Annotated in this window: 49 protein-coding genes and 1 tRNA gene (1 of these 50 only partly in view); 25 read left to right on the forward strand and 25 right to left on the reverse strand. The window is 62.2% G+C overall.

What is annotated here, in order from left to right; translation table 11 throughout:
• Positions 1–1094: the 5' portion of a fatty-acid--CoA ligase gene (locus AC0L2L_RS12525; protein ID WP_473578717.1), read on the reverse strand. Its footprint begins 532 nt before the window's first position; 1094 of the gene's 1626 nt are visible here — the first part of the coding sequence; it begins with the start codon at positions 1092–1094; its stop codon lies beyond the left edge, outside the window.
• Between the two features lie 191 nt (positions 1095–1285).
• Between AC0L2L_RS12525 and AC0L2L_RS12530 the strand changes: the two genes are divergently transcribed.
• Together AC0L2L_RS12530 and AC0L2L_RS12535 are read left to right on the forward strand one after the other, a co-directional pair.
• Positions 1286–1642 carry a hypothetical protein gene (locus AC0L2L_RS12530; RefSeq protein ID WP_473578719.1) on the forward strand — a complete coding sequence of 119 codons (357 nt, stop codon included), beginning with the start codon at positions 1286–1288 and terminating at the stop codon, positions 1640–1642.
• 334 nt (positions 1643–1976) lie between these two features.
• Entirely contained in the window at positions 1977–2366 is a 390-nt protein-coding gene (locus tag AC0L2L_RS12535; RefSeq protein ID WP_473578721.1) for a DUF427 domain-containing protein, read from the forward strand.
• Between the two features lie 176 nt (positions 2367–2542).
• On the opposite strand, the gene AC0L2L_RS12540 is transcribed toward AC0L2L_RS12535, so the two are convergent.
• The 4 genes from AC0L2L_RS12540 to ppdK all read right to left on the reverse strand — a co-directional run bounded on the left by AC0L2L_RS12540 (position 2543) and on the right by ppdK (position 8682).
• Positions 2543–3286 carry a polysaccharide deacetylase family protein gene (locus AC0L2L_RS12540; protein ID WP_473578723.1) on the reverse strand — a complete coding sequence of 248 codons (744 nt, stop codon included), beginning with the start codon at positions 3284–3286 and terminating at the stop codon, positions 2543–2545.
• A gap of 126 nt (positions 3287–3412) precedes the next feature.
• Entirely contained in the window at positions 3413–4516 is a 1104-nt protein-coding gene (locus tag AC0L2L_RS12545; protein ID WP_473578725.1) for a glycosyltransferase family 9 protein, read from the reverse strand.
• 242 nt (positions 4517–4758) lie between these two features.
• Positions 4759–5862, reverse strand: coding sequence for a glycosyltransferase family 9 protein (locus AC0L2L_RS12550; RefSeq protein ID WP_473578727.1), 1104 nt, complete (start codon positions 5860–5862; stop codon positions 4759–4761).
• Between the two features lie 135 nt (positions 5863–5997).
• Positions 5998–8682: a pyruvate, phosphate dikinase gene (gene ppdK / locus AC0L2L_RS12555; protein ID WP_473578729.1), complete on the reverse strand. Its 2685-nt coding sequence runs from the start codon at positions 8680–8682 to the stop codon at positions 5998–6000.
• A 216-nt stretch (positions 8683–8898) separates the two neighbouring features.
• Between ppdK and AC0L2L_RS12560 the strand changes: the two genes are divergently transcribed.
• From AC0L2L_RS12560 to AC0L2L_RS12585, 6 genes are all read left to right on the forward strand, one after another.
• A complete protein-coding gene (locus AC0L2L_RS12560; protein ID WP_473578731.1) occupies positions 8899–9243 on the forward strand; it encodes a VOC family protein in 345 nt (114 codons plus the stop codon).
• Between the two features lie 91 nt (positions 9244–9334).
• Entirely contained in the window at positions 9335–10756 is a 1422-nt protein-coding gene (locus AC0L2L_RS12565; protein ID WP_473578733.1) for a phosphomannomutase, read from the forward strand.
• A complete protein-coding gene (locus AC0L2L_RS12570; protein ID WP_473578735.1) occupies positions 10753–12165 on the forward strand; it encodes a mannose-1-phosphate guanylyltransferase/mannose-6-phosphate isomerase in 1413 nt (470 codons plus the stop codon). The genes AC0L2L_RS12565 and AC0L2L_RS12570 overlap by 4 nt, the downstream gene beginning before the upstream one ends.
• A gap of 85 nt (positions 12166–12250) precedes the next feature.
• Positions 12251–13234: a GDP-mannose 4,6-dehydratase gene (gmd, locus tag AC0L2L_RS12575; RefSeq protein ID WP_473578737.1), complete on the forward strand. Its 984-nt coding sequence runs from the start codon at positions 12251–12253 to the stop codon at positions 13232–13234.
• A 96-nt stretch (positions 13235–13330) separates the two neighbouring features.
• Entirely contained in the window at positions 13331–14287 is a 957-nt protein-coding gene (locus AC0L2L_RS12580) for a GDP-mannose 4,6-dehydratase (protein WP_473578739.1), read from the forward strand.
• A gap of 80 nt (positions 14288–14367) precedes the next feature.
• Complete coding sequence (locus AC0L2L_RS12585) at positions 14368–15612, forward strand: class I SAM-dependent methyltransferase (protein WP_473578741.1); 1245 nt, start codon at positions 14368–14370, stop codon at positions 15610–15612.
• A 28-nt stretch (positions 15613–15640) separates the two neighbouring features.
• Here AC0L2L_RS12585 and AC0L2L_RS12590 read toward each other — a convergent pair whose 3' ends face one another.
• Positions 15641–16432 (reverse strand): hypothetical protein, encoded by a 792-nt coding sequence (locus AC0L2L_RS12590; protein WP_473578742.1) that lies wholly within the window; start codon positions 16430–16432, stop codon positions 15641–15643.
• Positions 16433–16681: 249 nt separating this feature from the next.
• On the opposite strand from AC0L2L_RS12590, the gene AC0L2L_RS12595 reads away from it, so the two are divergent.
• From AC0L2L_RS12595 to AC0L2L_RS12620, 6 genes are all read left to right on the forward strand, one after another.
• Entirely contained in the window at positions 16682–17491 is an 810-nt protein-coding gene (locus AC0L2L_RS12595) for an ABC transporter permease (RefSeq protein ID WP_473578744.1), read from the forward strand.
• Between the two features lie 2 nt (positions 17492–17493).
• On the forward strand, positions 17494–18234 hold the full coding sequence (locus tag AC0L2L_RS12600; RefSeq protein WP_473578745.1) for an ABC transporter ATP-binding protein: 741 nt from the start codon (positions 17494–17496) through the stop codon (positions 18232–18234).
• A gap of 36 nt (positions 18235–18270) precedes the next feature.
• Positions 18271–22947: an FkbM family methyltransferase gene (locus tag AC0L2L_RS12605; protein WP_473578747.1), complete on the forward strand. Its 4677-nt coding sequence runs from the start codon at positions 18271–18273 to the stop codon at positions 22945–22947.
• Between the two features lie 123 nt (positions 22948–23070).
• Positions 23071–24195 carry a glycosyltransferase family 4 protein gene (locus AC0L2L_RS12610; RefSeq protein WP_473578749.1) on the forward strand — a complete coding sequence of 375 codons (1125 nt, stop codon included), beginning with the start codon at positions 23071–23073 and terminating at the stop codon, positions 24193–24195.
• Entirely contained in the window at positions 24192–25310 is a 1119-nt protein-coding gene (locus AC0L2L_RS12615) for a glycosyltransferase family 4 protein (protein WP_473578751.1), read from the forward strand. Before AC0L2L_RS12610 ends, AC0L2L_RS12615 begins: the two co-directional genes overlap by 4 nt.
• 96 nt (positions 25311–25406) lie before the next feature.
• Positions 25407–25481 (forward strand) — tRNA-Gln (locus AC0L2L_RS12620).
• 80 nt (positions 25482–25561) lie between these two features.
• Here AC0L2L_RS12620 and AC0L2L_RS12625 read toward each other — a convergent pair.
• Positions 25562–26068, reverse strand: a complete 507-nt coding sequence (locus AC0L2L_RS12625) for an anthrone oxygenase family protein (RefSeq protein ID WP_473578752.1) — start codon at positions 26066–26068, stop codon at positions 25562–25564.
• A 253-nt stretch (positions 26069–26321) separates the two neighbouring features.
• Here AC0L2L_RS12625 and AC0L2L_RS12630 point away from each other — a divergent pair, with 253 nt between their 5' ends.
• Entirely contained in the window at positions 26322–28034 is a 1713-nt protein-coding gene (locus tag AC0L2L_RS12630; protein ID WP_473578753.1) for an HAD family hydrolase, read from the forward strand.
• A gap of 117 nt (positions 28035–28151) precedes the next feature.
• Here the strand turns inward: AC0L2L_RS12630 and smc are convergent, their stop codons facing one another.
• The 3 genes from smc to AC0L2L_RS12645 all read right to left on the reverse strand — a co-directional run bounded on the left by smc (position 28152) and on the right by AC0L2L_RS12645 (position 33071).
• A complete protein-coding gene (smc, locus tag AC0L2L_RS12635; protein ID WP_473578755.1) occupies positions 28152–31610 on the reverse strand; it encodes a chromosome segregation protein SMC in 3459 nt (1152 codons plus the stop codon).
• Positions 31611–31673: 63 nt separating this feature from the next.
• Positions 31674–32408 (reverse strand): DsbA family protein, encoded by a 735-nt coding sequence (locus tag AC0L2L_RS12640; protein WP_473578757.1) that lies wholly within the window; start codon positions 32406–32408, stop codon positions 31674–31676.
• A 153-nt stretch (positions 32409–32561) separates the two neighbouring features.
• Complete coding sequence (locus AC0L2L_RS12645; protein WP_473578758.1) at positions 32562–33071, reverse strand: DUF721 domain-containing protein; 510 nt, start codon at positions 33069–33071, stop codon at positions 32562–32564.
• A gap of 33 nt (positions 33072–33104) precedes the next feature.
• On the opposite strand from AC0L2L_RS12645, the gene mutY reads away from it, so the two are divergent.
• Positions 33105–34226, forward strand: coding sequence for an A/G-specific adenine glycosylase (mutY, locus tag AC0L2L_RS12650; protein WP_473578759.1), 1122 nt, complete (start codon positions 33105–33107; stop codon positions 34224–34226).
• Between the two features lie 10 nt (positions 34227–34236).
• Complete coding sequence (locus AC0L2L_RS12655; RefSeq protein ID WP_473578761.1) at positions 34237–34848, forward strand: HAD family hydrolase; 612 nt, start codon at positions 34237–34239, stop codon at positions 34846–34848.
• 44 nt (positions 34849–34892) lie between these two features.
• Here the strand turns inward: AC0L2L_RS12655 and AC0L2L_RS12660 are convergent, their stop codons facing one another.
• Positions 34893–36026 (reverse strand): DNA methyltransferase, encoded by a 1134-nt coding sequence (locus AC0L2L_RS12660; RefSeq protein ID WP_473578762.1) that lies wholly within the window; start codon positions 36024–36026, stop codon positions 34893–34895.
• 172 nt (positions 36027–36198) lie between these two features.
• Between AC0L2L_RS12660 and AC0L2L_RS12665 the strand changes: the two genes are divergently transcribed.
• Positions 36199–36888: an HAD family hydrolase gene (locus AC0L2L_RS12665; RefSeq protein ID WP_473578763.1), complete on the forward strand. Its 690-nt coding sequence runs from the start codon at positions 36199–36201 to the stop codon at positions 36886–36888.
• A 51-nt stretch (positions 36889–36939) separates the two neighbouring features.
• On the opposite strand, the gene AC0L2L_RS12670 is transcribed toward AC0L2L_RS12665, so the two are convergent.
• Entirely contained in the window at positions 36940–37683 is a 744-nt protein-coding gene (locus tag AC0L2L_RS12670) for a hypothetical protein (protein WP_473578765.1), read from the reverse strand.
• Between the two features lie 128 nt (positions 37684–37811).
• Between AC0L2L_RS12670 and thrC the strand changes: the two genes are divergently transcribed.
• The 4 genes from thrC (at position 37812) to AC0L2L_RS12690 (ending at position 44121) form a co-directional block, all read left to right on the forward strand.
• Entirely contained in the window at positions 37812–39209 is a 1398-nt protein-coding gene (thrC, locus tag AC0L2L_RS12675) for a threonine synthase (RefSeq protein ID WP_473578767.1), read from the forward strand.
• 14 nt (positions 39210–39223) lie between these two features.
• Positions 39224–40516 (forward strand): M16 family metallopeptidase, encoded by a 1293-nt coding sequence (locus AC0L2L_RS12680; protein ID WP_473578769.1) that lies wholly within the window; start codon positions 39224–39226, stop codon positions 40514–40516.
• 117 nt (positions 40517–40633) lie between these two features.
• Positions 40634–41230 (forward strand): GNAT family N-acetyltransferase, encoded by a 597-nt coding sequence (locus AC0L2L_RS12685; RefSeq protein ID WP_027164674.1) that lies wholly within the window; start codon positions 40634–40636, stop codon positions 41228–41230.
• Between the two features lie 74 nt (positions 41231–41304).
• Positions 41305–44121, forward strand: a complete 2817-nt coding sequence (locus tag AC0L2L_RS12690) for an EAL domain-containing protein (protein ID WP_473578885.1) — start codon at positions 41305–41307, stop codon at positions 44119–44121.
• 157 nt (positions 44122–44278) lie between these two features.
• Here the strand turns inward: AC0L2L_RS12690 and AC0L2L_RS12695 are convergent, their stop codons facing one another.
• Positions 44279–44884 (reverse strand): YqgE/AlgH family protein, encoded by a 606-nt coding sequence (locus tag AC0L2L_RS12695; RefSeq protein WP_027164672.1) that lies wholly within the window; start codon positions 44882–44884, stop codon positions 44279–44281.
• A gap of 126 nt (positions 44885–45010) precedes the next feature.
• On the opposite strand from AC0L2L_RS12695, the gene AC0L2L_RS12700 reads away from it, so the two are divergent.
• The 3 genes from AC0L2L_RS12700 to AC0L2L_RS12710 all read left to right on the forward strand — a co-directional run bounded on the left by AC0L2L_RS12700 (position 45011) and on the right by AC0L2L_RS12710 (position 47115).
• Complete coding sequence (locus tag AC0L2L_RS12700; RefSeq protein ID WP_473578771.1) at positions 45011–45817, forward strand: protein-disulfide reductase DsbD domain-containing protein; 807 nt, start codon at positions 45011–45013, stop codon at positions 45815–45817.
• Positions 45818–45954: 137 nt separating this feature from the next.
• Entirely contained in the window at positions 45955–46437 is a 483-nt protein-coding gene (locus AC0L2L_RS12705) for a peroxiredoxin (RefSeq protein ID WP_027164670.1), read from the forward strand.
• A 201-nt stretch (positions 46438–46638) separates the two neighbouring features.
• Positions 46639–47115 (forward strand): DUF2938 domain-containing protein, encoded by a 477-nt coding sequence (locus AC0L2L_RS12710; RefSeq protein WP_473578773.1) that lies wholly within the window; start codon positions 46639–46641, stop codon positions 47113–47115.
• Between the two features lie 3 nt (positions 47116–47118).
• Here AC0L2L_RS12710 and AC0L2L_RS12715 read toward each other — a convergent pair whose 3' ends face one another.
• The 12 genes from AC0L2L_RS12715 to coxB form a co-directional block, all read right to left on the reverse strand.
• Positions 47119–47712 carry a histidine phosphatase family protein gene (locus AC0L2L_RS12715; protein WP_473578775.1) on the reverse strand — a complete coding sequence of 198 codons (594 nt, stop codon included), beginning with the start codon at positions 47710–47712 and terminating at the stop codon, positions 47119–47121.
• A 41-nt stretch (positions 47713–47753) separates the two neighbouring features.
• Positions 47754–48299: a ribonuclease HI gene (rnhA, locus tag AC0L2L_RS12720; RefSeq protein WP_473578777.1), complete on the reverse strand. Its 546-nt coding sequence runs from the start codon at positions 48297–48299 to the stop codon at positions 47754–47756.
• Positions 48296–49258: a homoserine kinase gene (locus AC0L2L_RS12725; RefSeq protein WP_473578779.1), complete on the reverse strand. Its 963-nt coding sequence runs from the start codon at positions 49256–49258 to the stop codon at positions 48296–48298. The genes rnhA and AC0L2L_RS12725 overlap by 4 nt, the downstream gene beginning before the upstream one ends.
• A 6-nt stretch (positions 49259–49264) precedes the next feature.
• Entirely contained in the window at positions 49265–50269 is a 1005-nt protein-coding gene (ispH, locus tag AC0L2L_RS12730; protein ID WP_473578781.1) for a 4-hydroxy-3-methylbut-2-enyl diphosphate reductase, read from the reverse strand.
• A gap of 160 nt (positions 50270–50429) precedes the next feature.
• Positions 50430–51185, reverse strand: coding sequence for an SURF1 family protein (locus AC0L2L_RS12735; RefSeq protein WP_473578783.1), 756 nt, complete (start codon positions 51183–51185; stop codon positions 50430–50432).
• Positions 51182–51568: a DUF983 domain-containing protein gene (locus tag AC0L2L_RS12740; protein WP_473578785.1), complete on the reverse strand. Its 387-nt coding sequence runs from the start codon at positions 51566–51568 to the stop codon at positions 51182–51184. The genes AC0L2L_RS12735 and AC0L2L_RS12740 overlap by 4 nt, the downstream gene beginning before the upstream one ends.
• Before the next feature lie 86 nt (positions 51569–51654).
• Entirely contained in the window at positions 51655–52536 is an 882-nt protein-coding gene (locus AC0L2L_RS12745; RefSeq protein ID WP_473578787.1) for a cytochrome c oxidase subunit 3, read from the reverse strand.
• Position 52537: 1 nt separating this feature from the next.
• Complete coding sequence (locus AC0L2L_RS12750; protein WP_473578789.1) at positions 52538–53167, reverse strand: cytochrome c oxidase assembly protein; 630 nt, start codon at positions 53165–53167, stop codon at positions 52538–52540.
• Complete coding sequence (locus AC0L2L_RS12755; protein ID WP_473578790.1) at positions 53167–53358, reverse strand: hypothetical protein; 192 nt, start codon at positions 53356–53358, stop codon at positions 53167–53169. Before AC0L2L_RS12755 ends, AC0L2L_RS12750 begins: the two co-directional genes overlap by 1 nt.
• A complete protein-coding gene (locus tag AC0L2L_RS12760) occupies positions 53355–54299 on the reverse strand; it encodes a heme o synthase (RefSeq protein ID WP_473578792.1) in 945 nt (314 codons plus the stop codon). The genes AC0L2L_RS12755 and AC0L2L_RS12760 overlap by 4 nt, the downstream gene beginning before the upstream one ends.
• 75 nt (positions 54300–54374) lie before the next feature.
• Complete coding sequence (ctaD, locus tag AC0L2L_RS12765; protein WP_473578794.1) at positions 54375–56027, reverse strand: cytochrome c oxidase subunit I; 1653 nt, start codon at positions 56025–56027, stop codon at positions 54375–54377.
• Between the two features lie 38 nt (positions 56028–56065).
• Positions 56066–56950, reverse strand: coding sequence for a cytochrome c oxidase subunit II (gene coxB, locus AC0L2L_RS12770; RefSeq protein ID WP_027164657.1), 885 nt, complete (start codon positions 56948–56950; stop codon positions 56066–56068).
• Positions 56951–57198: the final 248 nt, after the last annotated feature.

Raw genomic sequence — 57198 nt, forward strand, 5'->3', positions numbered from 1 at the left:
CCGAAGGGCGGAAAGCCCTGCTTGCCCTGGACATCCAGCCGCGCCTCGCCGGTCAGCGTCTCATATTGCGGCTTCAGCGTGCAGAGCGTGCCGAGCGGCGACATCTCGGTCATGCCCCAGGCATGCACCACCTGCACGTCGTAATTGTCCTGGAACTTGGCGGTGATGGCGCGCGGACAGGACGCCCCGCCGATGACGACCTTCTTCAGATGGGGCAGCTTCTTGCCGGTCTCCTCCAGATATTGCAGCAGCATCATCCAGACGGTCGGCACCGCTGCGCTGAACGTCACCTTTTCAGTGTCGAGCAGTTCGTAGATCGAAGCGCCGTCCATCTTGCAGCCAGGCATCACCAGCTTGGCGCCGATCATCGGCCCGCTCTGGCCGAGACCCCAGGCATTGGCGTGGAACATCGGCACGACAGGCAGGATCACATCCCGGGTCGATATGCCCATGGCATCGGGCATGGCGGCCATCATGGCATGAAGAACATTGGAACGGTGGCTGTAAAGCACGCCCTTCGGGTCGCCTGTCGTGCCCGAGGTGTAGCACATGCCGGCGGCGGTGTTCTCATCGAACGTCTTCCAGGTGAAGGCGCCATCGGCCTCGGCCAGCCATTCCTCGTAAGCGACGGCATTGGGCAGCGACGTTTGCGGCATATTTGCCCGGTCGGTGAGAACAATCACCAGCTTCAGCGATCGGACCGCGCCGGCGATCTTTTCCAAGAGCGGCACGAATGTCAGGTCGACGAAGATCGCCTTGTCCTGCGCATTGTTCATGATCCAGGCGATCTGCTCGGGAAACAGCCTCGGATTGAGCGTGTGGTAGATCGCGCCGATGCCCATGATGCCGTACCAGGCCTCGATATGGCGGGCCGTGTTCCAGGCAAGGGTCGCGATGCGGTCGCCGAGCCTGAAGCCGTCGCGATCCAGCCGCTGCGCCACCTTGAGCGCCCGGTGATGGATTTCGGCAAAGGTCGTGCGCACGATCGGGCCTTCGATCGAGCGCGACACCACCTCCCGGCTGCCGTGCTGGCGTTCGGCATGGTCGATCAGTTTGTGGCAAAGCAGCGGCCATTCCTGCATCAATCCGAGCATCTGTTCCTCCCCTTTGCGCATTCGCGTCGTTTGTTTCACGCATTGTGGAACGAACCGGCAGATTGTCCAGCTGTCATAGGTCGAAGCCGGTGGATGGATCGAAGGACCTGGGAGAACCGCCATAATCCGGCCATCGTCGCCGTTAAGGTTCATTAACGGGCTGGGTGAGATTGGCGGATGGAGAGGTTCGCATGGACGCGCAGCTCGACGATAAAGCCCTCGAAAGCACGCTTGCCCACAGTCTGGACGATTTGACGCCGGACACCAAAACCGTTTCCGAAGATGAATTTGCCGAAGTCGTCGGCGGCGCACTTGAAGCCGTCGGCGGAACGTTGCTGTTCAAGATGCGCGTCGAAAACGGCGCCGACGGCGAGCATGTCGCCGCCGCCTGCATCGGCGACGCCGGCAATCGCCAGTTCCTGCTGCTAACGCTGCCGACCTCCGGCGGCGCGCTGAAGGTCGAAACCGCGGCAAGAAGCACCAATCCGGTCGCAGGCATTGCCGCCGCTTATGCCGGCCTCATGGATGCCTTCAAGACGGCCGCCTGACGGCTAATGCATGTCGCCCAGAAGGGTGCAGCGGTTCTGGGACAACGACATGCATCAAAACAAGGACTCAAAGCGCGGCGCCTGAATCCGTTTCAGCGCGACGCGCTTTAGGGCAATTCCAGGAAAAGTGCGCAGCGGTCAGGCTCGGCGGCTTGGCCGTAGCCTTCCGTCCGGAATTGCGTGAAACAAGAGTTGGGGCGGGTCGGCGTGCCTATCAAACGCCGAACCGCGTTGGGCGGCAGACGTTCAATGAATGGTGATGACGCCTCGCGCCGCGCGGGCTTGCGCGACGCGCCCGCCCGACACATTTAAATCTCCCGCAAGGAGACCATTCATGGACAAACTCGCCAATCCAGCCCCCGGCTTTCAACGCAATCCCGACAAGGTGATCACCGTCGAACCCTATCGCGGCAGCGTCACGGTGCGCGCCGGCGATACCGTCATCGCCAGGTCGAACCGGGCCAAGGTACTGTCGGAACCGCCCTATCCGGCGGCCTTCTACATCCCGTTCGACGATATCGATTTCAGCAAGCTCGTCAGCACCGAGCACTCGACGCATTGTCCTTACAAGGGCGACGCCAGCTACTGGAGCGTCCAGCAGGCCGGCGAAGCCGGCAAGAATGCGATGTGGGCCTACGAACAGCCGTTCGACGAAATGACCGAGATCCGCAATCACGGCGCGTTCTACACGAACAAGGTGACGGTCGAAGCCACGCCGGACTGAGTTCCCGATCCGGCGCGGCCATTGGCGCCGGCCGATACAGGCGAAGCCGGAACGTCGTCATGCGTCGTTGCGCTCCTTGCTTCGCCCGTGGATGACGAAGGGATGGGCGTTTACGTCAATCCCGGAAGGGTGTGGCTGCTGAAATTCAGCGGTCGCTTCGGCCTCGCACCGCGCTCTCAATCCGTCGTGCCGTCGTTGCCCACGTCTTCGGCATCGTCCAGGCGAACGAAGGTCATGCCCTTCTGCTTCAAAGCAAGCAGCCCCTGAACCACGCCCTCGCCGGCCGCATGGGTCGGCTGGTTGATATGGGCGATGATGACGTCGCCGTCCTTGGCGGCGCCGATGCGGCGTGCCGTCTCCTTCGCGCCGAGCAGCGAGCCGCCGTCGCCATTGACCGAGAAGCCGGCGATCTTGAAGCCCAGCTTGCGGATCATGGCGATCGCCGAAGGGCTATACTCGGCGGTAGCGCCGCGAAACCATCTCGGCGCCGGCCCGCCCGCACTGGCCAAGGCGGCGGCGCCGGATTCGACCTCGGTCTGCACGGCGTCAGGACTGCCGGCGCTGCGGATGCCATAAATCTTCTGCGGCGTATCGACCGCCGGAATATGGCGGCCACCATGGTTTTCCAGTTCGAACAGATCAGGATGCGCCCGCATGATCTCAACAGCTTCGGCATTGTGCTTCAGCCAGAGGCCGGTCACGAAAATGGTCGCCGGTATCCGGTTGTCGACAAGGGCCGAAAGGATCCTTGTGTCGGTCTTCCCGCCGCAGGCATCGAGCGTCAGCGCAACGCGACCGCCAGCATCAGCGCCCTGAGGTTTCAGATGCAGCGTCGGCTCGACCAACGTCGCGGCACTGCCTGCCGACGCCGCGAACAGCGACAGCGCCATCGCGCAAAGAGAATTTCTAAGCAGACCCATCATCCATTCCAAGCCGGCACGCCGGCCGTTCGCCGCATCGCGCCAAGAAAGCCTCTACGAGACTTGTCTCAACAGACTGGCATTTAGGCGAAAATGGGACGGCAATCGCGAAAATTTGCTTTCGCCTTACGCCGTGGCTTCCAGGGCAGTCCCCGTCCGCGCCAGGAGTTCGAGCGTGGCCGCCACGACCGCGTCGACCTCCAGGCGCCAGACGCAACACGCCTTGTTGGGGTCCGGCCGTTCGCACAGGTCACCGCCGACGCAGTCGCAAGGCATGGACGGCCGCACCGGGATGCTCGGCGCGCCGATCGGCCCCCAGTTGGACGGGCTCTGCAGGCCGAACAGCCCGACGACAGGAGTGCCGGCCGCAGCCGCCATGTGCATGGGGCCACTGTCGTTGCCGAGAAACAGCCGCGCCTGCTTGAACAGCGCCGGCAAGGTTTCGAGCGGCAGCGCTCCGACCAGATTGACGATCGGCGTCTTCGCAGTCGCAAGGATCTTTTCGACCGCATCTTTCTCATCCGGACCGCCGACCAGAGCGACGTCCAGACCGGTTTCGGCCGATATCCGGTCGATAGCGGCGGCAAAGCGCTCGGGCTGCCAGCGGCGCCCGGGGAAGCTTGCCCCGGCATGCACCGCGACGAACTCGTTCGGCCGGAGCTGGAACTTGTCCAGCAGCGCCAAGGCTTTCGTCGTCTGGAACGGTGGCGGCTCGATGGCGGGAGCCCGCACGCGCAGATCTATGCCGAGCGCCTCCAGCGGCGAAAGATAGCGATAGAGAAAGTGCCGCTCGCCATAGCCGAACGGACTTGCCTTCACATTGGCAGGTTTGAGCTGGAACCAGCGCAGGAGCCTTTTACGCGTGTGGTATCCCACGCGAACCCGTGCGCCAACCAGTCCTGAGATGAACCGCGACGTCTTCGTGTCGGTGATGTCGATGGACATGTCGAAGCGATGGCGGCGCAATCTGACGAGCGTGACAACGAGTTCCTGCGCGCGCCGCAGCGGCGTGCCGCGCATACGGGAGCGGCGGAAGGTCACGGCCTCCGAGGCGATGTCGTTGGCGGTGAGGAGACCGGCGAAGCTGGCGTCGCAGAGGAAGACGATGCGGACACCGGGGTATTCGAGCTGCAGATTCTTCGCCAGCGCCGAGGCAAGAACGAGATCGCCAATGTGCTTCGTCTGCAGGATCAGGATCGAGCGTACGGGGCCGGAGCGAACCTGCAGCATCCGTGCCCGGGCACGGGAGTCGGATTCCACCAAACTGGATTGAGACGTCGACATGTGGAACCATCACGCGCCCATTCGCGTGACCTTATATACAAGACGACAAGGTCGCGGACCATAGCGACTCTCGCGTGCCGACAGAGCGTATCCACCGTTTCACGCAAACGGCGAAAACGCTCTATTTTCATGGAATTGCCCCAAGAGGCGCGACGCGGCCGACGGGCGGCGCGGAATTTCCCGCGAAATCAGACCGCGGCTTCCAGGACCATCTCGGTGCGCGCCAGGAGCTCCAGCGCCGCGTCTACCACCGGATCGACCTCCAGGCGCCAGACGCAGCATGCCTTGCTCGGGTCGGTCCGCCGGCACAGATCGCCGCCGACGCAGTCGCAAGGCATGGATGGCCGCAGCGAGATGCTGGGCACGCCGACCGGCGCCCAGCGGATCGGGTTGGTCAGGCCGAACAGGCCGACGACCGGCGTGCCGGCGGCGGCGGCCATATGCATCGGCCCGCTTTCGTTGCCGAGAAACAGCCGCGCCTCCTTGAGCAGCGCCAGCAGCGTTTCCAGCCGCAGCGTGCCCGCCAGATTGACGACAGGCGTCTTCGCCAGCGCCATGATTCTTTCGGTCGCCTCGTTTTCGTCCGGGCCGCCGACCAGAACCACACGCAGGCCTGTTTCGCCGGCGATCCTGTCGATGGCCTCGGCAAAGCGCTCCGGCTGCCAGCGTCGCCCGGCGAAACTTGCTCCGGCATGAACCGCGACAAAGGCGCTCGGCCGGATATGGTGCCTGGCCAGCAAAGCCAGGGCGCGCGTCGTCTCGAAGGGCAGCGGTCGAATGGCCGGCGCCCTGACGCGCAAGTCGACGCCAAGCGCCTCCAACGGAGACAGATAGCGGTAGAGGTGATGCTTCTTGCCGAATCCGAAGGGCTTCATCCTGACATTGGCAGGCTGGCGCTCATGCCAGCGCAGAGGTCGCTCCGTCGGAGAATAGCCGACCCTGACCGGAGCGTTGACCAGGTCGGAAATGATCCGCGAGGTCTTGGAGTCGGTAATGTCGATGGTCATGTCGAACCGATGCCGCCGCAATGTGCGCACCATGCGGAAGAGCTCGCGTCCCCGCTCGAGCGGCGAGCCACGCATCTTGGCGCGGCTGAAGGGGACGACCTCGGCGGCAATACCATGAGCCGTCAGGAAACCGGCGAAATGCGCTTCGCAAAGAAACACGATCCTGACGCCCGGATATTGAAGCTGCAGGTTCTTCGCCAGCGCCGAGGCAAGCACGATGTCGCCGATGAACTTGGTCTGCAGGATCAGGATCGACCGGAATGCGGTTGGGGAAATCTGCAACATGGGTATCCGACACCAATAAATTCGGTGCCGGATACTTCCTTGGAACGATGTCGAGATTCGAGGCCGTCACACGCACGTTCGCGTGACATTCCATACAAAACCGTAAGGTACCCAGAGCCGCTCTCGGAATGACCCTCAGGCGCGTTTTGCGGCACCCTTCGCCGCCGTCACGGCCGCCTGCGCGGCCGCCAGCCTGGCGATCGGCACGCGGTAGGGCGAGCACGAGACGTAGTCGAGGCCGACCTCCTCGCAGAAGCGGATCGATGCCGGATCGCCGCCATGCTCGCCGCAGATGCCGAGCTTGATGCCCGGCCGGGTCGCCCTGCCCTTTTGCGCAGCCATGCGCACCAGTTCGCCGACGCCGTCAATGTCGAGCGAGACGAACGGATCCTGCTCGATGATGCCTTTCTGGCGGTAGGTCTCCAGGAACGAGGCTGCATCGTCGCGCGAGATGCCGAAAGTGGTCTGGGTGAGGTCATTGGTGCCGAAGGAGAAGAATTCGGCCGATTCGGCGATGACATGGGCGCGGATCGCGGCGCGCGGCAGTTCGATCATCGTGCCGGTGAGGTAGTCGATCTTGACGCCGGTCTCCTGCATGACGCTTTGCGCGACCGCGTCGATGCGCGCCTTCACATAGTCGAGTTCCTTCACCAAGCCGACCAGCGGCACCATGATCTCGGGGACCACCAGCGCGCCGGCCTTCTTGCCGGCCTCGACAGCGGCCTCGAAAATGGCGCGCGCCTGCATCTCGGCGATCTCGGGATAAGAGACCGCGAGCCGGCAGCCTCGGTGGCCGAGCATGGGGTTGAATTCGTGCAGCGCTTCAGTGCGCTGCCTCAGCTTGTCGGCCGAAACATTCATTGCAGTCGCCACCTCGGCGAGCTCCGCCTCGGTCTTAGGCAGGAATTCATGCAGCGGCGGGTCGAGCAGGCGGATCGTCACCGGCAGGCCGGCCATGATCTCGAACAGTTCGAGGAAATCCGAGCGCTGCATCGGCAGGAGCTTGTCAAGTGCCGCGCGCCTGTCCTTCTCGGTGTCGGCCAGGATCATCTCGCGCATGGCGACGATGCGGTCGCCTTCGAAGAACATGTGCTCGGTACGGCAAAGGCCGATGCCCTCGGCGCCGAAAGACCGCGCCATGCGCGCATCAAGGGGCGTTTCGGCATTGGTGCGCACCTTCATGCGGCGCGCGGCGTCCGCCCATTCCATGATGGCGGCGAAATCGCCCGACAGCTCCGGCTGCAGCATGGCGACCGCCCCCTTGAGCACCTGGCCGTTGCCGCCATCGATGGTGATGATGTCGCCCTTGCGGAAGGTCTGGCCCATCGAGAGCAGCGTGCCGGCCTTGTAGTCGACGCGCAGCGAGCCGGCGCCCGACACGCAAGGCTTGCCCATGCCGCGCGCCACCACCGCGGCATGGCTGGTCATGCCGCCGCGCGTCGTGAGGATGCCTTCGGCGGCATGCATGCCGTGGATGTCTTCCGGGCTGGTCTCGATACGCACCAGGATCACCTTGCGACCTTGCGCCTTGGCGTCCTCGGCATCGCTGGAGGAAAAGACGATCTCGCCGGTGGCAGCACCGGGCGAGGCCGGCAGGCCCATGCCGATGACATCACGTGCCGCCTTCGGATCGATGGTCGGATGCAGGAGTTGGTCGAGCGAGGCCGCATCGATGCGCGCGACCGCCTCCTCCTTGGTGATCAGCCCGTCCTTCGCCATCTCGACGGCGATCTTCAGCGCCGCCTTGGCGGTGCGCTTGCCGGAGCGGGTCTGCAGCATCCACAATTTGCCGCGCTCGATGGTGAATTCGAGGTCCTGCATGTCGCGGTAGTGCTTTTCCAGCCGGTCGGAGATGTCGACGAAGGCCCGGAAGGCGTCGGGCATCAGCTTTTGCAGCGACGGCTTGTCGGAACCGGCGGCGATGCGCGCCGCCTCGGTGATGTTCTGCGGCGTGCGGATGCCGGCAACCACGTCCTCGCCCTGGGCGTTGACCAGGAACTCGCCGTAGAGCTGGCTGTCGCCGGTCGAAGGATTGCGCGTGAAAGCGACGCCGGTTGCTGATGTGTCGCCCATATTGCCGAACACCATGGCCTGGACATTGACGGCCGTGCCCCAGCTTTCGGGAATGTCGTGCAGGCGCCGATAGGTGATGGCGCGGCTATTCATCCAGCTTGAGAACACGGCGCCGATCGCACCCCAGAGCTGCTCCTGGGGATCCTGCGGGAACGGCTTGCCGAGTTCTTCCTCTACCTTGGCCTTGTAGAGCCCGATCACGTCCTGCCATTCTCCGGCCGAAATCTCGGTATCGAGCTCATGACCGAGGCTCGCCTTCCGGTCCTCGAGGATTTCCTCGAACACCTCATGGTCGAGGCCCATGACGACGTCGGAATACATCTGGATGAAGCGGCGGTAGCTGTCATAGGCAAAGCGGGCATCGCCGGAATCGGCGGCCAGGGCCTCGACCGTTTCGTCGTTGAGGCCGAGATTGAGCACGGTATCCATCATGCCGGGCATCGACGCGCGGGCGCCGGAGCGCACGGAGACCAGAAGCAGCTTCGAGGGATCGCCGAAACGGCGGCCGGTGATCCGGCCGATATGGTCGAGCGCCGAGACGACATCTGCCTCAAGCGCGTCGGGATAGGTGCGGCCGTTGGCGTAATAGGCGTTGCAGACTTCGGTGGTGATGGTGAAACCGGGCGGCACCGGCAGCCCGAGGCTGCACATCTCGGCCAGATTGGCACCCTTGCCGCCGAGAAGGTTGCGGTCGCCGGCACGGCCTTCGGCGGCGCCGTCGCCGAAGGTGTAAACCCACTTGGTCATGCTTGCCCTCCAGTTCGTGGAAGATAGAAACATCCGGACCACGGCCCGGTTCCCCGCCTTCTCCTATCCGAGCGATAGGATGCTGCAGTGCGAAAGGCAAGGCACCGGCAAGCAGGCGCCGCTACTACAATCGATTAAGCAAAAGCTGCGTCAAAAAGACTTGCCGGAGGGTGTGGCGCGATATAGAACATAAAGGGAACATAGTGGAGTAGCGTGATGAAACTCAACGGAAAACTCGACTATCTGGAACTGCCGGCGACGGGCGGCACGCTGGACGGTGTCAAATCCTTCTACAGCGCCGCCTTTTCATGGTCGTTCACCGATTACGGCCCGACCTATTCCGCCTTTGCCGAAGGGCTCGACGGCGGCTTCCAGGCCGATGCCGGCGAGGCGCCGGCCAAGCCGCTGCCGGTGCTCTACTGCGAAAATCTCGAGGAAACGCTGGAAGCGGTCGAGAACGCCGGCGGCATCATCGTCAAGCCGATCTTTTCCTTTCCCGGCGGCAGGCGATTTCACTTCACCGATCCGGCCGGCAACGAACTGGCCGTCTGGGGATATTAGAAAAGACGCAGATTTCGAGGTATTTTTTGCTGTTGACAGGCGGGCTCACTCCAATAAGTAGCGGCGATCTTCCAACAGCAGAAGCAGACTGATGAAATTCGGGTCAAGCGGCGTTCGGGGTTTGGCTTCCGAATTGGTTGGAAGGCCAAGCGGGCTTTATACTGAAGGCTTTGCCCGGCGCTTGCGGTCGATCGGATTTGAGCAAGGCAAGGTCTTCGTAGGGCGCGACTTGCGGGACAGCAGTCCGGCAATCGCCAAGGATTGCATGGCGGCGCTGGCCGCAGCCGGGTTCCAGCCAGTCGATTGCGGCGCCATCCCCACACCCGCGCTTGCCTTTTACGCCCGCCGGCACGGCGCCGCAGCGCTCATGGTGACGGGATCGCATATTCCCGCCGACCGCAACGGCATCAAGTTCTATGGGCCGAAGGGCGAGATAGACAAGGCGGACGAGGCCGCGATCACCCTCCATGTCGCTGAACTGTCGGACCAATATCCGTGGCCGCCGGCCCATGCGGACTGGCCGACCGACCATCAACAGGCGCTCGCGGCTTTTCGAGACCGTGTCGACGCTGTTCTTGCCCCACGCGCCCTCTCCGGAATGAGGCTCGGCGTCTACCAGCACAGCACTGTTGCGGCGGAGCTGCTCGTCGAGGTGCTGCGATCCTATGGCGCGGATGTGATCCCGGTCGGGAAAACAGAGATTTTCGTGCCGGTCGATACGGAGGCCGTCGGCCAGGAAACGATGGCGAAGGTGAAAGACTGGGTGCGCGAATTCAAATTCGACGCCGTGCTCTCGGCCGACGCCGACGCGGATCGTCCTCTTGTCATTGATGAAAATGGCGAGCTGTTCCGCGGCGACCTGATCGGGCTGGCGACGGCCCTGTTCCTTAGGGCCGACATCGTGGTGACGCCGGTCACCTCCAACTCAGGCATCTCCGAGACTTTCGGGTTCAGCGTCAAGAGAACGAAGGTGGGGTCGCCTTTCGTCATAGAGGGAATGGACGCCGCGCTGCAGGCAGGCGGCGTCGTCGTCGGCTTCGAAGCCAATGGCGGGGTTCTTCTGAGATCGGACTGCCCGGTGAACGGCAGGGTTTTGTCCGCGCTGCCGACACGGGATTCATTTTTGCCGATCCTGGCCGTGCTGGGCACGATGGCATCGACCGGAAAGTCGCTGTCGAACCTGCGCGAAACCTGGAACCTTCCGGTCTGCGCCAGCGAGCGGCTCGAGAACTTCCCGGTCGAGGCATCGCGCGGCTTGATGCGAAGGCTCGCCGACCGCGATGCGTTGCAGCAGTTCCTTGCCCCCTTCGGCTCCGTCGCGGATGTCGATGAGACAGACGGTCTCAGGGCGCGAATGGCCAGCGGCGAGATCATCCACCTGCGGCCTTCCGGCAACGCTCCCGAATTTCGTTGCTATGCCGAGGCCGCCAGCCATGACAGGGCGACTGAAATTGTGGCAATAGCCCTCGAACGGGCGCGGGACACCACAAATGAACCAGAGGCCATGCAATGAAGGTGGTTCCTGTCATAATCAGCGGCGGAGCGGGATCGCGGCTCTGGCCGGCGTCGCGGCAGTCGCATCCGAAGCCCTTCCTCAAGGTTGGGGATGGGCATTCGCTGATCCAGCACACCGTGCTGCGCGCCGCTTCGCTGAAGGATGTCGCTGAGCTTGTCGCGGTAACGTCAAGGGATCATCTTTTCCTGACAAAAGACGATTTCGACGAACTTTATCCGGCGGTGCCGCCGCATACTTTCCTGCTTGAGCCGGAGGGGCGGGACACGGCCGCCGCGGTTGCCGCTTCTGTCATCCACGCCAACGCGACACAGGGTCCGGACGCAATTTTGTGCGTTTTCCCGGCGGACCACATGATCGGCGACCTGCCCGCATTCACACAAGTCATGGGCAGGGCAATCGAACATGCGCAACAAGGATTGATCGCCACGCTCGGCATACTGCCCAGCCGCCCGGACACCGCTTTCGGCTACATCGAGGCCGATGGCGAGAGGGTCATCCGTTTCGTGGAGAAGCCGGACCTCGACGCGGCCAAGACATATCTTGCATCGGGGCGTTTCTTCTGGAACGCCGGCATTTTCTGCTTCAAGGCCCGGACGATGCTCGATGCGATGGCCGCGCACTGCCCTGCCGTCCTCGAGGCGGTTGCCGCAAGTTACGAGCACGGCCTGTTCAGCAACGGGGATACCAACAAGGTCGAGCTTTCATCCGAACATTTCGCGCTCGCGCCTCGCATCTCGCTCGATCACGCGGTGATGGAGCAGACGCGCAATCTTGCGGTGGTTCCGTGCCAGATGGAATGGAACGACATCGGATCGTGGAACGCCATGGCGGAATTGACCCCGGCGGATGGTGGCGGGAACAGGATACGCGGGGATGTCCACATGGTGGACACTTCCGGCAGCTACATCAGTTCGGACAAGCGCGTCATCGGCACTGTCGGCGTGAGCGATCTGGTGATCGTAGATACACCGGACGCGTTGCTGGTGGCATCCCGCGACCGCGTCCAGGACGTCAAGAAACTGTTCGAAGGGCTCAAGGCTTCAGGGCATGAGGCGCATCTGCTTCACTCGACCGTGCACCGGCCGTGGGGAACCTACACTGTTCTGGAGGAAGGCGACCGCTTCAAGATCAAGCGCATCGAGGTGAAGCCCGGGCGGCGCCTGAGCCTGCAGATGCATCATCACCGGTCGGAACACTGGGTGGTGGTGAGCGGCTCGGCGAAAGTGGTCAACGGCGATCGGGAACTGTTCCTGGCGACGAACCAGTCGACCTACATTCCTTGCGGCCACAAGCACCGGCTGGAGAACCCGGGCAAGATCGACCTGGTGATCATTGAAGTTCAGAGCGGCGACTATCTCGGCGAGGATGACATCGTGCGCTTCGACGACGTATATGTTCGCGCATAGCGATTGATTTGGTCCGCAGGGCTGGGGCGGGCAACTACGAAACCGGGGCTTGGGGAGAAATTATCAAAACATACTGAGAGCATTGATGACAAAGACAGCATTGATAACCGGCATTACCGGGCAGGACGGCGCCTATCTGGCCGAGCTCCTGCTGTCGAAGGGTTATGAGGTCCACGGGCTTGCGCGACGCTCGAGCACGGCCGACGTCAACACCACGCGCCTGAAGTGGCTCGGCATCGAGAAAGACGTGCGGATCGTGGACGGCAACCTGACCGACCTGTCGGGCCTGGCTCGAACCATGCGCGACGTAAGGCCGGACGAGGTCTACAATCTTGCCGCGCAGTCTTTCGTCAAATCCTCGTGGCAGCAGCCGATCCTGACGGGCAATGTCACCGGCATCGGCGTCACCAATGTGCTCGAGGCGCTGCGCCTCGAAATCCCCACGGCGCGTTTCTACCAGGCTTCGTCTTCGGAAATGTACGGCCTTATCCAGGAGCCGATGCAATCGGAGACCACGCCATTCTACCCTCGTTCGCCTTACGCCGTGGCGAAGCTCTACGGTCACTGGATCACCGTCAACTATCGCGAAAGCTTCGGCCTGCACGCTTCGAGCGGCATCCTGTTCAATCACGAATCGCCACTTCGCGGCATCGAATTCGTGACACGCAAAGTCACGGACGCCGTCGCGCGCATCAAGAAGGGCCTGGCAAAGGAACTGCGGCTGGGCAACATCGACGCCAAGCGCGACTGGGGCCACTCGAGGGACTATGTCCGCGCCATGTGGCTGATGCTGCAGCAGGATCAGCCCGACGACTATGTCGTCGCCACGGGCAGGACGACGACGGTGCGCGACATGTGCCGGATCGCGTTTGAGCATGTAGGGCTGAAGATGGACGAGCACCTGGTCATCGATCCTGACCTGTTCAGGCCGGCGGAAGTCGAAATCCTGCTCGGCAATCCTGGCAAGGCCAAGGCCAAACTAGGCTGGGAGGCGACGATTTCGCTGGAAGAGATGATCAAGGAGATGGTGGATGCGGACCTTGAGCGGCATTCGGCCGCCAAAGGTTGAAGGGAAAGCTCTTGCGTCTACGCGCTGATGACTTGACGTACCGCGTTCTGCCATGCATCCGCATGCGGATAGTGCGCCATGGTTAGCGAGGTCGGCATGCGAGTTTTGATCACCGGCGCCAACGGCTTTGTCGGCCCCTATGTATGCGAGGCGCTGCGCAGCGTTTGCGGCCGCGATATTGCCGTTGTCGCGACCTCCAAGGATGGTGGTCCGCATCCCGCTTTCGGCCAGGTCGAAGCGCTGGATGTCACCGACACGGCAGCCGTCCATGACGCCGTGGCCCGTCATCGGCCGACGCATGTCATTCACCTGGCGGCGGTCGCGGCCCTGGGTGCTGCCCAGGCCGATCCTCAGAACACGTGGCGCATTCATGTGGGCGGCGCGCTCAACGTGGCCAATGCAATCCTTGACAAGGTTGCGGACTGCTGGCTGGTCCATGTCGGGTCGGGCCTGGTCTATGGCGAAAGCGCGAAGACCGGACGACCGCTCGACGAAAGCACACTGCTTGCCCCGATCGACGACTACGGCGTGACCAAGGCCGCGGCCGACCTCGCGCTCGGCGCCCTTTCACGACAGGGGTTGAAGTGTGCTCGGATGCGTCCCTTCAACCATACGGGACCGGGCCAGACAGAGGCATTTGCCGTCCCGGCCTTCGCCATGCAGATTGCGCGGATCGAAGCAGGCCTGGCTCCGCCGGTCATCCGCGTCGGCAATCTCGACGCAAGGCGCGATTTCTTGGATGCGCGCGACACCGCCAATGCCTATGCGCGCGTGGTCTCGAGCAGCCACGATCTTGCGCCAAACACTATTTTCAACGTTGCGTCCGGCGTCTCCTGGCGGATGGGAGACATTCTCGATCTGCTGCTGGCGCAAAGCAGCGCCAGGATCGTCACGGAACAGGATCCTTCACGGATGCGGCCAAGCGACCTGCCATCCATCGTGGGCGATGCGACCCGCGCCCGGACCCGACTTGGCTGGGCGCCTCAGCATCGCTTCGAAGATACGCTTGCGGCGGTGCTCAAGGATTGCCGCGAGCGCCTGGCCAAAACGTAAGCAAGGATGACCCGCCTGCTTCCCAAAGCGGCAACCCGACACCCTTCCAACACCAAATGCCAAATGAGAGTACAGAAATCATGACCGAGGTAAGATACCACGCCATCGAAGCCTGCCGTGTCGGCAAGGAAAAGGATCTCGTCTCTGTCCTCAATCTCGGTCAGCAGGCGCTCACGGGCGTGTTCCCGAAATCCGCCGCCGAGCCGGTGACCAAAGGTCCGCTCGAACTGGTCTGGTCTGCCTCAAGCGGACTTTTGCAGCTGAAGCATTCCTATGAGCCCGGCGAGATGTATGGCGACAATTACGGCTATCGCTCGGGCCTGAACCAATCGATGGTCGATCATCTGACGCACAAGGTCCGGTTCCTGGAGCGGCTGGCTTCTCCGCGCGGCGGCGACGTCGTCCTCGATATCGGCAGCAACGACTGCACGACGCTCAAGGCCTATTCAATTCCTGGACTGACGCGAGTAGGCATCGACCCTACGGGCAAGAAGTTCGCGCAGTATTATCCGGACGACGTCAAGCTGGTGCCGGACTTCTTCTCCGCCGAGGCATATCGCGGCGTCTCGCAGAGGCGGGCCAAGGTCGTGACGTCCATTGCGATGTTCTACGATCTTGAAGACCCTATCGCCTTTGCCCGTCAGGTGGCCGAAGTGCTTGCCGAAGACGGCATCTGGCATTTCGAACAGAGCTATATGCCGTCCATGCTTCGCCTGAACTCCTATGACACGATCTGTCACGAGCATGTCGAATATTATTCCCTGGGAGTCGTAGTGAAGATCCTGGACGCGGCCGGGCTCAAGGTCGTCAACGTCGTCATGAACAACATCAATGGCGGCAGTTTCGCCGTAACCGCCGCCCACAAGGGCAACAAAAGCGTCAAGCCCGATCAAGCGGTCATCGATTGGCTGCTCGATCAGGAGGATCGCATGGGGCTGTCCACGCCGCGGCCCTTCCGCGACTTCGAGGAGCGCGTGTTCAGGCACAGGCAGGATCTGTCGCGCCTCATTCAGGCGCTCGTCGCCGACGGCAAGAAGGTGCTGGGTTATGGTGCTTCCACCAAGGGCAATGTCGTCCTGCAATTCTGCAACCTCACTGCTGCCGAAATCCCTGCCATCGCCGAGGTCAACCCGGAGAAATTTGGCCGCATGACGCCTGGAACGCACATCCCAATCATTTCCGAGGCGGAAGCTCGCGCGATGAAGCCGGACTATTTTCTGGTCCTTCCCTGGCATTTCAAAGACGGGATCCTGCGCCGGGAACGCGAATATCTCGCAGACGGCGGCAAGTTCATCTTCCCGTTCCCGGAGATAGAGATCATATAGAAGTCTCTGCAATTGGCCGTCCGGGACGTCAGATGATCGCGTAATAGATTTTCCGGTCAACTTGCGTGAGGTCGTGCAGCCTCTGAAGCGCTTCCGGTGAGAGTGCCTCGGCGTGGTTCTGTTCCGTGGCGTTTGCATATGGCACGGCCTTCTCCGGGGGCGACGGGATACCTGCTACCTCGGCGACGCGGACGAGGAAATCGTGAAGGCGCTCGGTTACTCCGACGACAGCCATACGTTTGAGTGCCGCCATGGCGCCCTCCAACAGCTCCGGTTTAAGGAGAGGTAGCGACGTTTGCTCCAGTGCCTCGGAGAGGACGGGCAGTGTGATGTCGGCCTTGGAGAGGCGACTCGTCAGTACCTCTAGGCCGAGCGGTAGTTTCATGAGATACCGAGCCTGGTAGTCCTCGATCATTACCCGATTTAGGTCGTCCATCACGAAGTCGGTAAAGGTCTGGCCCGTGATTCTAAGATGATGGGGGTGCTCGGGCGCTCGGCGAACGTGGTGCCAGTGCGAGCGCGTTCTGGCCACCGGCTCTCGTAGGACGGTGACCGTCACGAGATTGCGGCCGAGATACGAATCGAGATAGCTGTGAAAGTGTCCAGCGAAAGCCTGGTAGTCGCGCAGCAGTTCCGGCGTTAGCCTCACCAAATCGTCCGCGAGCCAAGCGGGACAGAGGCGGTCGCCGTAGTGGGAATGCAGCCACGTCCTCACTGAAACACCGGCCGTTTTGGGGATGTGCTGGAAATAGATCGGACGGTCTTGTCTGGACGCTTGCTTTTCAAACCAGCTCCTCAACCTCGCGAAGCGAAATGCCACGGTATTTCACTCCATGTTGCTGCCTGGTCAACGCCGATGGTGACCTTGAAAGCAGGCGATCACTTACAGCCTCCCACGGTAATCTCACCAGAAAGTCTCGCTGGCAATCGCCGGGCTATTTCGCCGTAGCTAGCACGCTTTTGCGCAATCCGGCTGGAAAAGACCGCTCATCAACTTGATGTCCCCAAGGCAATAATGTATCGCCAGTCGCGCACAGTGGGGCCTGGGCAGAACATACGAACGGAATATATGCTGCCGACCAGAACAGGCTTCCTCACAGAGGCATTCGCCGACATCAGGGCTGCGCTTGAGAAACACCATCTTGCAACGACCTTCAGTTGGCAGGACGTTGTCCAGCGCTACCGTCGCTCACGCATAGGAGCGTTTTGGCTGACGATCAACATGGGCGTGCTGATCGGCGCCTTGGGGTTCGTTTTCGGCACGCTTTTCCGCTCGCCGATGGAAGAGTTTCTTCCGTATATCTGCGTCAGCCTGATCATATGGAATTTCGTTTCGAGCGCGATCAACGAGGGTTGCACTGCCTTCATAGGAGCGGAGGGCATCATCCTTCAGGTGCGCATGCCACTGTTCACCCATGTGTTGCGGACACTCTATCGCAACACCATCATTCTCGGCCATAACATTCTGATCTATCCTCTGGTGCTCCTGGCTGTCGGACGCATGCCGACATGGGATGTTTTCCTGGCGGTACCCGGCTTTGTCATTTTGTCGCTCAACTTGCTCTGGATCATGCTCATCGTGGGCGTTTTGTGCGCCCGCTATCGCGACATGACACAGATGATACAGAACCTTCTGCAGGTAATCCTGTATCTGACGCCGGTCATGTGGATGCCCAAAACGCTGCCCGGAGACATTTCGCACCTGCTGTTGGACCTCAATCCCTTCTATCATTTGATCGGTGTCGTGCGGGATCCGTTTCTGGGCGAACTGCCATCAGCAACCAGTTGGATTGCGTGCCTGGTGTTCGCAGTCGTCGGTTGGACGGTCGCATTGCTGCTGTTCGGCCACTATCGTCATCGTATTCCGTATTGGCTTTGAGTATGGCTTCCATCACTTTGACCGGCGTCTCGGTCGAATTTCCGGTGTTCAACGCGGCAAGCCGCTCGCTCAAGAACAGGGTCCTCAGTGTCGCAACCGGCGGCGCAATCGACCGGCGTACCGACGGCCATGTCATCGTGCGCGGCCTCGAGAATGTGAGCTTTTCGGTGCAAGAGGGGGACCGGATCGGCCTCGTCGGCCACAACGGCTCCGGCAAGACGACGCTGCTTCGCGTGTTGTCCGGCATCTATAGGCCGACCAGCGGGTCGGCCGTGATCCACGGTGAGTGCGTGTCGCTCATCAACATCTCGCTTGGCATCGACCCGGAAGCGACGGGCCGCGAAAACATCAAGCTGCGTGCGGCGATGATGGGCATGCGGCGGGACGAATTGCGCGAGCAATTCGACGACATCGCCGAGTTCACCGGCCTGGGCGATTTCCTCGACATGCCGTTCCGGACCTACTCATCCGGCATGCAGCTCCGCCTGGCATTCTCGACATCCACGGCGATCCGACCGGAAATCCTGGTCATGGACGAATGGCTTTCGACAGGCGACGAGGATTTCAAGCACAAGGCCGACAAGCGGCTGCGCGAGATCGTCAATACAACCAAGATCCTTGTCCTTGCCAGTCACTCGCACGAGTTGCTGCGGAAAAACTGCAACCGCGTTCTATGGATGGAGCACGGCCGCGTGCGGATGGACGGGCCTACCACCGAGGTCCTGCCGGCTTACTTCGGCTAAGACTCGAACGAAAGCAAAGTAGAGAGGTTGTAGACGATGCCAATCACGTCTTACGCCCAGAATTTTGAAGACGTCATTCTCTGGCGCGTGCTCGGTCACGTAGAACGAGGCTTCTATATCGACATCGGTGCCCACGACCCTGTTGTCGATTCCGTGAGCCTTGCCTTCTATGAGCGAAACTGGCGAGGCGTTCATGTCGAACCGACAGCTGAGTACGCGGAAAGAATACGGGTAGCACGACCCGACGAAACAGTGATTCAAGTAGCTGTCGCCGAGGAAGCGGGCGAAATCACATTCTTTGAGATCCCCGATACCGGCATGAGCACCGGTGACGAGAGCATTGCACGAATGCACGAAAGCAAGGGGTTTAAAGTCAACAAGCTTTCGGTTTTGTCTCAACCGCTTTCAGAAATTCTGCTCCCTTACGTCAATCGAGACATCCACTGGATGAAAATCGACGTAGAGGGCATGGAACTCCAAGTGATAAAGAGCTGGCTCCCATCCACCGCCCGGCCGTGGGTTGTCGTCATCGAGAGCACAAAGCCAAATTCACCCGAGCAGAACCACGAGATTTGGGAACCATCCCTTCTAGACCTTGGCTATGAATTTGCCTATTTCGACGGCCTTAACAGGTTTTATCTAAGTTTTTCTCATTTAGAATTCAAACATTTATTCAATGTCGGCCCGAATTATTTCGATAACTTCGCAATAAGCAGCACTTCTTGGCTTTCGCGCGAGATTAATGCTGAAACAGCGTCACTTCGCCAGCAGCTTGCCGAGCAGAGCAGCTCGAGAGCAGAAGCGGAAGCGTCTCTTGCCAGCGCAGAAAGGTCTGTAACTGCGCTGAAAGAAACCCTTTCTGTCGAGCAAAGTGCCAGGATCGACCTAGAAGCAGCCTTAACTAAAGAGCAGGATGCTAAGGCTAACCTGGAAGCAGCCTTGTCCGAGGAGCAAGGCGCCAAGGCAGCACTGGAAGCCGCACTTGTAGACGAGCGCGTTGCAAGGAACGAGTTTGCGGCTCGCGCGCGGGACGAAAGAGCGGCCTTGGAAAGGCAGCTTGCCTCAATGCATGCGTCGACCTCATGGCGCATCACGATGCCGATGCGTGCTTCGCGCAACGCGGCTAATTTCCTTCTACACGGGATCTGGGCATGGGCCACTTTTAAGCCTGGCAGTCGCCCGCGGCGAGTTACGGCGCGTTTGAGCAAAAATCTGATGAGAGCTTCAAAGGATGCTCTCCGACTTCGACTCGAAGGAGCTCTGAGATTCGCTCGACTTCACCCGGCTATTAAACCGGCCATATTGATTGGAGCGTCGGTGGCACCGCCCATAAAGCGAAAACTGCTGGCGTTCGGTCAGGCGCGACCCGTCTTTCCAGACCTCGGCCAGGCTTATGGAGGAAGGCAAGTTGGCCGTAGGAGCATTTCCGCGCTGTGGTCCGGCATCCACACTCAACAAGAAATTAGGGCAGAGCCTTATAGTTCTGAGGCCTTCCCTCTGCTTTCGATTTGCATCACTACCTACAACAGAGCTGCGTGGCTTCAGCACTCGCTAGAGACACTTCTCACTATCACGGCGCAGTTTGGCAACAGAGTAGAAGTTCTTGTCTGCGACAACGCATCCGAGGATGATACAGAATCTGTTGTATCGAATCTATTAAATTCTTATAATTTCACTTCTGTTCGAAACCTAAAAAATGTTGGGATGCTCGGCAATCTCGGCGTCACGGCTCTTCACGCTAGTGGCAAATACGTCTGGATTGTAGGAGATGACGATATTGTTATCGAGAGTGGAATAAAAGCGGTCCTAGACGCCATCACGAACCATCCGGAGGCTGAACTCGTCTATACGAATTATTCTTATACGAATATGGACATTAAAGAGGCGGGCGGCGTCGAGGGCATCCTCCGTGCTCAAGTCCCGATAGCAAACACGACCGAAAGCTTATTTGTACGTCATTTGTGGCAGATCGCCGCTAACACGGATAATTTTTTTACCGCCATCTATTGCTGCATCTTCCGTAAAGATCATGCCATCGCCGCTTACACCCAAGATACCAAAGGGAGTCCCTTCACATCCCTTCTCACATGCGTGCCGACTACAAACTACGTCTTGAATAAGTTGCTTGAGCGGCCGGCATATTGGGTCGGTTCTCCGGCTATTGTTGTAAACATGAACGTGTCATGGATGAAGTACGCGGACCTATGGGTGCTGGAACGTTTTCCCGAAATGTACCAAAAGTTTGAAATGCGCGGGGTTCCACCTGATTTAATTGACATATACCGCACTAAAAGTGTCAATGGAGTTCTTCACTATATCCAGGAATCTCTAAAAAATAGATCCCCTAATTTGCCCCACATAACATTGCGGAGAATATTCGCGACCTATAAGCACTTACCTGAGTTCAGAAAAATTTTACCGGAAATCCGGAGGCTGATCGAAACTTCCGAACTCAAAGCCACACATCTAGACTTACAGGCGCTGGACGATCCATTTCCGGGACCAATCGTTGTCGAAGGTCCATTTGTAGGTTCCTACAGCCTTGCGATCGTAAATAGAGCAGTTGCCCTGAATCTTAGTCAGCTTGGCGGACAAGTGGCTCTCGGCCCATCCCCCACAGAAGGGGCGAACTTTGCGATACAGGAAAGGCAGGTAGACCCAGCAACTTGGTCTCTCTACCAGGCTTCATGCCAACCGAGCTTCTCTCCGTCGGTAACGTTGCGGTATACCTATCCTATAACTACAACAGGTATGAAGGGCGACATCAAGGTATATCATTCCTTTGGCTGGGAAGAGTCCAGCTTCGACCTACAGTCGATTGAACTTTTTAATGAAACATTGGATGGCATAACGGTTATGTCAACTTTTGTCAGAAATGTTCTTTTGGATCATGGGTTAAAAATACCGATTTTAGTAACGGGTCTAGGCGTCGATCATCTTTCAACTGATATAGTCCTAAATGATGCCAGCAACAAACCTCACGATTTTACCTTTGTTCACATATCGAGTTGCTTTCCGCGAAAAGGAGTTGACGTACTGCTAGAGGCGTACGCCCGGGAATTCTCCAGCGATGACGCAGTAAAGCTGGTGATAAAGACATTCCCAAACCCTCACAATAACGTACACGAACTCGCCTCCGCTTACCAGGCAGCCACAAATTGCCCCACCATTGTCATCATAAACGAAGACTGGGATGATGACGGTCGAATTTCTGAGCTTTATCGGACCGCCCATTTTGTTGTGGCGCCCAGTCGCGGCGAAGGGTTTGGGTTAACTGTCGCAGAAGCGTTGTCTGCCGGGGTTCCAGTGATCACAACGGGCCACGGTGGACATATGGATATGCTGGGTGAAGATTATCCCTGGCTAATAGATTATACATTTGAGTACGCCACAACTCACTTTGGCTTGGCCGATTCCTACTGGGCAGAGCCTAGCGTCGATCATCTTCGTGTTTTGCTGCGGCAAGCCTTCGAGACTAACGCCGATGAGCGCATAGAGGTCGCCCACAATTTTCGCGAGCGCTTGCTATCCAAGTTTCGCTGGTCACACGTCGCGAAGCGGACGGCGGGGTTCTTGGAGGAGCTAAAAGGCTTGACAACCGAGCCGGCCTCTTTTTCGCGACGAGTTGGCGTTATCTCCAGTTGGAACACCAGATGCGGCGTTGCCGAATACACTCGAAATCTTTTGTCTGGCTTCGCCATCTCAGATATACGGCTGTATGCCTCATATGCAGTAGAGTCAGATATCATCAGGGACGACGAATATGACGTTATGCGGACTTGGAGCCCACATAAAGTTGAAGGTTTAGCTGAAATTGTGGCCAATGACGCATCGATCGATGTGGTAGTAATTCAGCATCAGCCGTCTTTTATGAGTATCGATGAACTTGCCGAAATCGTTCAATCGTCGGTCTTGAGAAATAAGCATATTGTAGTATTCCTACACAACGCTAGGAACTTCAGTGATAACTTGAATGGTAGGAATATATTGATCTTTGGGAATCTAAGGGTCAGCATATACGTTCATTCTATTAACGACCTTAATCTGATCAAGGCCAGATCCCCGCTCCTACTCCAGAACACAACACTGTTTCCGCACGGAGTGTCCGCTAGAGAACTGAAACCGGTGCACAATAACCGTGATACTGACATCTTTGAATTTGGAACGTTTGGCTTCCTTCTACCGCACAAGGGTATTGAAAGCCTTATCCGAGCCACAGCGATTTTAAACCGAGCGGAACGCCGCTTTCGTCTGCATTTGTATACCAGTGCATTGGATGAAAGGTCCCAACGGTATGCATCACAATGTAGGGAATTGATTGAGCAGCTTGGTCTCAGGGACTTAGTGATATTTCGAACGGATTTCATCCTAGATGATGATTTACATAGGTTACTGTCGAACCTTGATTTGATTGTTTTAGCATATCAACAGACAACGGAATCAAGCAGCGCTGCAGTACGCACATGTCTGACCTCAGGCACTCCGGTGTTATGTTCAGATATTCCAATTTTTGATGATGTTCGTGCGGCCGTGGATTTCCTACCTTCAACGGAGCCGGAACAGATTGCTAGTTCGATCTCTGAAAGGGCTGACAATCCAAGTCTGCTATCGGCTCGTAAATTGGATCAGTCCGTTTGGGTCAGACAACACAGCTGGAAAGTCCTGTCTAAGCGCTTCTCGGATGTGACGATGCGATTGGGGTCAGAGCGCTAACTAATTGGCCAGATGCGAATTTGGTACCTTGGCAATCGCAATCCCTTCTGACCTTAGAATTATTGGCACGACCATTGGCACAGTGATCAGAAATCCGCGTTTCAGCCGTTTCCGGAGCCCCCATTGAAAATCGGCATCGACGGCAGGAACCTCTTATCGACTACCGACGGTATCGGCCGGTTCGTCCACAAGTCGATCAAGGCGCTGTCGGCGCTGGGCGCCGAGGTTTGCGTCTACGCTCCCGCTTCGATCAATGCCGATTACGAGCTGCCGCGAGCCGTTGCCTTGCGGACGGGCGGATACCGGTCGCTTCCGGCGCGGGCATTGTGGGGGCAGGCCATCCTGCCTGCCGCGGCCGCGCGCGACGAGGTCGAGGTTTTCTGGGGGCCGTCCCATCGCCTGCCGTTGGCTCTGGACAGCCGGATCGCGCGGGTGGTGACCATCCACGACCTTGTCTGGGTGCACGCGCCGGAAACCATGCGTGCGCGGACCTTGCTCGGCGAGCGCCTGCTGATGAAGCCCGCGCTGCGCAGGGCCGATGTCGTGGCGACCGATTCGAGCGCCACGGCGAGCGCGTTGCAGACAGAGTTTCCGTGGCTGGGAGCGCCGATCCGCACGATCGCGCCCGGCACGACGCCCCTGCCCGCGCCGGGCGGCTTTTCCAGCCTTGAACCTCTCGGCATCGCAAGGCCCTACGCGCTGTTTGTCGGCACGCTGGAGCCCAGAAAGAACCTCGGCAAGCTTATCAAGGCCTATGGGCTGCTGCCGGACAGCGTCCGCTCCGGCTGCGATCTCGTCATCGTCGGCGGCAGCGGCTGGAAACAAACCGGCCTGGCGGACGAGGTGCGCCGCGGCGGGCTCGAAGGCAAGATCATCTTCACCGGCTTCGTCGACGACGCCGTGCTCGCGACGCTCTATGCCAACTGCCTGTTCCTGGCCATGCCGTCGCTCTACGAGGGCTTCGGCTTCCCGATCGTGGAAGCGCAATCCTTCGGCAAGCCGGTGCTGACGTCGAACACATCGTCGATGCCGGAAGTGGCCGGCGAAAGCGCCTTGCTCGTCGACCCGCGCGACGCCGAGGCGATCGCCAGTGGCTTTCGTCATCTTTGCCTCGATGCGCAATTGCGCCAAAAGCTTGCTTCCGGCGCGCGCAGTAACGCTGCGCGCTTCACCTGGGAGAACCACGCCAAGGGCATGCTGCAGATCTTCGAGCAGGCCATCCGGCTGAGACGAAAGACGCCCGTTTGAAAGTCCTGCATTTCTTCAAGACATACTGGCCGGACAGCTTCGGCGGGGTGGAACGGACCATCCATGCCATCGCCGAAAGCACGGCCAGCCATGGCGTCGAAACGCAGGTCCTGTCGCTGAGCAGCGCGCCGCGCGAAAACACAAGGCGCATCGGCGGCCATGTGGCCGTGAAAGCCAAGCTGGATTTCGAGCTGGCCTCGACAGGGTTTTCGCGCGAGGTCTTCCGCAAATTCGACGCGCTCGCCGGGCAGTCCGACCTCGTGCATTACCATTTTCCGTGGCCTGTGATGGACATCGCCCATCTCAGATCGCGCCACGGCAAGCCGGCTGTCGTCACCTACCATTCCGACATCGTCAAGCAGCGCCTGCTGCTGCCGTTCTACAAGCCGCTGATGCAGCGCTTCCTGGGCGATGTCGACGCCATCGTCGCGACATCGCCCGACTATCTGCGGTCGAGCGCGGTTCTCAGGCGCTTCACGGCCAAATCGACGGTCATTCCGATCGGCATAGACGAAAGTGCCTATCCCGTGCCGACGGCGGCAGACAGCGCCTGGCGCCAATCGATCGTGTCGGGGCCGTTCGTCCTCTTCGTCGGGGTGCTGCGTTACTACAAGGGGCTGGATATCCTTATCCAGGCCGCGAACCAGGTGCGGTGCAAGATCGTCATTGCCGGATCGGGACCGATCGAACGGCAGTTGAAGCTTCAGGCCGAAAGGCTCAACCGCGACAATGTCATTTTCCTCGGTGAGGTTTCCGAGCAGCAGAAGATGGCCCTGCTTCATGCCTGCAGCGGTTTCGTCTTCCCCTCGAATCAACGGTCGGAGGCCTATGGCGTCTCGCTCGCGGAGGCGGCGATGTGCGGCAAACCGATGATCTCATGCGAGATCGGCACCGGAACCTCCTATGTGAACAAGGCCGGCGTCACAGGCCTTGTCGTCCCGCCTTCCGACCCGGTTCGACTGGCCGAAGCCATCAACCGCCTGCTCGATTCGCCCGAGGAAGCGGAAAAATGGGGGCGGGCGGCACGCGAACGGTTCTGCGATCTCTTCACCGCCGAAAAAATGGGGCAGGCCTATGCCGGGCTCTATACCCGGCTGCGCAATCGCGGCGCCTAGCCGGCGACTGCATGGTTTGCGGCCGCGTTTAGTGCACGGCTGGCATTGAGCTTTCTCCCGCCTCGTCCTATAAGGCCGCGCGCAGCGGGCGCCTGCTGGGGCGTCGCCAAGTGGTAAGGCATCGGTTTTTGGTACCGACATTCCCAGGTTCGAATCCTGGCGCCCCAGCCAACTCCAAGAAAATGCCAGCCGGACGACCGGCCACCCCACCCTTGAAGCCCGCGCGGGCTGAGAGGAAAACCTGCCGGACATCAGGCACTGTAGATGGCGATCGCGGTGATCAGCAGGACCAGGCTCAGCAGCGCCAACGCAGCCCGGACAACGTGCGAGAGCTCCCAGCGGTTGCGAAGTGCTGTCCACTCTTGCGTTGGCGAAAGCCGACCTCCCGCGCTGCCTTCGGTTGCGAAGAAGCGCTTCGCCGGTGAGGTCAATTCCACCTCTTGCAGCCAGTATTTGTTGATCGGCTGGGTCATAAACCAGAAAACAAGCTGCATGACGAGAAGCGCCACCAGCGCGCCGGCGATCAGCCAGAAGCGGACGGAGCTCGATGTCAGCATCAGCGCAAACGTCGCAACGATCCCGCCAACCTCGGCGATGCCGCCTCCGATCGTGAAACCCGGGTAGTAGATCCGTTGGACGACAAAATACTCTTGCCTGCCGAGCCGCAATTTGCCGGGCAACTCCAGTGCATGGGCGAGAGCCATGGCCATCGCGCTCGCCACGAGAATGACCGTCAGGACCTGCAGGAAGACATACATCGGCTGGGCCTCTCGCTTCGGCCAACTTCGATGGTTGGAGCGATGCTTTGGAGTCGAACGTGACGGTGCGGACAGGGTTCCATCGAGCAAGGAGGTTTGCCGGCCGGCGGAGCACCAGGCGCGATGATGCGCCGAGCCGGGCGAGATGCCGCTATCGCCGCGGAGCAGAGCGCCGGCCTAAACTTTTTCCGCCGACAGGCGTTGTTGTTCATTCACGGCGGGTCGCGCGACAGCCGACGGAGAGGCTCAACCGATGTATTTCATGGCATTGGCCACCGACTATGACGGCACGCTGGCGCATGACGGGCTGGTCAACGCAAGCACGATCTCGGGGCTGGAGAAGCTGAAGAAATCCGGCCGCAAGCTCATCCTGGTCACCGGCCGCGAACTGCCCGATCTCAAGGAGGTGTTCCCCGAACTTTCCCTGTTCGACAAGGTCGTCGCCGAAAACGGCGCGCTGATCTACACGCCGGCCAGCGAGGAAGAGCGCACGATTGCCCCCTCGCCTTCCACCGATCTCATCGACAGGCTGAAGAAGCGCGGCGTGAAGCCGCTCTCGGTCGGCCGTTCGATCGTCGCCACCTGGGAGCCGCACCAGGCGACAGTGCTCGACATCATCAAGAAACTCGGGCTCGAGCTGGAGATCATCTTCAACAAGGGCGCCGTGATGATCCTGCCTTCCGGTATCAACAAGGCGACCGGCCTGGCGGCGGCGCTCGAAGACCTGAAGCTGTCGCCGCATAATGTCGTGGCCGTCGGCGACGCTGAAAACGACCACGCCTTCCTCAGGTCGTCCGGCTGCAGCGTCGCGGTCGCCAACGCGCTGCCGGCCGTGAAGGAAACCGCCGATCTCGTCACCAAGGAACAACGCGGCAAGGGCGTCGAGGAATTGATCCGCAGGCTGGTCAAGCACGATCATCTGATTGCCAGGAAACGCTCGCGCGGCGTCCTGCTCGGGACCTCGCGTGGAAAAGAGATTTATCTGTCGCCGACAGAGACGATTTTGATCGCCGGAAGCTCGGGCATCGGCAAATCGACCTTAGCGACCGCGCTTACCGAGCGGCTTGTCGAAAAGGGTTTGCAGTTCTGCATCTTCGACCCCGAGGGCGACTATGACGGACTGAAGGGCGCGGTGCCGCTCGGCAACGGCTCGACCGCGCCGAACAAGGAACAATTGCTGGAACTGATCGAGAAGCCCGGGACCAATGTCGTGGTCAACGGCTTGGCGCTGAAGGTCGATGAGCGCCCCGATTTCTTCGCCGAATTGCTACCCGGCCTCGGCAATGTCCGCTATCGCACTGCAAGGCCGCACTGGCTGATCATCGACGAGGCGCATCATTTGATGCCCAAGCGGCGCGGCGATACGCGATCCGTGCTTTCCATCGAACTGCCCGGCACAGTGCTGATCACCGTCCATCCGGAAGCGATCTCCACCGATGCGTTGCGCCTGGTGACGGCGGTGATCGCTCTCGGGCCCAAGGCAAAGGGCGTGATCAAGACCTTCTGCAAGGAAACCGGGCTCAAGGCGCCAAAGGATATTCCGCTGCCCAAGGGCGACAGGGTGCTGTTCTGGCGGCCGCATGACGGCAAGAAGCCGTTCACGGTCAAGGCGATCGAGCCCGACCAGTCGCTGAAGCGGCACAGCCGCAAATATGCAGAGGGTGAGTTGGACGAGGCCAGCAGCTTCTATTTCACGGGGCAGAAGAAGGCGATGAACCTTCGGGCCCACAATCTCATCATCTTCGCCCAGATGGCGGAAGGCATCGACGACAAGACCTGGGAATACCATTTGCGCGCCGGCGACTATTCCAAATGGTTCCGGCATCAGATCAGGGACAAGGAACTCGCCCGCGAAACGGCCGAGGCGGAGAACGACAAGCGTCTATCGCCTGAGGAGAGCCGGAAGCTGGTGATCGACGCCGTGCGCCGCCGCTATACCGCCCCGGCCACGGCACCCGAAAAGTAGCTTGGTTCCCTAGCTCAGGATGACGTTTCCTTGAACCGGCTTCCCGATCCAACTCTTTGCTGGAGCATGATTTTTCCGAAAACCGGCACCCCTAAAGCCTGACCGAAGCCTGAGCTCTCAGCTCGCCTCGCGCATCGCCTCGGCGGCCTGCAGATCAACTGACACGAGTTGGCTGACGCCCTGCTCGGCCATGGTGACGCCGAACAGGCGGTCCATGCGCGCCATGGTGATCGGGTTGTGGGTGATGATGACGAAGCGGGTCTCCGTCGTCTTCGACATCTCGTCCATCAGATTGCAGAAGCGCTCGACATTGTGGTCGTCGAGCGGCGCGTCGACCTCGTCGAGCACGCAGATCGGCGCCGGATTGGTGAGGAAGACGGCGAAGATCAGCGACATCGCCGTCAGCGCCTGCTCGCCGCCGGAAAGCAGCGTCATGGTCTGCGGCTTCTTGCCGGGCGGCCGGGCGAGGATTTCCAGCCCCGCTTCCAGCGGATCTTCGGACTCAATGAGCTGCAGCTCGGCCGTGCCGCCGCCGAAGAGATGCGCAAACAGCCGCTGGAAATGGCCGTTGACCACCTCGAAAGCCGATAGCAGCCGCTCGCGGCCCTCGCGGTTGAGGCTCTGGATCGCCTGGCGCAGCTTGCGGATCGCCTCGATGATGTCCTCGCGCTCGGAAATGATGGTTTCCAGTCGCTCCGACAATTCCCTCTGCTCTTCCTCGGCGCGCAGATTGACGGCGCCGAGCCGCTCGCGCTCGATCTTCAGCCGGTCGAGCTGGCGTTCGATCTCGGCCATGTCGGGCATCGGATCGTCGGCTTCGAGGCCGGTATGCTTGAAGACCAGGTGCGGCGGCGTGTTCAGCGCTTCCTGGATGCGCGCCTCGACCTCGGCGCGGCGTTCATCCGCCGCGGTGAGACGCTCCTCGGCGCGAACGCGGGTTTCGCGCGCCTCGGCAAGCGACTGGATGGCGGCGGTGGCCGCCTTGTCGAGCTCGGCCTGCTTGCTTTCCGCCTCCTGCAAGCGGTCGCCGGCGGCCTGGCGCAGCGCTTCGGCCTCGGAAAGCTGCGTCAGCAGGGCGCGGCGCTTGGCGTCGATCTCGTCGGGCGCATCGGCCAGCCTTTCGCGCTCGGCTTCGGCCTCGGCCTTGCGCTCGCCAAGGGCGGCGATCTGCGTCGAGGCGTTCTCGGCCCGCTCCAGCCAGTTCCTGCGCTCGGCGCCGATGGCGTCGAGCCGGCGTATGCGCGCTTCGGCTTCTCGCCGCAGCCCTTCATGCACGGCGCGCGCATCGGCAAGCGTGGCGCGGTCGCGCGAGACATTGGCGGAAGCCTGTTCGAGCTGCAATTGGAGATCGCCGAGATCGGGCGCGTCCTCCAGCATCTCCTCGGCTTCGAGGAAGGCCGCCTGCGTTTCCTCATGGCTGTCGACGATGCGCGCGCGGGCCTCATCCAAGGCGGCGCGCCGGCTCACCAGCTCGCCGCCGGCCTTCTCGGCCTCGGCCAGAGCATTGCGGGCGGCATCGAGCGCATGCTGGGCGTCGCGGCCGGCCTGGCGCGCATTGCGCTCGGCCTCGCTTGCCTGGCGCATCGCCTGCTCGGCACGCGCCAGCGCCTCCTCGGCCTCGCGCAGGACGCGGGTGGCCTGCACGGCCTCGGCATCGAGCTCGGCCAGACGGTTCTTTTGCGCCAGCCGCTGCGCGGCGGCCGTCGGGGCATCCGCGCTTGCCGTCAAACCGTCCCAGCGCCATAGCGCGCCATCGCGGCTGACCAGGCGCTGGCCAGGCGCAAGCTGTGCTTGAAGCCGGCGGCCGTCGGCGCCATCGATGATGCCGATCTGCGCCAGGCGGCGGGCAAGCTGCGCCGGCGCGCGCACCACGCTGGCGAGGCTCCTCACACCTTCGGGCAGCGCCGCATCGCCCGGCTGGACCACGCTCTCACCCCAATGCACCGGGGCGCTGCGGTCGAGCGGGACGTCGAGGTCCTCGCCAAGGGCTGCGCCAAGCGCCGTTTCGTAGCCGCGCTCGACGCTGATCTGCTCCAGCACCGATGGGAAAAGATCGCCGCTCGCGGCGTTGAGGATTTTGGCCAGCGTGCGCGCTTCGGTCTCGATACGCGCCAGTTCCGCCCTGGCATCCTGCAGCGGCGGCCTGGCGGCGCTTTCGGCGGCGCGGGTTTCGGCGACCGCCTGCTCGGCGGCGATGGCGCCGGCCTCGCTCTCTTCCAGCCGGGCCAGCGCATCCTCGACCAGAAGCCGCTTCTCGGCGGGATCGGGCAGGCCGGCAATGCGCGAAACGATGTCGGAGAGCTCGCGGTCGACCTCGGCGAGCTGGCGGGCAAAACGATCGCGGCGCTCCGCGGTCTCGCGCAAGGTGCGCTCGGTCTGGTGGCGCGAGGCAGCAGCCTCGGCGCGTTCGGCGGTCAGCGCGGCGAGCCTTGCCTCGCTTTGCGACAGCGTCGCGCCGGCCTGTTCGAACGCGGCGCGCGTGGTCGCCTCGCGCTCGGCGGCGCCGGCGTTCTCCGAATTGAGCTCGGCCTCCTCGGTGCGAAGCCGCTCGAGGATATCGGCGTTGTCGCGCACCATCCGCTCCTCGCGGGCGATGTCGGCGTCGAGCTGCTGCAGCCGTCGTTCGAGCTCGGTCTGGCGCGCGCGGATGCGGCCGGCCTCTTCCTCGATCTGCGTCTTGGCGATCGACAGGCGCTGGAAGGCGGCGGCAGCGGCGGCTTCGGCGTCGCGCAGGTCCGGCAGCCGGTGCGCGGCGATGCCCTGCTCCCTGGCGGCCGCCATCTGGGCGGCGGCGCGGTCGCCGACCAGCGTGGTCGCAACCGCAAGAGCGGAACGCGCCTCGCCTTCCTGGGTCTTGGCCAGTGTCCAGCGCAGATGCAGCAGCGTCGCCTCGGCCTTGCGGATATCGGCCGAGAGGTTCTTGAAGCGCGAGGCCTGGCGCGCCTGGCGCTTCAGGCTTTCGATCTGGCCTTCCAGCTCGCCGACGACATCGTCGAGCCGTTCGAGGTTCTGCTCGGCGCCCTTCAGCCGAAGCTCCGCCTCATGGCGGCGCGTGTGCAGGCCGGAGATGCCAGCGGCCTCTTCCAGCAGGGCACGGCGAGCCTGGGGTTTGGCCTGGATCAGCTCGCCGATGCGGCCCTGGCCGACCATGGAGGGCGAACGCGCACCGGTCGACTGGTCGGCGAACAGAAGCTGCACGTCCTTGGCGCGGGCTTCCTTGCCGTTGATGCGGTAGAGCGAGCCCGCCTCGCGCTCGATGCGGCGCGACACCTGCAATTCGTCGGCGTCGTTGAAGGCTGCGGGCGCGGTGCGGTCGGTATTGTCGAGGAAAAGCGTGACTTCGGCGGTGTTGCGCGCCGGACGAGCGCCGGAGCCGGAAAAGATCACATCGTCCATGCCGGACGCGCGCATGTTCTTGTAGGAGCTTTCGCCCATCACCCAGCGCAGCGCTTCGACGAGGTTCGACTTGCCGCAGCCATTCGGCCCGACAATGCCGGTCAGCCCGCGTTCGATGACGAACTCGCCGGGCTCGACGAAGGACTTGAAACCGAGGAGGCGAAGGCGCGAAAACTTCATTCGCGCCGCCCTACACTACAGGCGGAAGCGCCGAAACCGAGCTGCTTCGGCACGGCCCGGGCGTCAGAGCAGAGGGTCGATGATGGCCGACATTTCCTCAATCGACATCGCCCCTTTGTAGGTCTTTCCATTGATGAAGAAGGTCGGCGTCGAGTCGACCTTGAACTCGTCCGCTCCGCGTTTCTGGACTGCTCTCACATCGTCCAGAAGTTTCTGGTCCGTCAAGCAGGACTCAAAGGACTCCTGTGTAAAACCGGCCAGCTTGGAAATCTGCAGCAGCGCTTCCTTGGTGTTGTTGACGCCGACCCAGCTCGGCTGCTGCTTGAACAGCACGTCGACCATGGCGAAGTAGTTGTCCTTGGAGCAGCGCGCCAGCATAAAGCCGGCCTCGGCGCTCGGGTCGAACGGGAATTCGCGCAGGATGTAACGGGCCTTGCCGGTGTCGATATACTTCTTCTTCAACTCAGGGAAGGTGGTGTCGTTGAAATGCGCGCAATGCGGGCATGTCATTGAGGCATATTCGACAATGGTGACCTTGGCGTTGTCCTTGCCGAGCTGCTTGTCGGGCAGCGCGCCGGGCTTCAGCAATTCCGCCATGTCGACCGTGCCCTGCGCTTCCGGCACCTTAGCGGCCGCCGGCGTGGCTGGCGTCGACGGGTTGGCGGGCTTCACGTCGGCCGCCTTCGCGTCCTCGCCCGAGTCGCTGCATGCGGCAAGCAGCGCCACCGCAGGAACAGCGGCCAGCGTGGTCAGAAGGTTTCTGCGGGACAAGCTTTTGCCAAACGGGGCACGGTTCATGCGAATCACCTGATATCGGTTGGATTTTGCAATGCAAAGGCTAGAAAAGGCGAGAGTTGGCGCGAATTAAGGCATCGCGATCCCCAATCCAATCGCGAAACTCGATCATCGGCATCACGAATGCGCGAGATTGGCGACGCATTCTTGACGCTTCTACGACCCTTTGGGCTTCCTTACACCCATAATTGTGGCGCCGAGCCGCTCCAGCGAGGCACGCAGGCCGTCATCCTCGATCTTGCCGACCAAATGCGAAAGCTTCGACTTCTCCACCTCGCTCAAAGGTCGCGGCGCCGGCTTCGGCCGCGCCTTTTGCGAAAGCACCGGCTTTTGCAGGATCTTGATGCGGCCGACCGCGTTGAAACCCAGGAAGGCGTTGACGCGGTTGATGACCTCGCCGGCCTCATGCTGCAGATGAAGCGCCGCCATGCCCTCGCAAGCGATGATCAGCGTCGCCGGCTCGAACGGATCGTCCTCATGCAGGCGGCGCGGCCACTGGATTTTTTCCGGCCGCGAGTGGCTGGCAAGGCGCGGCCCGGCGATCTCTTCCCAGGATTGCACCAGCCCGATCGAGATGCCGGCGCGTTTCCTCAGCACCGGATCGAGAATCTCGGTCGCGAGATCGCTCACCGGAACGGGATTGCCGAAGGGCCTTTTCCCTGCCATGTGCGTTCTCCAGTCTCCCAGCTCATCCGATCAATGGCACCGCTAGATCAGACCCGCAAGGCATCACGACAGGCCGCATCCGGCGATACGGGCATCGCGTCCCGGCTGCTTGCCTGGTACGACGCGCATCACCGCGACCTGCCCTGGCGCGTCACGCCCGGCGCGTTCGCGGGCGGCGCAAGGGCCGATCCCTATCGCGTCTGGCTGTCCGAAGTGATGCTGCAGCAGACCACGGTCGAGGCGGTAAAAGCCTATTTCCGCAACTTCGTCGAGAAATGGCCGACGGTCGAGGCGCTGGCGGCGGCGCCCGTCGAGGACGTGATGAAGGCCTGGGCCGGGCTCGGCTATTATTCCAGGGCGCGCAACCTGAAAGCCTGCGCCGATCTTGTGGCGCTGCGGGGCGGCGGCTTCCCCGACACCGAGGCGGGCCTGCGCGAATTGCCGGGGATCGGCGCCTATACCGCGGCGGCGATCGCGGCGATCGCCTTCGACCGGCCGGCAGCGGTCGTCGACGGCAATGTCGAGCGGGTTATGACCCGGCTCCATTCGATCGAAACGCCGCTCGGCGAAGCCAAACCGCAAATCCGCGCGCTGGTGGAGAAGCTGGTGCCGCAAACGCGGCCCGGCGACTTCGCCCAGGCGATGATGGACCTTGGCGCGACGATCTGCACGCCGAAGCGGCCGCGCTGCATGCTGTGTCCGGTGCGCCAGGATTGCAGCGCCATTCTCAATGGCGATCCGGAACGCTTCCCGATCCGCCTGCCGAAAGACGACAAGCCGCTGCGAAAGGGTGCGGCCTTCGTCGCCGAGCGCGGCGACGGCGCCATCCTGCTGCGCAAGCGGCCGGAGAAGGGCTTGCTCGGCGGCATGACCGAAGTGCCAACGACCGGCTGGACGGCGCGGGTAGACGGAGCGACGACGGCCGACGCCGCGCCGTTTCCCGCCGATTGGCGGCGCGCCGGGCAGATCGGCCATGTCTTCACCCATTTCGCGCTCGAACTTGAAATCTTCCATGCCCCCGTCAAGGGTGAGGCGCCGGACGGGCATTTCTGGTCGCTGGCCCATGAAATTTCCGGGGAGGCGCTGCCCACCGTCATGAAAAAGGCAATCGAAGCGGCGATACCCGGCGCGACGAAAAAGCAGCGCCCGCATTGACAGAGGCTCCATGACTGAAATCCGCCACATCGTTTTCGACATCGGCAAGGTGCTGGTCCATTACGATCCCAACATTCCGTTCAGCCGGCTGATTCCCGACGAGACGGAGCGGAAATGGTTCTTTGACAATGTCTGCACGCATGACTGGAACATCGAGCAGGACCGCGGCCGCACCTGGGAAGAGGCAGAGGCGCTAGCCATCGCAGAACATCCGGATCACGCGGAAAACATCCGCAATTTCCGTCGCCACTGGCACGAAATGGCACCGCATGCCTATGACGACAGCGTTGCCATCCTAGAGAGGCTTATCGACACCGATCACGACGTGACGCTGCTGACCAATTGGGCCGCCGACACATTCGTCGAGGCACGGGGCCGTTTTCCATTCCTCGATCGCCCACGCGGCATAACGGTGTCCGCCGAGATCGGCCTGATCAAGCCCGATCGCAGGATCTACGATCATCACGCCGCTTCATTCGGACTCGAGCCTGCGGCATCGCTGTTCATCGACGACAGCCAGAAGAATGTCGACGGCGCCAAGGCCGCCGGCTGGCAGGCAGTGCTGTTCACCGACGCCAGGACGCTTAAAGCGGACCTTGAACGGCTAGGGATTGCGGCTTGAACTGAATCGCTTGCAGCGATCCGTTGAAGTTTTGATTCAACGGATCAGGCGCCTGCCCGCTCCATGCCGAGGCGGGCGATGCGGCGCAGTTCGTCGATCGGGGTCAACCCGCCGCTGCGCTCATAGTGCCAGAAGGTCCAGCCGTTGCAGGCATCCAGCCCCTGCACTTCGGCGCCGATCTTGTGGATGGAGCCGGCGCTGTCGCCGATGGCCAGCGTGCCGTCGGCGCGCACCTTTGCCGCCCAGCGCTTCTTGGCGTCGTAGAGCGTGACGCCCGGCACGACCAGGCCGTTGTCGATCAGGCTAATGAAGGCGACACGCGGTTCGGCGCGCTTGCCCGAAAGCACGGTCAGATCGGCGTTTTCCAGCGGGCGCACGGCGGCGATGCGCTCGTTGGCGGCATCGATATAGGCCTGCTCGCGCTCGATGCCGACAAAGTGACGGCCAAGGCGCTTGGCAACCGCGCCGGTGGTGCCCGAGCCGAAGAAAGGATCGAGCACGACATCGCCCGGCTTGGTCGAGGCCATCATGATGCGGGCAAGCAGAGCTTCCGGCTTCTGCGTCGGATGCACCTTGTTGCCGTTCTCGTCCTTGAGACGCTCGCCGCCGGTGCAGATCGGGAACAGCCAGTCCGAGCGCATCTGCAGATCGTCGTTCGAGGCCTTCAGCGCCTCATAATTGAAGGTGTAGCCCTTGGCCTTCTGGTCGCGCGAGGCCCAGATCATCGTCTCATGCGCGTTCTGGAAACGGCGGCCGCGGAAATTCGGCATCGGGTTGGTCTTGCGCCAGACGATGTCGTTGAGGATCCAGAAGCCGAGATCCTGCATGCGGGCGCCAACGCGGAAAATATTGTGGTAGGAGCCGATGACCCAGATGGTGCCGCTGGGCTTCAGCACGCGGCGCGCCGCCAGCAGCCAGGCCCGGGTGAAGGCGTCATAGGCCTCGAAACTCTCGAACTGGTCCCAGTCGTCGTCGACGGCGTCGACCTTGGACTGGTCGGGCCGGTGCAGATCGCCGTCGAGCTGCAAATTGTAGGGCGGGTCGGCGAAGATGATGTCGATCGACTTTTCCGGCAGCCTGTCCAGCGCGGCGACGCAATCGCCTTTCAGGATGGTGTCCAGCCATTCGGACTGCTGGGGAGCATGGGAAAGCTCGTCGAGAAGACGCACAGCAGACATCAAAACACCCAAAGGAACGCGTTACGGTTTACTGGCTGTTATGGTTACCGATCAGCGTAAACATTCGGTGAAGGCCCGGCGCCTGGCTCCTGAGGTTTGCGAAGGCCGGCCCATTGGTGTATGCCGCGCCGCTTGAGCCAGTCAGGCCTTCCCCCAATGTTTTCGGATTGCCATGCCCCAGCCAGATCTTGTCATTTTCGATTGCGACGGCGTGCTCGTCGATTCTGAAATCGTCGCCGCGCGCGTCGAGGCCGAGCTTCTGACGTCGGCCGGATTCGAGATCTCGGCGGAAGAGCTTGCCGAGACCTATGCCGGCCTGACCTTCAAGGACATCATGCTGCGGGTCGAGGAAAAGTCGCAGATCCCGTTCCAGGCCTCGCTGATCGACCGCGCCGAGCAACTGGTCGACCGCAAGCTGCGCTCAGACGTGCGCATCATCGACGGCGCCCGCGAGGCGGTCGCGGCCGTCACCGCGCCCCGCGCGGTCTGCTCCAACTCACGCACCGAGCGGGTCGAATTCATGCTGGAGAAGGTACGGCTGCTGCCGTTCTTCGCCGGCCGCATCTTCTCAGGGCTGGACATACCCAGCAAGAAGACCAAGCCGGCGCCGGACGTGTTCCTCTACGCCGCCGAAAAGCTCGGCGCCAACCCGAAGAACACCTTCGTCGTCGAGGATTCCGTGCATGGCATCGCCGGCGCCAGGGCGGCCGGCATGCGAGTCATCGGCTTCACCGGCGCCGGGCACAGCTATCCGGGCCACGCCGACGCGCTGACCGAGGCCGGCGCCGAGACGGTCATCCGGCGCTGGGCGGAGCTCAACAGCACGATCGCCGCGCTGTCGGAGTGGTCGGAAGACGCTTGAGGCGTCCTCCGGCGCTACATTCCCGAAACCGGTGCGGCGATCTCTGCCGCCTCAATTCGTCGCCGGGGCGCGCTTCTTCCTCTTGCCCTTGGACTTTTCTGCAGCCGCTGCCGGCGTGTTCTCGTCATAGCCGGCATAGGCCTGATAGTCGCGCGCGGTCGGCTCCGGCACCACGACATTGCTATCGACGAAGACGAACTGGGTAGCGGCCGACGGGTCGGTGACCTGCACCTGATACGGGTGCAGTTGCGAATAAAGCACCTCGTCGCCATGCTGTACCGCGATGCGGATCGGCATGGTGATGGTGCCGGGCGTGAACAATGGCCCCGGCACGATCTTGCCGGCGACGGCGATCTTCATCGACATCTGACCGTTGGCATGGGTGCAATCGCGCGTCACGTCGGTGACCGAGGCCTGGTAGATGATCTTCGATGGATCGTGATTGGGGTCGATGGGCTGGCCATTGGGTCCGGTCTGGGCGGCCACGGCGGCTGCCTCGGCCTCGGCTTCCGCAGTGGCATCAACCTTCTTTTTCCTGGGCTTCGCGGCCGTGCCCCTGGCATAGGTGTTGAAATAGGCGGTGCCTTCGCGCAGCGTCACTTTCGGGCAATAGGCCCGCAACTGGCTGGCGAGTATCTTGGGATCCTGCGGCGGTGGCGGCGCGGTCGGATCCTTCTTGGTTAAACCGAAGTCAAGAATGCCATTGTCGCCCGATTGGCAGCCGGCGGCGGCAAGCATAAAGCCAGTAAGCGCCAGACCCGCGACAAAACGACGGTTGACCGAATAAAACGCCATGAAACTGCACTTCCCTCTTATAAAGCCGGTGACGTATAGCAACCGCGCGGCAAAAATGCGACTGAGCCGGCTGGGAAAATTAACCAATTGCCGTGGATGACGCGAACAGCAGCAATGGACCTTCTACGATGCAATATGTGAGTACTCGCGGGGATGCGCCCGTGCTTGGATTTTCCGACGCGGTGCTGGCCGGGCTGGCGCGCGACGGCGGGCTCTACGTGCCGCGCGAATGGCCGCAGTTTTCCGCCGCCGACATCCGCGCCATGCGCGGGCTTGCCTATCCGGACCTCGCCATCCGCGTGCTGACGCCGTTCCTGGGCGGCGAGATCGCGGCGCCCGTCTTCGAACGGCTGGTGCGCGAGGCCTACGCAACCTTCCGGCATGAAGCCGTATGCCCGCTGGTGCAGACCGGGAAAAACACCTTCGTCCTCGAGCTGTTCCACGGCCCGACACTGGCCTTCAAGGACGTGGCGATGCAGTTGCTGGCGCGGCTGATGGACCACGTGCTTTCCGAACGCGGCCAGCGCGCCACCATCGTCGGCGCCACCTCCGGAGACACAGGCGGCGCTGCGATCGACGCCTTCGCCGGCCGCGACCGCACCGACATCTTCATCCTTTTCCCGCACGGCAAGGTCTCGCCGGTGCAGCAGCGTCAGATGACGACGTCGAGCGCGGCAAACGTCCATGCGCTGTCGGTCGAAGGCAATTTCGACGACTGCCAGGGCCTGGTGAAGGACATGTTCAACGATCACGCCTTCCGCGACCGAGTGTCGCTGTCGGGCGTCAATTCGATCAACTGGGCCCGCATCATGGCCCAGATCGTCTATTATTTCTCGTCGGCGCTGTCGCTCGGCGCGCCGGACCGGCCGGTTTCCTTCACCGTGCCGACCGGCAATTTTGGCGATATTTTCGCCGGTTACGCCGCCAAGCGCATGGGCCTGCCGATCGAGCGGCTGATCATCGCCACCAACGACAACGACATTCTGGCGCGCACGCTTGCCGGCGGCGAATACCGCACCAAAGGCGTGTTCGCCACGACCTCGCCGTCGATGGACATCCAGGTCTCGTCGAATTTCGAGCGCCTGCTGTTCGAGGCGGCCAGTCGCGATGCCGCGACGGTCACGCGCTACATGAACGGGCTGAAGCAGTCCGGCGCCTTCACCATCGAGGCCGGCGAACTCGAGCGCATCCGCGCCGAATTCGACGCCGGCCGCGCTACCGTCGAGGAGGTCGCAGCCACCATCCGCGCAACGCTCGAAGCGAGCAACTACCTGCTCGATCCGCACACGGCCGCCGCCGTCCATGTCGCAGCCGCCCATCCCTCGGTTCCGGTTCCCATGGTGGTGCTCGGCACCGCGCATCCGGCGAAATTCCCGGCGGCGGTCGAGGCCGCCAGCGGCATCGCTCCTGTCCTGCCCGCATGGCTAGGCGGCTTGATGACAGCCGACGAAAAATACACGATACTTCCATCCGAGCTGAAAATGGTGGAAGAATACGTGAGCCGCCACACGCGGGCGGCGCGTTAGGGAGTACTTGCCATATGGGTGTTGAGGTAAGCCGTCTGTCGAACGGCCTGACAGTCGCCACCGAAACCCTTCCAAGCATCGAATCGGTTGCCCTTGGGGCCTGGGTGAAGTCAGGCGCTCGCAATGAGCGCGACGAAGAGCATGGCATGGCCCATCTGCTCGAGCACATGGCGTTCAAGGGCACGAAGCGCCGCAGCGCCTTCGAGATCGCCTCGGAAATCGAGAATGTCGGCGGCGAGATCAACGCCGCCACCAGCGTCGAGACGACCTCCTACTATGCCAGGGTGCTGTCCGACGACGTGCCGCTGGCGGTCGATATCCTGTCCGACATCCTGCAGGAATCCGAATTCGACCCGGAAGAGCTTGAGCGCGAGCAGCATGTGATCCTGCAGGAGATCGGCGCCGCGCACGACACGCCCGACGACATCGTCTTCGACCGCTTCACCGAAACGGCCTTCCGCCATCAGACCATCGGCCGCTCGATCCTGGGCACGCCGGAGACGGTCAAATCCTTCACCTCCAGGCAATTGCACGACTTCATCGAACGGCAGTACGACGCCGAGCGGATGGTCATCGTGGCGGCCGGCGACGTCAAGCACGACGATTTCGTGCGCGAGGTCGAGAAACGGCTCGGCGGCTTCCGCGCCAAGGCGGCGGGCAATATCCCGCAATATGCGCAATATGTCGGCGGCGACTTCCGCGAGGATCGCGACCTGATGGACGCGCAGATCGTGCTCGGCTTCGAGGGCCGCGCCTACCACGTGCGCGATTTCTACGCCTCGCAGGTGCTGTCGATGATCCTGGGCGGCGGCATGTCGTCGAGGCTGTTCCAGGAAGTGCGCGAGAAGCGCGGCCTGTGCTACTCGGTCTATGCCTTCCACTGGGGCTTCTCCGACACAGGCATTTTCGGCGTGCATGCCGCGACCGGGCAGAGCGACATCGCCAAGCTTGTGCCAGTGATCATCGGCGAATTGCAGAAGGCCGGCGAAAACATCCTGCAGGAAGAACTCGAACGGGCGCGGGCGCAGTATCGCGCCGGCCTCATCATGTCGGCCGAAAGCCCGGCAAGCCGCGCCTCGCAGATCGCCCGGCAGCTGCTTTTGTTCGGACGACCGATCGCCAAGGAGGAATTGATGGAGCGGCTTTCGGCGCTGACCGTCGAGCGCCTGACCGACCTCTCCTCACGGCTGTTCTCGACCAAGCCGACGCTTACCGCGGTCGGTCCCGTGGGCACGCTTGCGCCCTACGAGGCGATCCTCGAATCGCTTGCGGGCCCGCAGACGACGGCGCGCCGGCTCGCCGTCTGACCCTAAGCAGGTCCGCAAAAGTGTCCCACGGTTTTGCGATCGGAACCTGCGAGAAACCAGGGAATCTAGGCGAATATTCGTGGGGCATCCCACGAATATCTGCTTAGAATAAACGCCGTGTTCGCGCTCCCTTTCTTTCGCCGCGACCTGCCGGCGCTGAAGGGTGACAAGGTCACCCTGCGCGTACCCTTGACCAACGACTACCGCGAATGGTCGGCGGTGCGCGGCGAGAGCCGCGCCTTCCTGGAACCCTGGGAGCCGCGCTGGCAGCCGGACGAGCTCGACCGCACCGCCTGGCGGCTGCGCATCAGCCGCTACCGCGAGGATTACGCGCAGGGCACGGCCATCGCCTTCTTCATCTTCGAAAAATCGAGCGGCAAGCTTGCCGGCGGCATCACGCTCGGCAACATCCGCCACGGCGTCGCGCAAAGCGGCCATATCGGCTACTGGATAGGCGAACGTTTCGGCAGCCGCGGCCTGATGACCGAGGCGGTCAAGCTGGTGTCGCGCTTTGCCTTCGATACGCTGCGGTTGCACCGGATCGAAGCTGCCTGTATTCCCGAAAACGCCCGGTCGATCCGCGTGCTTGAAAAAGCCGGATTCCGGCGCGAAGGACTCTTGAGATCCTATCTCAGGATCAATGGCATCTGGCAGGATCACTACCTCTACGCCCGGATCGCGGACGATCCGCCGGGCGATGGAACGAAGGGCTGAATGTGACGACTTTTTCGCGATTCGCGTCGCTGTTCGCCCTCATCCTGGCGGTCGTCGTCACGTTTTCGGCGGCAATGCCAGCTTTGGCTGTGGAGCCGATCAAGATCGCGCGCGACGACAAGGCGCTGGACCTCTCCGGCGCCGTGCAGATCTACCGGAACCAGGGCGAAAATTTCCAGGTCTCAACCGCACCGGGGCCCGACGGCATCGTGCGGCGCATCGAGGTGGAAGCCAATGACGCGCGCTCCAGCGGCGACTGGGCCGTCTTCGCGCTCGCCAACACCACCGACCAGCAGCTCGACCGGCTGATCGTCGCGCCGCATTTCCGCCTGGTGAATTCCGGTATCTTCTGGCCCGACCTCGGCTCGACTCGCATCGCCGCGATCACGCCGAGCGAAGGCTTTGCGCTCGACCGCCAGACAAGCCCCGACGCCGACGTATTCCGGGTGACGCTGAACCCCGGAACGGTGGTGACCTTCATCGCCGAGCTCGCCTCGCCCAAACTGCCGCAGGTCTATCTCTGGGAGCCGGATTCCTACAAGGACTCGGTCAATTCCTACACGCTGTTCCGCGGCATCGTCATCGGTATCTCGGGGCTTCTGGCGCTGTTCCTGACGATCCTGTTCGTGGTCAAGGGAACCTCGATGTTTCCGGCGACGGCAGCGCTCGCCTGGGCGGTGCTCGCCTATATCTGCGTCGACTTCGGTTTCCTCAACAAGATCATCGAGATATCGCCCGGCAACGAGCAGATATGGCGGGCCGGCACGGAGGTGGCGCTTGCAGGCACGTTCGTGGTGTTCCTGTTCGCCTATCTCAACCTCAACCGATGGCATGGCCATTTCAGCTATGGCGCGCTGGTCTGGATCCTCGGGCTGCTTTTGATCGCGGGCGTGGCCATCGTCGACCCGTCGGTCGCCGCCGGCATTGCCCGCATCTCCTTTGCCGCCACCGCGCTTACCGGCCTCGGCCTCATCATCTTCCTCGGCATTCGCGGTTATGATCGCGCCATCATGCTGGTGCCGAGCTGGGTGATGGTGCTGCTGTGGCTATGCGGGTCGTGGATGGCGATCACCGGCATGCTCGACAACGACATCGCGCAGCCGGCGCTGGGCGGCGGGCTGATCCTGATCATCCTGCTCATCGGCTTCACCGTCATGCAACATGCCTTTGCCGGCGGTGCGCTGCACCAGGGCCTGTTCTCCGATCTCGAGCGGCAGGCGCTCGCCGTCGCCGGCTCGGGCGACATCGTGTGGGACTGGGACGTGCTGCGCGACCGCGTGGTGACCAAGCCGGACATCAGCCTGCAGCTCGGCCTTGCGCCCAACAGCCTTGGCGGCGCCGCCCGCAACTGGCTGCCGGTGCTGCATTCCGACGACCGCGACACGTTCCGCACCACGCTCGACGTCGTGCTGGAGCACCGCCGCGGCAAGGTCTCGCAGAACTTCCGCCTGCGCGGCGCCGACGGTCACTACCACTGGTTCTCGCTGCGCGCCCGCCCGGTGATCGGCTCCGACGGCGAGGTGATCCGCTGCGTCGGCACAATGGTCGACGTCACCGAGCAGAAGAAATCCGAGGAAAGGCTGCTGCACGATGCCGTGCACGACAATTTGACCGGCCTGCCGAACCGCGAATTGTTCATGAACCGGCTGGAGGCGATCATCTCGATCGCCCGCACCGAGGAAAAGGTGCGCCCGACGGTCTTCATCATCGACATCGACCGCTTCAAGCAGGTCAATGACGGCCTTGGCATTTCCGCCGGCGACACCATTCTTCTGACCGTCGCGCGCCGGCTGCACCGGCTCTTGAAGCCGAAGGATTCGCTGTCGCGCTTTGCCGGCGACCAGTTCGCGCTGATGCTGCTTTCGGAGCAGGACCCTGCCCGCATCGCCGCGATCGCCGATGCCATCAAGCACGCGATCAACAATCCGATCACCTTCGCCAAGCGCGAGATCGTGCTGACCGCCTCGATCGGCCTGATCACCTGGACGACGGCGCAGACCACGGCCGAGGACATGGTCAAGGACGCCGAGCTTGCCATGCACCAGGCCAAGCGCTTCGGCGGCGACAGGATCGAGCCGTTCCGGCCTGCGTTCCGCACCGTGGGCACCGACCGGCTGCAATTCGAATCCGACCTTCGCCGCGCCATCGAGCGGCGCGAGTTCACGCTTGCCTACCAGCCGATCGTGCGGCTGGAGGACGGCAGCGTCGCCGGCTTCGAGGCGCTGCTTCGCTGGGACCATCCGCGCCGCGGCATGATCCCGCCGGGGGACTTCATCCCGGTGGCCGAGAGTTGCGGACTGATCGTGCAGCTCGGCCTGTTCGCCATGCAGCAGGCGGCCGAGGACCTCGCGAGCTGGCAAAAGCAGATCGGCGACGCGCCGCTGTCGGTCTCGGTCAACCTGTCCAGCCGCCAGCTGATCCGCCGCGACCTGGTCAGCGACGTGCGCTCGGTGATCGCGCGCGCCAATCTGAAGCCGCGCTGCTTCCGGCTCGAGCTCACCGAATCGCTGGTGATGGACAATCCCGAGCAGACCTCGCATGTACTGACCAAGCTGAAGCAACTCGGCATCGGGCTCTCGCTCGACGATTTCGGCACCGGCTATTCATCGCTGTCCTACCTGACGCGCTTCCCCTTCGACACGATCAAGATCGACAAGAGCTTCGTCGACGACACGACGCCGAAGCGCGCCGTGCTGCTCAAATCCATGGTCAACATGGCGCATGAACTGGGGCTTTCGGTCGTGGCGGAAGGCATTTCGGATGAAAGCGACGCGCTGGAGCTGCGCCAGATGGGCTGCGAATATGTCCAGAGCTTCATGTTCGGCGCGCCGATGCCCGGCGACCAGGTGTTGAAGACGCTGAGGGAGCAGTATCCACTGACCCAGGCTTAGAGGCCGTTTGGAAACTCTACTCCTGCGGCCATCTGGCGGCGCTTTCTGCGCTTCCGGTGCTCACGTACTTCAAGTACGCTCCGCTCCGGTTCTCGAAATCACCACCATATGACTCGCATGAGCGAGTTTCGAAACAGCCTCTACGTCGGCGGATAGGTCAGGCGTGGCCCGCGGCGGCGCTCAGATGGGCGAGGTCGATGCCGATCGAAGCCAGGATGCGGTCGTATTTGCGCTCGATGTCGGTGTCGAAGAGCAGCTCGGGCGTCGCAGGACAGGTGAGCCAGCCATTCTCGGCAATCTCGGTTTCGAGCTGGCCGGCCCCCCAGCCGGAATAGCCGAGCGCCATCAGCGCATGGCGCGGGCCGCGCCCGGTGGAGATGGCGCGCAGGATGTCGACCGTGGCGGTCAGGCAGATGTCATCGGAAACGTTCAGCGAGGATTCCACCCGATAGTCGCCGGAATGCAGCACGAAGCCGCGGCTGCGGTCGACCGGCCCGCCATTGCGCACGACGAAATCGCGCGTATGCGCCGGCAGGCGGATCGCTTCCTGCTCGTTCATGATGCCGAGTTGCACAAGTAGGTCTGGAAACAGCATCTGCTGCGTCTGGTTGATGATCAGGCCCATCGCGCCTTCGTCGCTATGGGCGCAGACATAGATGACGGAGCGCGCGAAGCGGTCGTCCTTCATGCCAGGCATGGCAATCAGGAACTGGTCGTCGAGGAAACCGCGTCCGGCGGCCTTCTTGTTTTTCAGCAAGTCCATGGGTTAAGCCTAACGCGTTTCGGCAGCGCCGAAAAGATGGTGCCAGTCCCCGATGTCACGCAAATATGATACCGGGGGAGTGATGTGGTCATTGCGCGGCCAAGAACGGACGGTCAAATCACCGCCATGCGATACATGAAAATACTGGTTCTCGGCGTCGTTTTCGGGTGGACTACCAGCCTCCCGGCCGAGGCCTCGTCCTCGATCTGGTACAAGAGCGAAGGCGGCAAGGTGCGGCTGGTGACCACCGGCAAGCCCGACGAGGCCGGCAAGATCCACGGCGTGCTCGACATCGCGCTGAAACCTGGCTGGAAGACCTATTGGCGCGATCCGGGCGATGCCGGCGTGCCGCCGCAACTCGACATATCGGGCAGCACCAATGTCGCCGACGCCCAATTGTCGTTCCCGCCGCCTCAGCGGCATGACGACGGCTACGGCAAGTGGGCCGGCTACGATCGCCCCGTGTCGCTGCCGGTGACGTTCACGCTGTCTTCGCCCGACCAGCCGGCGACCATCGATGCCAACATCTTCCTCGGCATCTGCGAGACGATCTGCATTCCGGTACAGACCCGGCTCAGCGTCGATCCCGGTTCCGATCCCGACAACGCGACCGACGCGGCGCTGGTGAAGACCGCGCTTGCGACGCTGCCCTCTCCGGCCCGGCCCGATTTCGGCATCAGCGTGCTGTCTGGCGACCATGAGACGCTTGTCGTCCAGGCGCAATCACCCGGCGACCCGGCATCCGTCGACTTCTTCATCGCCGGCGAGCGCGACTACATGTTCGGCGCGCCGGTGCGCAGCCAGAAGGACGGCAAGCTGCTCTTCACCGTGCCGATCCTCGACCGGCCGTCGGCGACGCCGACCGATGGCGGGCTCTATTACACGCTGACCAGTGCCGAGGGTTCGGTGGACGGGCTGGTGCCTTTCCCTTGATCCAGGGGCTCTTTGCGCCGCAATTCCGGACGGAAAACCGCCATACACTTTTCCTGGAATTGCTCTGAGAGGTTGCCGGAGCCCGCTCAGTCCGATATCGAAGGCATCGATCTTCCCCATCTCGCAAGCGAGGAACCATGACCATTTCGGTTGGCGAAAAACTGCCCGCATCGAGCTTCAAGGTAATGACCGACGACGGCGCAAAGCCGATCACGAGCGCCGAAATATTTGCGGGCAAGAAGGTCGTGCTGTTCGGCGTCCCCGGGGCGTTCACGCCGACCTGCAGCAACAACCACCTGCCGGGCTACCTCGAGAACCATGACGCCATCCTGGCGCGCGGCGTCGATACGATCGCGGTCGTCTCGGTCAATGACGTGCATGTCATGGGCGCCTGGGCGCGGTTCACCGGCGGCGAAGGCAAGATCCTCTATCTCGCCGACGGCAGCGGCGATTTCGCCAAGTCGGTCGGGCTCGACAACGATCTTTCGGCAACCGGCATGGGCCTGCGCTCGAAGCGCTTCTCGATGATCGTCGACGACGGCAAGGTCGTCGCGCTCAATGTCGAAACCAAGCCGGGCGTCGACGAGAGCGGCGCGGCGAAAATCCTCGAGCAGCTCTAGAGCGTTTCACCGTTTCACGGAAACGGCAAACCGCTCTATCTCTTTGTTTTAACGCAATTCCGGACGGAAAACCGCTCACACTTTTGCTGGAATTGCTCTAGATCAGGATGACGTTTCGTTGACCCGCCATCCTGATCTAACTCTTTGTTGGAGCATGATCTTGTCCGAAAACCGGTTCCCACTTTTCGGGATCATGCTCTGATGCTCGACACCATCTGGCGCGCGGTGGCGATCGGCACCGGGGCCACGGTGTTCATGGATATCTGGGCGATCATCCTCAACAAGGCGTTCGGCCTGCCGCTGCCCAAATGGGGCATGGTCGGACGCTGGGTCCGGCATCTGCCGGAAAGGGTCTTCCACGACGACATCGCCAAAGCCGCGCCCTATGCCCATGAAAAGGCGCTGGGCTGGGCTTTCCACTATCTGGTCGGCATCCTCTACGGCGTGATCCTGGTGGTGCTCGCGGGTGCCGGCTGGCTGGCGGCGCCGACATTCCTGCCGGCCTTCATCCTCGGCATCGTCACCGTCGGGGCAGGCTGGTTCCTGCTGGCGCCTGGCATGGGCGCGGGCTGGGCGGCATCCAGGCTGCCCAATCCGATGAAGGTGCGCGCGCTCAACCTCGTGGCGCACACGGTGTTCGCGTTTGGCATGTTCTCGACGGCGTTGCTGATCCGCTGACGATCAAATGCCGTGATGCGGCGCCGGCCCATCGATCGGCCGCCATCCGTGGAGGAGGCGACGCGCGCCGATATCGTAGGCGAAGTAGTTGCCGCCGCCCGCCGGCTGGTCCGCGATGCGGCTGATCTCGCGGCCATCGAGCAAAAGCAGCAGAAGCGTTCCAACGCCGCCATGGCCCACGAAGGCCACGTTTCCGGTTGGATCGGAGCCGTGCACGGCCTCGACCTCGCTCGCGATGCGCCGCTGCGCGTCTGTCGCCCGTTCCCATCCGCGGATGCTGTCGTGCGGCCGGGCAAAGAACTGATCGGCGACCGCTTCGAATTCGGGCGGCGGCAGGAAGCCCGTTGCCGACCGGTCGTTCTCGTGCATCCGCTCCCTCACCTCGACCACAAGGCCGAGATGCCGCGCCAGGACTTCCGCCGTTTCCAAAGCCTTACGTTCGGCGGACGACACGATATGGCGGATCGTGCCGATCCAGGGCTGGCCGAGCATGGCAACGGCCCTCGCCCTGCCGATATCGGACAGTCCCCACTCCGGCACCGGAACGCTGGCGTCGATGCTGACCTGCGGATGGGTGATGTAATAGGCAATCGGCACGACATGCTTCTCCGGTCAGAGCGCGGGCCCAGCCACGGAAATCAATAGCTCTGCGTCGAGCGTCGTGCCCTTGGGGTTGCCGGCCGCTTGGCGGGCGCAGCCGGTTTCGGCGCCGCTGCGGACATAGGTACTGCAGACACGGCCGGGCCGCTCTTGAACGGCGCCATGCCTTGCCGGGCCAACTCGTCGGCGCGTTCGTTCTCCGGGTGGCCGGCATGGCCCTTCACCCAGTGCCAGGTGACCTTGTGGCGCCGGTTGGCGTCGTCGAGCGCCTGCCAGAGCTCGCCATTCTTCACCGGCTTCCTGTCGCCGGTCTTCCAACCGTTCTTCTTCCAGCCATGGATCCATTTGGAGATGCCGTCCATGACGTATTTGCTGTCGGTGTAGAGATCGACCGCGCAAGGCTCCTTCAGCGCGTTGAGCGCCGTGATGGCGGCCAGCAGCTCCATACGGTTGTTGGTGGTGTCGGCCTCGCCGCCGGATAGTTCCTTGGTGACGCCGTTGTAGCGCAGCACCGCGCCCCAGCCGCCGGGTCCGGGATTGCCCGAGCAGGCGCCGTCGGTGAAGATCTCGATCTGCTTGTTCATCTCAGCCCGTATTCGGATGGCGACTTGATGGCGCGGTGGAAGCGCATGCGGCGGATATATTCGGTCGGGTCGCGCTTCATCACCAGCCCGCCATCGGGAATGGTCAGCCAGTCATAGAGGCGGGTCAGCATGAAGCGCAGTGCCGAGCCGCGCGCCAGCATCGGCAGCGCCGCCTTCTCGTCATCCGTGAGCGGCCGCACCGACTGGTAGCCGGCCAGCAGCGCCGTCCCCTTGGTCAGGTTGAAGGAAAAATCCTTCTCGAAGCACCAGGCGTTGAGGCAGGTGGCGACATCGTAGGCGTAGAGGTCGTCGCAGGCGAAATAGAAGTCGATCAGCCCCGACAGTTTCTCGCCGAGGAAGAAGACATTGTCCGGGAAAAGATCGGCGTGGATGATGCCCTGCGGCAAGTTCGTCGGCCAGTTGCGCTCGAAATCGCTGAAGTCGGCGTCGACCTCGGCTGCAAGCCCCGGCTCGACCTGGTCGGCGCGGTCGCGGGAGGCGTCCCACAGCTTGCGCCAGCCGTCGATGGCCAGCGCGTTCGGCCTTCTCATCTGAAAATCCTGGCCGGCAAGATGAAGGCTGGCGAGCGCCTTGCCGACTTCCGCGCAATGCGCGGCCGTCGGCCGCCGGAGCGACAGGCCTTCGAGGAAGGTGATGATGACGGCGGGCCGGTCGGCCAGCGTGCCGATGACGGTGCCATCATCCGCGGTGACCGGCAGCGGGCAGGAAATGCCTTTCCCGGCGAGATGGGCCATCAGGCCGAGAAAAAACGGCAGGTCGGCCTTGTCGACGCGCTTTTCGTAGAGCGTCAGGATGTAGGAGCCGGTCGAGGCGTGGACCAGGAAATTGGAATTCTCGGTGCCTTCGGCGATGCCCTTGTAGGAGAGCAGCTCACCCACCGGATAGGCTTTCAGGAACGCGGTCAGTTCGCCTTCGGTGACGTCGGTGTAGACGGCCATCTGGTTTCAAGCCGCTCCATTGACGAAGGCCATGTCGGCCGCCGTCAGTTCGACATCGCGCAAGACCCGCATCACCGGGAAATCCTCCGTTTCCGTGGCCGTGATGGCCAGATCGATGGTGACGTCGAAGCGCTGCCGGAACGCATCGATGATCTCGTCGACGATGATCTCCGGCGCCGAGGCCCCGGCGGACAGGCCGAGCGTCTTAATCCCCGCGATCTCATCCCACGGAATTTCAGCAGCGCGCTGCACGAGAAGCGACGTCGTCGCGCCGGCGCGCTCCGCCACCTCGACAAGGCGACGCGAATTGGACGAATTGGGAGCGCCGACGACGAGGAAAAGATCGGCGCCGGCGGCCGTCTCCTTCACCGCTTCCTGGCGGTTGGTGGTGGCATAGCAGATCGATTCGGCGGCTGGGGCATACAATTGCGGGAACCGCTCCTGGAGTGCCCGGATGATGCCGGCGGTGTCCTCGACCGACAATGTCGTCTGGGTGACGAAGCCCAGGGCCGAAGCATCGACCGGCTCGAAGCGCGCCGCATCGGCCTCGGTCTCGATCAGCGTCACGGCGCCTTCCGGCAATTGGCCCATCGTGCCGATCACTTCCGGGTGCCCGGCATGGCCGATCAGAAGCACATGGCGGCCGAGCCGCTGGTGGCGCATAGCCTGCTTGTGCACCTTGGAGACGAGCGGGCACGTGGCGTCGAGGTAGAAGAGATTGCGCGCCTGCGCATCCGCCGGCACCGACTTCGGCACGCCATGCGCTGAAAAGACCACGGGCGACTGGCGATGCTCCGGCGGAATTTCGGACAGTTCCTCGATGAAGACGGCGCCGAGGCTCTGCAGCCCTTCGACGACGTAGCGGTTGTGCACGATCTCGTGGCGGACATAGACCGGCGCGCCGTATTTCTTCAGCGCCAGCACGACGATCTGGATGGCACGGTCGACGCCGGCGCAGAAGCCGCGCGGCTGGCAGAGCCTGATCGTCAATGGTGGTTTTTTCTCAATCATCGATGCAAGGCCGGTTCAGTCGGAATCTATCTGTTTGTCTTGACGCAATTCCGGACGGAGGGTTACGGCGAAGTCGCCGAACTTAACCGCCCACACTTTTCCTGGAATTGCTCAAGGCGAAATGAGGTGCGCACCCCTGCCCTGTCAAGAGCGGCCGGTTTCACGCTTCTTGTGCCGGGCGGCGCAGCCTGAGGATCAGCACGGCGGCGAGAGCCGCGGCCAGCCCGTACCAGGTCACGGCATATTGCAGGTGGTTGTTCGGCAGATCGATGATGGTGACGCCGCCGACCGGCAGGCCGCCAAGGTTTGGCGTCTTGTCGGCATCGACGAAGAACGGCACCAGCACGGCACCGGCCGGCAGGCCGGCGCTCGCGGCCATCACGTCGCGGTCCTTCCAGAAAAAGATGTTCTTGGCGACATCGTTGTCTGGAAGCATCATCGATGGCTTTGCGGGCAGCGGATTGCGGGCGAGCCCGGTCACCGTCACCTTGCCGGCAACCTCGCCCTGCCGGCGCTTGGAAGGATCCTTGAGGTCGTAGGGAACGAAGCCGCGGTTGACGAGCACGAAGCGGCCGTCGTCGAGCTGCAGGGGCGTGTAGACGTTGAAGCCGCTGTCGCCTTGCCAGGTGGAAAAGAAATGCCGCTCGCCGTGATGCAGGAAGGTGCCGGTCACCGTCACGGGCGTGTAATCGACATCATGGGAGGCGGCGAATTCCTTCTCTACGTCGGCCAGAGCCAGCGGTGCGGAATGGGTGCGCTTGTCGATGGTCGCGAGCAGGTCTTCCTTCCAGTGCAGGCGCTGGACCTGCCAGGTGCCGAGCCCGATCAGGATAGCGAACAGCACGAGGCCGAGGCTGACGAGCAGCGCTGAGCGCGGCCGCGAACGGCCGGCAGCCAGATCGGTCGTCTCGCTCATTCGTTGGAATCCAGCCTGCCCTCGGAGGCCTTCTTCGAATACTGCAAGGTGATCAGCACGCCCTTGATCAGGCGCAGCGCCGTCAGGCACAGCACCAGCGCCAGCGGTATCCACAGCATGAAATGCAGCCAGAGCGGCGGGCTGAGCGTCACCTCCACCCACAATGCGAGACCAACGACGACGAAGCCGATGATCAGGATGACGAAGACCGCCGGTCCGTCGCCCGCATCGGCGAAGGAATAGTCGAGCCCGCAATTGTAGCAGCGCTTGCCGACGGTGAGGAAACCCTCGAACAGCTTGCCTTCGCCACAGCGCGGACAGCGGCCATGCAGGCCGGCCGAGATCGGATCGATGGGTGGCCAGATCGCCTTGTCTTCGCTCATTGTCGGCACCGTAGACTCTTTCGCTCAAAAAGATAAGGCGGCCACGTCGCCGCAGCCGCCCTTCAAAGGGTTTCGGAAACCTTAGATCAATGCGCTTCGATCATCGCGCCGTTCGAGGCCCAGACATAGATCGCGCTGAACAGGAATAGCCAGACCACGTCGACGAAGTGCCAATACCAGGCGGCCGCCTCGAAACCGAAATGCTGCTTCGGCGTGAAGTCGCCGCGCATCGCGCGCACCAGGCAGACCAGCAGGAAGATGGTGCCGATGATGACGTGGAAGCCGTGGAAGCCGGTCGCCATGAAGAAGGTGGCGCCATAGATCGAGTCCTTGAACCCGAACGGAGCGTGCATGTACTCGTAGGCCTGCACCATGGTGAACAGCATGCCGAGGCCGACGGTCAGCACCAGGCCGTTGATCAGGCCCTTGCGGTCGCCATGCAGCAGCGCGTGGTGCGCCCAGGTGACCGTCGTGCCTGACAGGAGCAGGATGATGGTGTTGTAGAGCGGCAGGTGGAAGGGATCGAGGACCTCCAGACCCTTCGGCGGCCAGACGCCGCCGGTGAAGGCGGTGCGGGCATATTGCGAGGCTTCGCCCGGGAACAGGCTGGCGTCAAAGAAGGCCCAGAACCAGGCAACGAAGAACATCACCTCGGAGGCGATGAACATGATCATGCCGTAGCGCAGGTGCAGCGACACGACGCGCGTGTGGTAACCCTCATGCGCTTCCTTGATGGTGTCGGACCACCAGGCGAACATCGTGTAGAGCACGATGATCAGCCCGATGAAGAACAGCCACGGGTTGGCGATGTTGTGGCCGAAAACCGGGAAGTTGCCGGCCTTCAGATACTGCATCAGGCAGACGCCGCCGACGGCGGTGATCAGCGCGCCGATCGAACCCAGGAAAGGCCACGGGCTGGGGTTGACGAGATGGTAGTCGTGTTGTGGTTTTGCGTGCGCGTCTGCCATATCAACCCCCGAGGCTTGCTTCGGTATTGGAAACTTTGTTGGTACTGCTGCCGGCGGCCGGCGTGGACGAGGCGACCGGCTGTTTCTTTTCGACCGGGAACATCGTGTAGGACAGGGTGATGGTCTTCAGGTCCTTGAGTTCCGGCACGTTGACGATGTCTGGATCGACATAGAACACGACCGGCATGTCCAGCGTCTCGCCGGGCTTCAGCGTCGTGTCGGTGAAGCAGAAACACTCCACCTTGTTGAAATAGGCGCCGGCCATTTCCGGCTGCACATTGAACGAGGCGCGGCCGGTGATGGGGCGGTCGAACTTGTTGGTGGCGCTGTAATGCGCCTGCGCCGTCGCGCCGATCTTGATCGTCACCGAGCGGGCGGCGGGCTCAAACCGCCACGGAATGCCGTTGGTGTTGGCATCGAAGCGGATGGTGATGTCGCGGTCGAGCACGCGGCCGGCATATTGCTTCTCGGCACGCTGCGTCGTGCCGCCATAGCCGGTGACCTGGCAGAACATCTTGTAGAGCGGCACCGCCGCATAGGCCATGCCGACCATGCCGGTGAAGAAGGCGAGGCAGACGGCGGCGACGATGCCGTTATTGACCTTGCGGGGTTTGCTCAAGTCACTGGCCATCAGCCGCCCCCCAACAGGCCCGAGCCGGTGATGCTCACGCCATGATGGCCGAAACGCACGATGGTGGCGGCATAGAAGATTATGACCAATGCCGCCAGCGCGAAGCCGATGGCGATGGAGCGGTTGCGGCGCGCCTTCTGCTGGCGCTCGGTCAGCGTGACGAGTTCAAGGTTCTTGTCGACCACGCTCATACTCCCCCCATCATGAGGGCACGCCCGACCACGCAGTCGACGAGATAGGCGGCAAAGATAGCGAAGAGATAGAGCAGCGAGTAGCCGAACAGGGCCTTGGCCGGCTTCATCGCGCGGTCGTCGTCGCTCATGCCCAAAACCTTCCAAGCATACCAGACGAAGCCCGTGCCGAGGACCGCCGAGACGACGCCATAGCCGGCCGTGGTGTAGCCGAGCGCCCAGGGCAGCACGCCGACCGGCGCAAGGATCAGCGCATAGGCAAAGATCTGCCGGCGGGTAGAGGCGTGGCCAGCGACATTCGGCATCATCGGGATGCCTGCGCGGGCGTAGTCATCGGACTTGAACAGCGCCAGCGCCCAGAAATGCGGCGGCGTCCACAGGAAGATGATCAGGAACAGGATCACGCTTTCGAGGCTGACCGAGCCGGTCACGGCGGCCCAGCCGATCACCGGCGGAATGGCGCCGGCAGCGCCGCCGATGACGATGTTCTGCGGCGTCCAGCGCTTCAGCCACATCGTGTAGACGACGGCGTAGAAGAAGATGGTGAAGGCAAGGAGCGATGCCGACAGCCAGTTGACCAGCACGCCGAGCGTCATCACCGACAGCACCGACAGCACCAGGCCGAAGCTCAACGCCTCGCCCGGCGTGACGCGACCGGCCGGCACCGGGCGGCTGGCAGTCCTGGTCATCACCGCGTCGATGTCGGCGTCGTACCACATGTTGAGCGCGCCCGATGCGCCGGCGCCGATGGCAATCGCCAGGATGGCGATCATCGCCAGCAGGGGGTTGATGGCGACGGGCGCCGCGACAAGGCCGACAAAGGCCGTGAAGACGACCAGCGACATGACGCGCGGCTTCAGGAGGGCGAAGAAATCGCCCGCGGTTGCTTCCGACATGCGAAAGCCCGCTTCCTCCGTCAATTTGTGGTCGGCAATGGCCATGCGTACTTAAAGTCCATCATTCCGTTGGCCAAGACCGCCGGCTCGCCGGCGGTCTCGCATGCATCGGGAAGCTGCCTACCTGATCTTCGGCAGCTGTTCCCACTGGTGGAACGGCGGCGGCGAAGGCAGCTGCCATTCGAGCGTGGTGGCACCCTCGCCCCACGGATTGGCGCCGGCGACGCGCTTCTTCTGGAAGGCCTCGAACACGCCGTAGAGGAAGATCATGACGCCGACCGCCGAGATGTAGGAACCGACGGATGAGACATAGTTCCATCCGGCGAACGCGTCGGGATAGTCGATCGTGCGGCGCGGCATGCCGGAAAGGCCGAGGAAATGCTGCGGGAAGAAGATCAGGTTGACGCCGACGAAGGTGACCCAGAAGTGGGTGTTGGCGATGACCGGCGAATACATGTAACCGGTCATCTTCGGGAACCAGTAGTACCAACCGGCGAAGATCGCGAACACGGCGCCCAGCGACAGCACATAGTGGAAGTGGGCGATCACGAAATAGGTGTCGTGCAGCGAGCGGTCGAGGCCGGCATTGGCGAGCTGAACGCCGGTGACGCCGCCGATGGTGAACAGGAAGATGAAGCCCAGCGCCCACAGCATCGGCGGCTTGAAGGAGATCGAGCCGCCCCACATGGTGGCGATCCAGGAGAAGATCTTCACGCCCGTCGGCACTGCGATGACCATGGTGGCGAACACGAAGTAGCGCTGCGTGTCGAGCGACAGGCCGGTCGTGTACATATGGTGCGCCCAGACGATGAAGCCGACGGCGCCGATCGCGACCATGGCGTAAGCCATGCCGAGATAACCGAAGACCGGCTTCTTCGAGAAGGTCGAAACGATATGGCTGACGATGCCGAAGCCCGGCAGGATCAGGATGTACACCTCGGGATGGCCGAAGAACCAGAACAGGTGTTGGAAGAGGATCGGGTCGCCGCCATTGTCCGGCACGAAGAAGGAGGTGCCGAAATTGCGGTCGGTAAGCAGCATGGTGATGGCGCCGGCCAGCACCGGCAGCGACAACAGCAGCAGGAAGGCGGTGATCAGCACCGACCAGGCAAACAGCGGCATCTTGTGCAGCGTCATGCCGGGCGCGCGCATGTTGAAGATGGTGGTGATGAAGTTGATGGCGCCGAGGATCGACGAGGCGCCGGCGATGTGGATCGACAGGATCGCCAGATCCATGGCGGGACCCGGCTGGCCCGATGTCGAAAGCGGCGGATAGAGCGTCCAGCCGCCGCCGACGCCAAAGGCGCCGGGTGCGCTCGGCATGAACATCGAGGTGAGCAGCAGGATGAAAGCCGGCGGCAGCAGCCAGAACGAGATGTTGTTCATGCGCGGAAAGGCCATGTCCGGCGCGCCGATCATGATCGGCACCATCCAGTTGGCGAAGCCGCCGATCAGCGCCGGCATGACCATGAAGAAGATCATGATCAGCGCGTGCGCAGTGCCGAAGGCATTATACATGCTCTTGCCGCCGTCGATGGCGGCATCGCCGTTCATGCCGTAGACCATCTGCGCCAGACCGGTGAAGATCTGGATGCCCGGCTCCTGCAGCTCCATGCGGATGACGACCGAGAGCGCGCCGCCGATGATGCCGGCGCAGATCGCGAAGATCAGGTAGAGTGTGCCGATATCCTTGTGGTTGGTGGAGTACACCCACCGGACCCAGCCATGATAGGGCTTGTGATCGTGGTCGTCGTGAGCTGCAGCCTCTGCCATGTTCCGCTCCGTTCCCTAAATCTTGCTAACCCGCGGCATCAGTTGCCGGCGGCCGCTACCTTGTTGGTACCATCGATCTCGGCCATCAGCGCCTTGTTGGCGGCGGGCACGTCGGTCTTGGCCGTATCCAGCCAGGTCTTGAACTGCGCATCGGATACGACGCGGACCGCGATCGGCATGAAGGCGTGGTCCTTGCCGCAGAGCTGCGAGCACTGGCCGTAATAGAGGCCTTCCTTCTCCGCCTTGAACCAGGTCTCGTTGGTGCGGCCGGGAACGGCGTCCATCTTGATGCCGAAGGACGGCACGGCGAAGGAGTGGATGACGTCGGTGGCGGTGATCAGCACGCGGGTCATGGTGTTGACCGGAACGACCAGCTCGTTGTCGACCGCGAGCAGGCGCGGATAGAGGCCGCGGTCTTCCTTGCCGGCCTTGGCGCGGTCGGCGTCCTGGAGAACTGCCGAGTTGAAGGAGAAGGTCTTGTCGATCTGGTATTCGTAGTCCCAGTTCCACTGGTTGCCGGTCGCCTTGACGGTGAGCTTGGCTTCTTCCGGCGGCGTGTACTGCGCGGTGAGCAGTTGGAAGGAGGGAATGGCGATCAGCAAAAGCACGATCACCGGCCCGACCGTCCAGACCACTTCGATCAGGGTGTTGTGGCTGGTCCTGGACGGCACCGGATTGGCGCTTGCGCGGAACTTGACGATGCAAACCAAAAGCAGCACCAGCACAAGGGCGGTGATCGGGACGATGAACCACATGGTGTAGTTCCCGAACCGCTCGATCTGCCGCATCATGTCTGTGGCCGGGGCCTGAAAGGTCATCTCCCAGTCCCGCGGCTGGTCGGCACGGGCCGCCGCACTGGAGAAGAGCACGGCCGAAGCTGCCGTACCTGCCAAGAATTCAGCGCTGGCCAGGAATTTCCTCATCGCCCTCTCGTCTCCCGCTTCCCGCGATCTGATCGCACCAATAACGGACGATGCCAGGATTGGGAATCCCGGTCTGTCCCTAGGCTGGTTCAAACCATACTCTATTTCCCTCCGCAAGAAAGGAGCGGAGGAAACCGTGCGGCATTTTTGCGCGCAAGCCGAAGGCCGTGTTCGGCACCCGCCACGCTATATGCGCAACGGTCGCAATTCGGGCGAATTTGCTTTGGAAAAGCATGTAATTGCCGGTA

This window comes from Mesorhizobium sp. WSM4832 (assembly GCF_055811115.1).

Bases quoted from the DNA above. Each gene is read 5' to 3' on its own strand.
- AC0L2L_RS12695 (WP_027164672.1), bottom strand. From the start codon at position 44,884: ATGGACTTGCTGAAAAACAAGAAGGCCGCCGGACGCGGTTTCCTCGAC.
- AC0L2L_RS12595 (WP_473578744.1), top strand. From the start codon at position 16,682: ATGCTGCCGACCAGAACAGGCTTCCTCACAGAGGCATTCGCCGACATC.
- AC0L2L_RS12600 (WP_473578745.1), top strand. From the start codon at position 17,494: ATGGCTTCCATCACTTTGACCGGCGTCTCGGTCGAATTTCCGGTGTTC.
- AC0L2L_RS12545 (WP_473578725.1), bottom strand. From the start codon at position 4,516: ATGCTGCAGGTTCGCTCCGGCCCCGTACGCTCGATCCTGATCCTGCAG.
- AC0L2L_RS12570 (WP_473578735.1), top strand. From the start codon at position 10,753: ATGAAGGTGGTTCCTGTCATAATCAGCGGCGGAGCGGGATCGCGGCTC.
- AC0L2L_RS12625 (WP_473578752.1), bottom strand. From the start codon at position 26,068: ATGTATGTCTTCCTGCAGGTCCTGACGGTCATTCTCGTGGCGAGCGCG.
- ispH (WP_473578781.1), bottom strand. From the start codon at position 50,269: ATGATTGAGAAAAAACCACCATTGACGATCAGGCTCTGCCAGCCGCGC.
- AC0L2L_RS12630 (WP_473578753.1), top strand. From the start codon at position 26,322: ATGTATTTCATGGCATTGGCCACCGACTATGACGGCACGCTGGCGCAT.
- thrC (WP_473578767.1), top strand. From the start codon at position 37,812: ATGCAATATGTGAGTACTCGCGGGGATGCGCCCGTGCTTGGATTTTCC.
- AC0L2L_RS12640 (WP_473578757.1), bottom strand. From the start codon at position 32,408: ATGAACCGTGCCCCGTTTGGCAAAAGCTTGTCCCGCAGAAACCTTCTG.
- AC0L2L_RS12705 (WP_027164670.1), top strand. From the start codon at position 45,955: ATGACCATTTCGGTTGGCGAAAAACTGCCCGCATCGAGCTTCAAGGTA.
- AC0L2L_RS12690 (WP_473578885.1), top strand. From the start codon at position 41,305: ATGCCAGCTTTGGCTGTGGAGCCGATCAAGATCGCGCGCGACGACAAG.
- AC0L2L_RS12580 (WP_473578739.1), top strand. From the start codon at position 13,331: ATGCGAGTTTTGATCACCGGCGCCAACGGCTTTGTCGGCCCCTATGTA.
- AC0L2L_RS12535 (WP_473578721.1), top strand. From the start codon at position 1,977: ATGGACAAACTCGCCAATCCAGCCCCCGGCTTTCAACGCAATCCCGAC.
- AC0L2L_RS12585 (WP_473578741.1), top strand. From the start codon at position 14,368: ATGACCGAGGTAAGATACCACGCCATCGAAGCCTGCCGTGTCGGCAAG.
- AC0L2L_RS12530 (WP_473578719.1), top strand. From the start codon at position 1,286: ATGGACGCGCAGCTCGACGATAAAGCCCTCGAAAGCACGCTTGCCCAC.
- smc (WP_473578755.1), bottom strand. From the start codon at position 31,610: ATGAAGTTTTCGCGCCTTCGCCTCCTCGGTTTCAAGTCCTTCGTCGAG.
- AC0L2L_RS12605 (WP_473578747.1), top strand. From the start codon at position 18,271: ATGCCAATCACGTCTTACGCCCAGAATTTTGAAGACGTCATTCTCTGG.
- AC0L2L_RS12550 (WP_473578727.1), bottom strand. From the start codon at position 5,862: ATGTTGCAGATTTCCCCAACCGCATTCCGGTCGATCCTGATCCTGCAG.
- AC0L2L_RS12700 (WP_473578771.1), top strand. From the start codon at position 45,011: ATGCGATACATGAAAATACTGGTTCTCGGCGTCGTTTTCGGGTGGACT.
- AC0L2L_RS12735 (WP_473578783.1), bottom strand. From the start codon at position 51,185: ATGAGCGAGACGACCGATCTGGCTGCCGGCCGTTCGCGGCCGCGCTCA.
- AC0L2L_RS12565 (WP_473578733.1), top strand. From the start codon at position 9,335: ATGAAATTCGGGTCAAGCGGCGTTCGGGGTTTGGCTTCCGAATTGGTT.
- AC0L2L_RS12670 (WP_473578765.1), bottom strand. From the start codon at position 37,683: ATGGCGTTTTATTCGGTCAACCGTCGTTTTGTCGCGGGTCTGGCGCTT.
- ctaD (WP_473578794.1), bottom strand. From the start codon at position 56,027: ATGGCAGAGGCTGCAGCTCACGACGACCACGATCACAAGCCCTATCAT.
- gmd (WP_473578737.1), top strand. From the start codon at position 12,251: ATGACAAAGACAGCATTGATAACCGGCATTACCGGGCAGGACGGCGCC.
- AC0L2L_RS12745 (WP_473578787.1), bottom strand. From the start codon at position 52,536: ATGGCAGACGCGCACGCAAAACCACAACACGACTACCATCTCGTCAAC.
- mutY (WP_473578759.1), top strand. From the start codon at position 33,105: ATGGCACCGCTAGATCAGACCCGCAAGGCATCACGACAGGCCGCATCC.
- ppdK (WP_473578729.1), bottom strand. From the start codon at position 8,682: ATGACCAAGTGGGTTTACACCTTCGGCGACGGCGCCGCCGAAGGCCGT.
- AC0L2L_RS12560 (WP_473578731.1), top strand. From the start codon at position 8,899: ATGAAACTCAACGGAAAACTCGACTATCTGGAACTGCCGGCGACGGGC.
- AC0L2L_RS12660 (WP_473578762.1), bottom strand. From the start codon at position 36,026: ATGTCTGCTGTGCGTCTTCTCGACGAGCTTTCCCATGCTCCCCAGCAG.
- AC0L2L_RS12710 (WP_473578773.1), top strand. From the start codon at position 46,639: ATGCTCGACACCATCTGGCGCGCGGTGGCGATCGGCACCGGGGCCACG.
- AC0L2L_RS12755 (WP_473578790.1), bottom strand. From the start codon at position 53,358: ATGAGCGTGGTCGACAAGAACCTTGAACTCGTCACGCTGACCGAGCGC.
- AC0L2L_RS12645 (WP_473578758.1), bottom strand. From the start codon at position 33,071: ATGGCAGGGAAAAGGCCCTTCGGCAATCCCGTTCCGGTGAGCGATCTC.
- AC0L2L_RS12680 (WP_473578769.1), top strand. From the start codon at position 39,224: ATGGGTGTTGAGGTAAGCCGTCTGTCGAACGGCCTGACAGTCGCCACC.
- coxB (WP_027164657.1), bottom strand. From the start codon at position 56,950: ATGAGGAAATTCCTGGCCAGCGCTGAATTCTTGGCAGGTACGGCAGCT.
- AC0L2L_RS12750 (WP_473578789.1), bottom strand. From the start codon at position 53,167: ATGGCCAGTGACTTGAGCAAACCCCGCAAGGTCAATAACGGCATCGTC.
- AC0L2L_RS12655 (WP_473578761.1), top strand. From the start codon at position 34,237: ATGACTGAAATCCGCCACATCGTTTTCGACATCGGCAAGGTGCTGGTC.
- AC0L2L_RS12740 (WP_473578785.1), bottom strand. From the start codon at position 51,568: ATGAGCGAAGACAAGGCGATCTGGCCACCCATCGATCCGATCTCGGCC.
- rnhA (WP_473578777.1), bottom strand. From the start codon at position 48,299: ATGAACAAGCAGATCGAGATCTTCACCGACGGCGCCTGCTCGGGCAAT.
- AC0L2L_RS12725 (WP_473578779.1), bottom strand. From the start codon at position 49,258: ATGGCCGTCTACACCGACGTCACCGAAGGCGAACTGACCGCGTTCCTG.
- AC0L2L_RS12760 (WP_473578792.1), bottom strand. From the start codon at position 54,299: ATGGCCATTGCCGACCACAAATTGACGGAGGAAGCGGGCTTTCGCATG.
- AC0L2L_RS12665 (WP_473578763.1), top strand. From the start codon at position 36,199: ATGCCCCAGCCAGATCTTGTCATTTTCGATTGCGACGGCGTGCTCGTC.
- AC0L2L_RS12540 (WP_473578723.1), bottom strand. From the start codon at position 3,286: ATGGGTCTGCTTAGAAATTCTCTTTGCGCGATGGCGCTGTCGCTGTTC.